Genomic DNA, 47,387 nt, shown 5'->3' with positions numbered 1-47,387 from the left:
CGGCGCGGCACGGGGGCGGGGGCCCGCGCCAGGGCCCCGGGCTTCGTTTGCGGGCCGGGCGCCCGCCCCGGGCCGACCGGCGAGGCCAACACGCTGTCGCTTGCGCCGCGCGGGCGCGTGCTCTGCCTCGGCCCGGACGCCGATACTCTGCTTGCCCAGACGATCCAGGCGCTGGCCGCCGGCAATGCCGTGCTCGCCGTCGCACCCGGCGCGCCGGCCGCACTGTCGGCGCTGACCGGCAAGGGCCTGCCGCTGGCGGCGATCGACGGCCGGCCGGACCCGGTTGAGGCGCGCTCGCTGCGCGTCGACGTCGTCGCCTTTTCCGGTACGCCCGAGGCCGCGCGCATCGTGCGCAAGGTCATCGCCGACCGCGCCGGCCCGATCGTGCCGCTGGTCAGCGAAGTGTATTATCCGGCTGCCTATGCGCATGAGCGCGCCGTCTGCGTCGACACCACGGCGGCGGGCGGCAATGCCAGCCTGCTGGCCGCGGCATAAGCTTAGCTACGCGCCTTCGACGACTGAAAAGCCCTCGAACTGCGGATGGCCGAGATAGTGCACCTTGCTGGACCCGGCATTGCGATGCGCGGCGCGGAAATTCTCGGATTTGGTCCATGCGACGAAATCTTCGTAGCTCGCCCACACCGTATGCGAGGCGAACAGCGTGTAGCCCTCGGCCTTGTTGGCCGGGCCGCGCAGCAAATGAAATTCCTTGAAACCCCTCATCTGCGAAAGGCTGGAGTCACGGTTCTTCCAGACCGCCTCAAAGGCGCCCTCGGAGCCGTTCTGCACCTTGAAGCGGTTCATGGCTATGTACATTGGCTGTCCTTTCAGAAATGACGCCCGCAAAATCAGCCTGCTGGCAAATGGCCTTGTGGATGATCGTTACCTGATACCGAGCGGCACCTCGAACTGCCAGGCCGAGCGACCGGCTCCATCTGGAATCGGGGGAAACGGCGAAGCCCGGCGGACTGCGTCGAGTGCGGCCTTGTCCAGCGCGGCAACGCCTGAACTGCCCGTCAGCTTGGCCGACCGGACGCTGCCGTTCGAGGCGACAGTAAAGGCAACCGTGGCTGTGCCCGTGGCGCGCGTCCGTGTCGAATTGAAGGCCCGCACCAGTTTTGATCGGATCTTGCCGGGATAGTTCGTGACGGCTGCATTGCCGATGCCGGATTTTCCGCCCCTGCTGGCGGTCAGGATCTTGCCCTCCTTCTTGCCGTCGGTCATGCCGCGCGCGACATCCGTTTCGTCACGGCCGCCAGAGCCGGCTTTTTTCTTCTTGGTGTCGGCTTTGGCCAGTGCCTTGCCCGCCTTCTTGCGCAGGGCCGGCTTTTCAGCCTCGTTCGGTTCAGCTTTCCTGGCCGGCTTGTTCTTTGCGGTTGCCTTCTTCGGCTGCCTGGGCTTCGGCTTGTCCGGCTTCGGTTCTTCCGCCGCGACGACGGTCTCGGTCGTCTCGACCGTTTCGGCCGGCGCCGCGTCGGTTGGTGCCGGCGCACTCGTCTCGGCAGGCTCGGCCGTTTCGACCGCACTGACTGGCGGCGGCACGGCATTGTCGTCGGCGGGCACCAGCCCGTCTGTCGCAAGAATGTCGGGCGACGGGTCCTGGCGCGCCGGCTGGACAGGTTGCGCAGGCTCGGTCCGGTCGGCAAGAGCAGTGGTGTCCGCGGTCGCCTCGCTGATCGGCTCAACCACCTCTTTGTCGGATGTTTCCGCCGCATCGGTGACCGGCTGGAGCGTCTCCTCTGCCGCGGCCGCCTGCGCCTCGACCGTTTCGACCGGCTTGGCGTCCAGCATGGTCACCATCGTCACATTGGCCACTTCCGGGTCGTCTCCGATATCGCCGGCCGCCTGCTGCGGATCGGCGCCGAGCAGCATGTCGCCCTGCTGGTCGGCGCCTTCGATGCTTGGTCTGTCGTCCGGCAGCGTGAGGAAGGCCAGCGCCACCGCTGCGTGGAATGCGCAAGAGCAGGCGATCGCCACCGTCCAGTTGCGGCGCCGTTGCATCTGTCGCGTCTGCCGCAATGGCTCCGCAGGCACCGTCGTCAATTCGCCGTCGGCATCGGCGATGTAATTGTCTTCCGGCCTGTCGCGCGGCGAAACCCGCAGCGCCCCGCGCGGGATGGCGAAATCCGGATCGTCCGGTTCCGGCGGCAGGAAACCGGCCAACGGCCATGCGATGGTGTTTCGTGCGAATGCGGGTTCCAGTCCCAAAATTCAGACCCCGAAGGCGATGCCGGTCCTGGTCTGCGTCTTCAGCCCGCGCATGCAGGCATTCGGCTCGGTGCCGGCGCATTCCGTGGCGCTGTTGATCAACACGCGGCTGACCTTGCCGCAATCGGTGCCGGCAAGGTCGAAACGCGTCACCTTGGTCTTGCCTGCCGGCAGCTCCTTGAAATCGAGCACGGTCAGCCGGTCGACGACGCCGGCCTCGTTGAACAGCGCGATCTCGAATGCCGCCTTGGAAAGATCGGCGCCGAGATTGTTGGTGACCACGAATGTCAAGCGGCAGCCCTTGTCGGAAGGTTGCGCGCCGTTGAGCTCGAGGATCAGCGCAGGTGCATGCTGTTGTGTCCATGCCGGAGCCGCAACAAGCGACATTGCCAGTGCCGCGATCAAAAGACGAAGGGATGCCGTCACGCCAGTCATTGTCGTCAGCCTCCAAAGCGCATGGTCGCCGCCAGCTTCAGGGTGACGCCTGGCTCATAGACGACACTGGTGGTCGACGCGTTCAGCGGGTTGGCGTATTTGACGTCGAACAGATTGTCGGCGCGGAAATCGACCTTGAAATTGTCGGTCGCCTGGTAGCTGGCGAAGGCATTGACCAGCGTATAGTCCTTGGCCACCGGGTTGCCCTGCGGCTTGCCATTGTATTGCACCTCGCCACCGACGGTCAGCCTGTCCTCGAGGAAGCGAAAGCCGAGTTGCCCGGTGATCTGGGAGGAGGGGACGGTGACAAGGTCCGCCCGTTCGCCTTCATAGGAGATGGTGTGGCCATCGGTGAACGACGCCGAAAGCCCGGCAAAGCCCCAGGCTGCGTCATAGACGCCCTCCATCTCGAAACCGTGAATCTTGGCCTTGGCGAAGTTCTGATACTGGAAGCAGATCGGGATGCCCGGACCGAACAGGCAGCCGCTGGTCGGGTCGAACGGCGAGAGCGTCACGCCGTCGATGTAATCGTCGACATTATTGTTGAAATAGGCCGCCTTCAGCCGCAGCGCGTCGTCGGCCTGGATGACGCCGTTGGTGCTGTAATTGACGCCAAACTCAACGGTCTTGCCGGTTTCAGGCTTCAGATTGGGGTTGGGGAGAAACGGGAAGCTGACGCCTGACGGATGATTGCCGCTGATCAGGGTCTCCGACAGCGATGGAGAACGATAGCCTTCCGCGTAGGTGCCGTAGAATTGCAGCCCGGAAAGGCTGGCGGTTTCGAAGGGCGAAATGCCCACTGTGATGCGTGGTGACAGCCGGTCACCCGAGGTTTCGCCGACATCGCTGTCGAGCTTGTAGCTGTCGTAGCGCAACCCGGCGATGACCTCGAGCCAGTCCCAGGTGAGCTTGTCCTGGACGTAGGCGCCGGAGACGTTTCTATCGCCCGAGGGCGTGTAAAAACTGTCGCCGCCTGCCGTGCCGCCTGTCTCGACATCGTCGCCGACCCAGTCGCCGCCATAGGTCAGCTCATGCGCGATCCCAACGGTCTCGAATCTCGACGTGTTCCAGATGTCGATGCCGGAGGTGCCGATGTCGAACGTCGATTTCGAACCCGCCGGCAGAAGCACGGGCAAACCGGTGACCGGATCAAACCTGTTTTGAGGGACAAGGGTTGTCAGATCGAGCTTGGTCTTGTTGTAGGAGGCGTTGATGTGGAGATCGAGCCAGCTCTTGTCTTCATCGGTGATGTTGTAGCGGGCCGTGAAGGTATTCGCCTTCAGGTCGGCGTCGTTCACCGGCGCGCTGCCGCTGGTCTCGGTCCATCCGTCACTCGAGCCAATCCAGCCCAGCTTCAGCTCGCTGTTTTCGCTGGGGCGGATGGTCGTCTTGAGGAGGCCGCTCAAGACGTCGAAGCCGGTACCCGCTACATTGTCGCCGCCACCATCCTTGTAGTCGTCATAGTCGCGGTAGACGATATTGCCGAGCACGTCCCAATTCTCGTTTATCCGATACGCGCCGGTGGCGCTGGTGGTCCAGCCCTCACCATTGCTTTCGTAGCGCCCGGTCGCGGATGCCGCCCAGGTTTCGTCGGGCCTGAGGAAATCCTGAGCATCCTTGGTGTCGAAAAACACGACGCCGCCGATCGCCCCGGAGCCGTAAGTATTGGCGACTGGGCCGCGGATCACATCGACGGATTTGATCAACTCGGGATCGATGTAGAAGGTCGATTGCGTGCCATGATCCGAGCGCTGGAAATTCTGGCGGGCGCCGTCGACGATGACGGAGACGCGGCCGAAGTCCTGCAGGCCGCGGATGTTGATGCTGGAACTGACACGCCTTGCGTCGGCCTGAACCGCGACACCCGGCACACCGAACAGCATTTCGTTGGGCGTCGTCGCCATGCGGCGCTCGAGCTGTTCCTGATCGACATGGCTGGCTGAAGCGAGCGACTCGATCGCCGTCTCGCCTATGCGGCTGAGGATCAGGATCTTGTCGAGCAGCGTGGTACCCGCCGGGGCAGGCTTTGCCTGTTCGGGCTGTTGTGCCGGGTCAGCCTGCTGCTGGTCCGTTGCCGGTTGGGCGGCCTGCTGGGCGCCGGCCGGTGTGGCGAGCAGCGGGATCGCCGCCGCGCCGGCCAGCAATGCAGCCATTTTGCTTGCCATAGACCCCATTTTGCTTGCCGTCGACCCGCGCGCCAGGCCGCTGCCGGCCAGCCGTCCCCAATTCGCCAACCCCATGCTGCAACTCCAAAAATCCATGTTCGATGCTGGCTGGCTTGGGGCTCGCTGGCATTTTTCATCACGTCCGGCTTCTTAAATGTTGACTCATTTACTCCGGTATTGCACTGCTAGATAACATGATCATTCGAGTCAAGAATTGAATCGGCATTCACGCAGCGCCGAGCCAGATGCCCGGCACAGGAAAGGGATCGAACCAATGAACACGCACAATCCCAGCGACTTTCGCTATCGCGTCCGCCGTTCCGACGAAAATTCCGTCCGTTTCGACCGGGTCCAATCGGCCGTGAGAACGCTGTCCAGCAACACGTTGTTCCAGGGCGAACACGAGATCGGCATCGAGCATCACGGTGCGCTCTACCGGTTGAAGATCACCCGGCAGGGCAAGCTCATCCTCAACAAGTAGGTGTAGAAATGGACCAGCGCGTAAAACCCGCCCCGCACGAGATCCGGCGGGCACGGGCAGACAATTCGAAGATGCGCGAGCGCGACCTCGCTGCCCAACTCGGTATTTCGGAGGCCGAACTGGTCGCCGCGCATTGCGGCGACGGGGTCGTGCGCGTCGAGCCGCGTGTCAACGACCTCCTGACCGGCCTGGAAGCCGTCGGTGAGGTGATGGCGCTGACCCGCAATGAAAGCGCGGTGCACGAGAAGATCGGCGTCTACGACAAGGTCGTCACCGGCAATCATAATGCCATGGTGCTCGGCGAAAACATCGACCTGCGCATTTTCCCGAAGGTCTGGGCGCACGGCTTTGCCGTGGAAAAGCGCGACGGCGCCGACATTCGCCGCAGCCTGCAGTTCTTCGACGCTGCAGGTGAGGCGGTGCATAAGGTGCATCTCAGACCTGCGTCCAACCTCTACGCCTATCAGAAGCTGGTGGCCGGGCTGGAATCGCCGAACCAGGAACCGGCGGTGGCGATTTCAGCGGGAGCGGCCGACGACGAGACCGAGACGGCGGACAATCCGGCGAGCGTCGACGATCTGCGCGACCGCTGGAGCCAGCTGACCGACGTGCACCAGTTCTTCGGCATGTTGAAAACACTGAAGCTCAGCCGCCGCCAGGCGGTGCGCATGGTCGGCCAGGACTACGCCTGGCTGGTCGACAACGATGCGGTGAGCGCCATGTTCCACCACGCCGCCGCGGGCGCCATGCCGATCATGTGCTTTGTCGGCAATCGCGGCTGCATCCAGATCCATTCCGGCCCCGTCACTTCGATCAAGCCGATGGGACCATGGCTCAACGTGCTCGACGAAACCTTCCATCTGCACCTGCGGACCGACCACATCCATGAAGTCTGGGCCGTGCGCAAGCCGACCAAGGACGGCCATGTCACGTCGCTCGAAGCCTATGGCAGCGACGGCAAGATGATCATCCAGTTTTTCGGCAAGCGGCATGAGGGCGAAAGCGAGCGCGAAGACTGGCGCTTTTTAGCCGAGAACCTGCCGCGCATCCCAAGCCCGACCGCAGCCTGAGGAAAACGACGATGGTTCTTTTCTCCAGGCCGCCGCCTGTTCTGAGGTTGGCGCTCGGGCCGGCAATCGCCCTTTTCCTGGCTTTTGCCGCGCTGATGCCGGCTCAGGCCGCCGAAGGCACCGCAAGCTTCGCCGACCGCTCGAGGATCGTGGCCATCGGTGGCTCGATCACCGAGATCGTCTACGCGCTCGGCGAACAGGATCGTCTTGTCGCGCGCGATTCGACCAGCCGCTATCCGCAAGCGGCGATGGAGCTGCCGGATGTCGGCTACATGCGCCAGCTGTCGCCGGAGGCTGTGCTGTCGGTCAACCCGTCGGGTATTTTGGCACTGCACGGCAGCGGACCGAAGGAAGCAGTCGACGTGCTGAAGAAATCGAGCATCCCGTTCATCGAGGTGCCCGAGCGCTATGACAATCAAGGCATTCTCGAAAAGATCCACATGATCGGCAAGGCGCTCGGCGCCGACGCCAAGGCCGATGCGGTGGCGGCCGAGATCGAGGTGAAGCTGAAGGCAGCCGAAAACCAGACCGCGTCGATCAAGGAGCGCAAGCGCATCCTGTTCGTGCTGTCGATGCAGGGCGGCAAGCTGCTTGCCTCCGGCAGCGACACCGCCGCCGACGGCATCATCAAGCTTTCGGGCGGTGTCAACGCCATCGACGGCTTTGCCGGCTACAAGCAATTGTCGGACGAGGCCGTCATCACCGCCGGGCCTGACGTGATCCTGATGATGAACAATGCCGGGCCAGCCACGCCGGATGACGACTTGTTTTCGAACCCTGCCGTGGCTTCGACGCCGGCGGGTGCTGCCCGCAAGCTGATCCGCATGGACGGCGGCTACCTGCTCGGCTTCGGCCCGCGAACGGCTGACGCCATCCACGACCTCGCCGTCGCGCTCTATGGCGGCCAGGTCGCGGATTGAGCGCGATGGCCGATCATTCGATCGCCGGTGCGGCGGGGATTATCGCGACGGCAGCCGAGGGTGACCGTTCGCGGCGCGCCCGCCTCGTCATCCTGCTGCTCTGCGTCGGGCTGGCTATCGCCGTGCTGTTGTCGCTGACCTCCGGCGCATCCGATGCCTCGGCCATCGGCGTCATGCACGACTGGCTGTTCAGCGCGCTGCCCGGCGACGTAGCGTTGAGCGCCCGCGACCGCCTGATCATCCATGACATCCGTCTGCCGCGCGTCATTCTGGGTGTGTTGATCGGCGCATCGCTTGCCGTGTCCGGTGCCGTCATGCAGGGGCTGTTCCGCAATCCATTGGCCGACCCCGGCTTGATCGGTGTTTCGGCGGGATCGAGCCTCGGTGCGGTCGCTGTCATTGTGCTTGGCTCGACCATGCTGGCGCCGCTGACTTCGGCGCTCGGCACCCTGGCTCTGCCGCTGGCTGCATTCTGCGGCGGTCTGACAACGACATTGCTGCTCTATCAGGTCGCGACACGGCAAGGCCGGACCTCGGTCGCCACAATGCTGCTCGCCGGCATCGCGCTGGCGGCGCTTGCCATGGCGCTGACCGGCATCCTGATCTTCATGGCCGACGACCGGCAATTGCGCGACCTGACCTTTTGGCAGCTCGGCTCGCTGGGCGGCGCAACCTGGCAGAAGATCGGCTCGGTTGGACCGGTCATCGTGCTGGCGCTGGCGGCAATGCCGTTCCTGGCACGCGGCCTCAACGCGCTGGCGCTCGGCGAGGCCACCGCGGGCCATCTCGGCATCCCGGTGCAGCGGCTGAAATACACCGCGATCGTCGGCGTCTCGGCAGCGGTCGGCGCGTCCGTTGCCGTCAGCGGCGGCATCGGCTTCGTCGGCATCTTCGTGCCGCATTTGCTGCGTCTGCTGATCGGCCCGGATAACCGTTACCTGCTGCCGGCATCGGCGCTGCTCGGCGCGGCGCTGCTGCTTTTGGCCGATGCGGTCGCCCGCACCATCGTGGCCCCGGCGGAATTGCCAATCGGCATCGTCACCGCGGTCGCCGGCGCGCCGTTCTTCCTGTGGATCCTGCTGCGCAAGCGCGGCGTCATCGACCTGTGAAAGGGGCTTTTCATGATCGAAGTGCGGGCATGATTGAAGCGCGCGACGTCTCGGTGGCGATCGGCGGCAAGCGCATCGTCGCCAATGTCGATTTCGAGGCGCGGCCCGGCGAAATCGCGGCCATCGTCGGCCCCAATGGTTCGGGCAAGACGACCTTCCTCAGAGCACTGTCCGGCGATCTTGCTTATTCGGGAGAGGTCACCATCAACGGCCGCAATCTATCTGCGATGAAGCCAGTCGAGGCGGCGACGGTGCGCGCGGTGCTGCCGCAGGCGACGACGCTGTCCTTTCCATTCACGGTGCGCGAGATCGTCAGGCTCGGCCTGGTCGGCGGGCGTTCCGGCGTGCTGCCCGGCGAGGACCAGCGCCTGCCCGAGCGGGCGCTGGCGCGCGTCGACCTCGACGGCTTTGCCGGCCGCTTCTACCAGGAGCTGTCGGGCGGCGAGCAGCAGCGCGTGCAGCTTGCCCGCGTACTCTGCCAGGTCTGGGCGCCGGTGCTCGACGGCAAGCCGCGCTATCTGTTCCTCGACGAGCCGGTGTCCAGCCTCGATATCAAGCACCAGCTGATCATCATGGACATCGCCCGCGATTTCGCCAGAAGGGGCGGCGGCGTGGTCGCCATTTTGCACGACCTCAATTTGACGGCGCTGTATGCCGACCGGATTTTCGTCATGCATCACGGCAGGCTTGCCGCTACAGGCTCGCCGCAACAGGTGCTCAGCGACGAGCTGATCGAAAAAGTCTTCGATTGCCGGCTGAAGGTCGGCGTGTTGCCGGCAGGAAACATGCCGTTCGTATTGCCGCAGTCGGCAGCTTAGGCCTGTTGATATTCAACGGACCTTCAACCGCGCGCGCGCTTCGTGCTTTGCGCGCCTTGTCGAAGTCGGCGCCGCCCCTCATTGCCCTGCCGGGCATTTCTCCCCGTATAGTGACGGGAGAAAGGGCTGGCCGCAGCCTTGGTGCCTTTCCTGCAACGTTGGTGAATTGGCGAAACGGCTGATGACAGCGCCCCTCTCCCCCTCACTATGCGGGGAGAGGATGCCGGCAGGCAGGTGAGGGGCAGCGCCGAGGCCAAAAATCAGGCAGCGGGCGCCCTTTGCACCAGCATGTCGATGCCGAGCAGGTGTCGCACATTCGGGCGCGCCGCCACCAGGTCGGCGATCGTATAGCGCGACAGCACGGCGAAGAAGGCGTTGAGCGCCTCGCGCAATGCCGAATTCAAGGCGCAGCTGTCAACCAGCGGACATTCGGCGGCGTCGTTCTCGAAGCACTCGGCCATGGCAAAGCTTTCCTCCGTCACCCGCACGACGTCGAACAGGCTGATCGTTTCGGCCGCGCGGCCGAGCCTGACGCCGCCATTCCTGCCGCGCACGGTTTCGATCAGCCCGTGCTCGACCAGCGGCTGCAGGATCTTGAACAGGAAAAGTTCCGAGACCGAATAGGCGGCGGCGATCTCGGGGATGCGGCTCAACCGTTCGGTATTGGCGGCGCAATACATCAGAATGCGCATGGCGTAGTTGGTCTGACGGGTAAGCCGCATTGTGTCCTCACATAACAGTGGTTGCCGTCAATATGGCCCATAGTTTGGAACAATTCCAGACTGGCGCTGCATAATAGATGAATACCTTCGTCAAGTTTGTGTGCGCGATTGTGCACACCGCGAGCCAGCGGCGCGCTTTCGGGCGGAGGCGACACTAGATAAGTTCGCATAATCGATCAGGAGCGGCCCATCATGTCACGACCAGCCCCGGTTCTTGCATCCGTCGCGGCCGTCCGGTTCGACGCCGACGCCGATGCCAAGCTTTCGGCGCTCAGGCGCACCAAGTTCGTCGCCACCGCCGCACTTGCGTTTTGCGTGCTGGTCTTTGCGGTGGCGAAATCGCTTGAAAGCCGCCATGCGTGGCTGGGCTTCGTCGCCGCCTTCGCCGAGGCGGCGACGATCGGCGGGCTGGCCGACTGGTATGCGGTGGTGGCACTGTTCAGGCGGCCGCTCGGCCTGCCGATCCCGCATACGGCCATTATCCCGGAGAACCAGAACCGTATCGCCGACAATCTCGGCCGCTTCATCGAGGTCAATTTCCTGGCACCGGAGCCGGTGCGCGAAAAGCTCGCCGAAGTCGATTTTTCCGCGCTGGTCGCGGACTGGCTGGCCGACCCGAACCGCGCCGCCGATCTGTCGCGTTTCGTCGGCCGGCTGGTGCCGCAGACGCTGGCGGCGGTCGAGCAATCCGGGCTGCGCGGCTTCGTCACCAGCCGCATGCTGGAGCAGATCGAAAAGGTGCCGCTGGCGCCGCTCGCAGCCGAGCTGCTGTCGGCGCTGACCGACGACCGCCGTCACCAAAAACTGTTCGACGAGTTCACCAAGGTCGTCGGCCGGTTCTTGAGCGACGAGCAGGCGCTGGCGACGATGCGCGAGAAAATCCGCGAGGAACTGCCGTCGCTGTTCAACCTGTTTCGCGCCGACGCCTATCTGTTGAAGAAAATCGTCGCGTCCGCCGGCTCACTGCTCGACGAGGTGCGCGCCGATCCGCACCATCCAATGCGCGCCGAATTCGACCTTTTCGTCGGAACCTTCGTCGAGCGGCTGAGGACGTCCAAACAATATGCCCGACGGGCCGAGAAGCTGAAGCGCGATTTCCTCGCCCGGCCGGAGCTCAGGGCGCTGGCCGGCGATATGTGGGACAGCCTGCGGCTGTTCATCGAGCAGGACGCCAAGGCGCCGAATTCGATGATTCGCGATCATCTCGCCACCATGTTCGTCGAGGTCGGCCGCCATCTTGCCGACGACGCGCAGATCAGGGCCGACATGAACCAGGGGTTCATCGTGGCGCTGTCCTCCTTCGTCGAAAGCCAGAAGAGCGGCGTGTCGAAATTCATCGCCGACCAGGTCAAGCGCTGGGACCTCGCGCAACTGACAAGGCTGATCGAAATGAATATCGGCAAGGACCTGCAATATATCCGCTTCAACGGCATGATCATCGGTGGCCTTGCCGGGCTCGTGCTCTACACCGCCGAACGGCTGTTTCTTGTCGGCTGACTCGCCCGAATGGACCGTGGAGCTTCGCTGCACTATTCTCCCGTGCAGTGGCGGCGTTCATGGCAACAGGGGAGAGAACCAGCATGGCAAAACGACCGGATTCCGAGTCCTTCATCGACATGTTCGGCAAGTTTGGCCGCGACCTGAAGCTGCCGAATGTCGATGTCGAGGCGATCCTCGCTCACAACCGCAAGAACCTGGAGGCGTTGGAGAAATCGGCCCGGGCGAGTGCTGCCGGAGCGTCGGCGCTGTTGTCCAGGCAACGCGAGATGCTGCAGGACACGCTGCGCGAAATCACCGACATGGCGCAGAGCTACCGGGCAGGCAATCCCAAGGAAATGATGGAGAAGCAGGCGGCATTCGCCAGGAGATCCTTCGAGACCGCATTGAAGAATGCCGGCGAGATGGCCGAACTGGTCAGGACGTCCGGCACCGAATCGATCGAAATCCTGCGCAGCCGCATCAAGGAGGCGATGGAGGAGATCCGCGCCAGCCAGGAGAAGAAGTAGCTGTCCCGGGGAGGGTGTTTGCCGGCGGCGAAGACACGCCTCGCGCAATGGCCGAAGATTGTGGCGCGGAATCGCATTGGCGAATTGACAGGGGCGGCTGGTCGTGGTCCGGAACAGGCAAGCGATCGGGAAAGCAGGAATGACGCAGATACGGCCGAGGACGCCGCCGACCTTCGAGCAACTCAGGGCCATGGCCGGGCAGGAGCTAGGCGTCTCGGACTGGACGTTGGTCGATCAGCACCGCATCGACCAGTTTGCCGAATGCACGGGCGATCATCAATGGATCCATGTCGATCCCGAGCGGGCGAAGCGGCAAAGCCCGTTCCGCACCACGATCGCGCATGGCTATCTGACCCTGTCGATCATCGGCGCACTGGCGCTCGAGATGGGCATTGTACCCGAAAACACGCAGGCCGCCTTCAACTACGGTTTCGACAAAGTGCGTTTCGTGGCGCCGGTCAGAGTCGGCTCGCGAATCAGGTTGCGCGCCACGCTTCTGTCGATGGAAGACAAAGGCCCGGGCCAATACCTGATGAAGGCCGCCAATACGGTCGAGATCGAAGGCGAGCAGAAGCCGGCGCTGACCGCCGAGACGCTCGTGATGCTTTATGCGCGCCGCAAGCGGGCAGGGGCCTGAGAACATCGCGTCAGGTCAGCCGACAGCGCAATCAACGCGACATCGCCTGTTCAAGCGCCCTGAAGATCCGGTCGTCTCCCGACTGGGCGACGTTGAAGCGCATGAAACGGCTGGCCGATCGGGACAGGCTGAACGCATTGCCGGGCGCAAGCACGACGTTAGCCGACAGAGCGTGGCGGGCCACATCCGCGGCATCTATCCCCTCTGGCAGCCTGCACCACAAAAACATGCCGGCCGGCTGATCTATCCATGGCATGATGCCGATGGCCTTCAGGCGGGTGCTGGTTTCGTCCATGGCGCGCGAGAGCCGCGCGCGCAGCAGGTCCACGTGCTTGCGATAGAGGCCATCCTTCAGCAGCCCCAGTACCAGTTCGGATGCAAGCCGCCCGCTGCCAAAGGATGTGGCGATCTTGAGATCGGTCAATCCTTCCATCCAGTCGCGAGGAGCCGCGATGAAGCCGCAGCGCATCGATGCCGAAAGCGTCTTGGAGAAGCTGCCGATGTGGATGACCCGGCTGAGACCGTCGAACGCCGCCAGCCGGGGCGCGGGCGTGTGTTCGAAATCGGCGAAGATATCATCCTCGATGATGGTCAGCCCCGACTGGTCCGCGAGCTTCAGCAACCGATGGGCGACGACCGGCGACAATATTGCGCCGGTCGGATTGTGCAGCGCGGAATTGGTGATGTAGAGGCGCGGTTGGTGCTGGGTCAGCGCCTGCGCGAACAGCTCGATGTCCGACCCCGACCGCGTGTAGGGGACGCCGATCACCTTGGCCCGATGGGCGCGCAACAGGGCATGGAAGTTGAAATAGCAGGGATCGTCGACCAGCACCGTGTCACCCGGTTCGAGCAGGAACCGGCACAAGAGGTCGATCGCCTGGGTACCCGATTCCGTCAGCATGATTTGGTCCGGAGAGGCTTCGATACCGTGCTCGGCCATGCGCCGCGCCAGCAGGTGACGCAGCGCCGGCGAGCCGAGCGGCGTGCCGTAATCCGTCAGCGCGGTGTCGTCGGCGCGGGCCAGCGTCCGCAGCGCCCGGCGCAAACCAGCCTCGGCCATCCATGAAGCCGGCAGCCAGCCGCAACCCGGTTTCAGGACGCCGTCGCCCGCTTCCAGCGATTGGCGCGAGACCCACAGCGGGTCGACAGCACGGTCAAGCCTGGGGCCGATCTCGGCCAGTGACAGGGGAGCCAGCGGTCCGGCAGCATAGAAACCCGAGCCTGGCCGCGAGCGGATCATGCCTTCCGCCGCAAGACGCTCATAGGCTTCGACCACGGTGGATTTGGAAACCTGCATGGCCTTGGCGAAAGCCCGGATCGAAGGCAGCCGCGTTCCCGGTGTCAGGGTGCGCGCGGCGATCCTGTGCCTGATTGTCGCCATGACGCTTTCGACAAGCGTCCGGCTGCCCTCACTTGTCGTCGTCTGCTCGTCCATCCGTACTGCTCAGCCTGCCATGACGGTTTTGTCAAACTGTACCTCATTGTCTCTGGCGCAGCCATACGCCTGGCCCGATAGAGGGCGAAGACGAGCGGGGCATCGATGGACAAGGCAGCGAGTGGCTGGGCGGCGAGTGGCTGGGTCAATGGGTTCATCGGCGTGCTGATTTTCAGCGGCTCGCTTCCGGCGACGCGCGTAGCGGTGATGGATTTCGATCCGGTGTTCGTAACCGTCGCCCGTGCTGCCACGGCAGGCATCCTCGGCCTCGCGCTGCTGCTCGTTTTTCACCAGAAGCGTCCGGAGCGGCGAGATCTGTTCTCGCTGGCAATCGTGGCGCTTGGCGTCGTGGTCGGCTTTCCCTTGCTGACGGCGCTGGCGCTCAAGCACATCACGTCGGCTCACTCCATCATTTTCATCGGCCTGTTGCCGCTGGCGACCGCGATCTTCGGCGTGATTCGAGGCGGCGATCGCCCGAAACCGGCGTTCTGGCTGTTCTCGTGCCTCGGCAGCGCCCTTGTTGCGGGTTTTGCGGTGACGCAAGGTATTTCCGCCGCGCCGCTGGGCGACGTCCTGATGCTGGCCGCCATCATCGTGTGCGGATTGGGCTATGCGGAAGGAGCCACGCTGTCGCGCAAACTCGGCGGCTGGCAGGTGATCTCATGGGCGCTGGTGCTGTCGCTGCCGATCATGCTGGCCCTGACGCTCATCACCATGCCGCCGTCGCTCGAAAGTGCAGGCAGGGGCGCGTGGATTGGCCTGGCCTATGTTTCGCTGTTCAGCATGCTGATTGGTTTCGTGTTCTGGTATCGGGGACTGGCGCAGGGCGGCATCGCCGCGGTCGGGCAGTTGCAACTGCTGCAGCCTTTCTTCGGGCTTGGGCTGGCAGCGACGCTGCTGCATGAGCAGGTCAGTCCCGCCATGATCGCCGTCACCGCCGCCGTCGTGCTTTGCGTGGTCGGTGCGAAAAGATATGCGAGATAGGCGCCACCTGCAGGACGCGACATCCCGATCAGGCTACGCACGACGTCGATTACTGAGGAAGCGAGAGTGGATGGCGCCAGCGCGCTCTTGAACTCGATACAATCGCGTCCAATTGTTACCAAGAGCTGCCGACCTGGCGGAACGACGTCTCTGAGGCGCCGAATCGGCCAGCGTGACGCAAGGAGCGAGGCGGCCTTGCGTTGGCGTGGAGGAAAAAGGGACGATCTTGGTGTCTTGGGTGCAGAAGATACGCTTGTCCTCGGGCGGCGAGGTGGCCGTCCGGACGGCTGGTGACGCTTCCAAACACGCGCTCGTCCTGCTGCACGGCTTCCCTAGCTCCTCTCGGACGTTTCGCGACGTGATTGCCCCGCTTTCCGGCAGCGTCTATGTCGTGGCGCCTGACCTGCCGGGCTTCGGCGCGTCCGATCTGCCGCCCGAGCCATCGTTCGACACGCTGTCCAGCTCGGTTGAAGAGCTGCTCTCGCATCTCAACGTTGGCCGCAGGTTCCTCTATTTGCATGATTTCGGAGCCCCGGTAGCGCTTCAACTCGCCATACGCGCTCCGGAACTCGTCGAAGGCCTCATTGTCCAGAATGCCAATGCCCACCGCTCCGGCTTTGGCCCGCAATGGGCAGACACATTGGACTTCTGGGCTGCACCGAATGCTGCGAATGAGAAGGCCGCCACTGCCCATATGACCCTTGAGGGGACTCGCAACCAGTACGTCGCCGGCCTGCCTGCCGAGATCGCCGCGCAGATCAATCCAGGTGGTTGGATTGAAGACTGGCGGGCCATGTGTCTGCCGGGACGACTTGATCTGCAGAAGGCGCTCCTTGCCGATTACGGCCGATATGTCGACCGGTTCGGGGAGGTGGCTGATTATCTGGCGAAGCATCAACCCCGAGCGATGCTTCTTTGGGGTCGCCACGATGCCTTCTTCGACATTGCAGGTTCAGTCGTGGCTAATGGATCTTCCCCGAATGGAGGCTCACATCTTCGACGCAGGCCATTTCCTTCTGGAGACGCATGCGCTCAGGGCTGTTGAACTGATGCTGGAGTTCGTCGCTGGCGGCTCAGCTAACCGTGCTGGCCGCGGCGGGCCGAGATAACCGCAAGGATCAGCGCCGCCACTACCAGGGCCGTCGCCACCTGGAAAGTGACCTGCATCCCTCGTGCGGCTGCCGCAGGTGCTAATACGGCCAAGCCAGTTCCTTCGCTCCCGGCAGCCGATGCGAAGGCAAACACCGCGCCCATCACCGACGCACCGGTGATGAGGCCGAGATTGCGCGACAGATTGAGCAGGCCGGAGACGACGCCGCGCTGGTCGGATGCTACGCCGGTCATCACGGCCGAATTGTTGGAGGTCTGAAACAGGCTGTAGCCGGTGGCGACGATAATGATTGGAACGACATAGCCGGCAATGCCGAATTCCGTCCTGGCCTGCGACAGAATGAAGGTACCCAGGGCGAGAGCGAGCAGGCCGACGACCATTATCCGGTGCGCTCCGAACCGGTCGACCAGGCGCCCCGCCGGCAGCGCCGCCAACGCGGTAACCAGAGGGCCGGTCGACAGGACCAGTCCGACCATGGCGGCGTCCAGCGCGAGCGCGCGCGACAGATAGAACGGGGCAACCACCAGCGTCGCCATCATCACGGTGGCGACGATCAGGCTCATCGCGAGGCTGGCGTTCAACGCGTGGTCGCGGAACCTCGCAGGCCGGATGAAAGGGTTCTCGGCCCTTGTCTGCGCGATGACGAACAGCAGGCCACCAACTCCAGCGGCGAGCAGCAGGCCAATGTTGAGTGAGCCAAAACTGCCTCGCCCAAGGGTCATGGCCATGGCATAGGCGGCCAGCGTCAGAGCGAGCAAAGCCGTACCGACCCCGTCGAAACCGCGCCGATCCGGTTTCGATATCTTTCCAGCCGGCAGCACCCGATAGGCAAGCGCGAAGGCCAGTGCTCCCAGCGGCAGATTGACGAGGAAGATTGCGCGCCAGCCAAAACCGGCGATCAGCAACCCGCCGAGCGAGGGGCCAAGCGTGGTGCCGATCGCGGACATGGCGCCGAGCAGGCCCATGGCGCTGCCGGTTTTTTCGCGGGGAATCGTGTCGGCGACGAAGGCCAGCGTCAGAGCCATCATCACGGCAGCGCCGAGCCCTTGTGCCGCCCTTGCGGCAATCAGCAGCGAGAGCGTCGGCGCGAGGCCGCAAAGCACGGACGCAAAGGTGAACAAGGCGATGCCGCCAAGCAGTAGCGGACGGCGGCCGAAGATATCGGCGAGCCGGCCGGCGCTGACGATCAAGGTGGTGATGGCGAGCAGATAGGCCAGGACGACCCATTGCACGAACTGGAACGATGCGCCGAATGCCTGCATCAGCGATGGCAGCCCGACGCTGGCGATGCTGGTGGCGAGCGACGACAGCAGCGTGGAAAGCGACAGGCTTGCCAATGCCCATCGAGCTGAGCGGGCGCTCACCGGGGCCACTTCATTCCCGAACTTTTCAGCCCAGGTCTTTTCGGCCCCGGCCTTTTCAGCCCAAGTCTTTTCAGCAGTCGATGCCAAGGTGAACTCCTTTGCCGGCAGCCCCAAAATCGGAGCTGTCGGAAGCTATTCCCCTGCTTGATGTGGCGGAAGGCGCAGCATTTGCATCATATTCATGCATGGAGCGCTACATCACGGCTGACCTGTGCTATCGTCCTTCCATGTCGTCACCCGATCTCAATCTGCTTGTCGCCCTCGATGTGCTGCTGAGCGAGGGCAGTGTGGCGCGTGCTGCCGCGCGGCTGCACCTCAGTCCCTCGGCGATGAGCCGGACGCTGGCGCGGTTGCGGGAAGCGACAGGCGATCCGTTGCTGGTCCGGGCCGGCCGTGGCCTAGTTGCGACACCGCGCGCGCAGGAATTGCAGCAGCAGGCAGGCCGCGTCGTCCAGGAAGCTGAAGCGCTCCTGCGTCCTGCCAGGCTCCTCGATCTCTCAGCTCTCGACAGGGTCTTCACGCTGCGCGCCAATGAAAGCTTCGTCGAGGAGTTCGCGCCGCGTCTCGTCGCCCGTGTCGAAGCGGATGCGCCTGGCGTGCGGCTGCGTTTTGCGCCGAAATCCGACAAGAACGACATCTCGTTGCGCGACGCGGCGGTTGACCTCGAAATCGGCGTCGCCGCGGAAACCAGCCCCGAAATGCGTATTCAGGCGCTGTTTCGCGACCGCTTCATCGGTGCAGTGCGAACGGGCCATAAGCTGAGCGAGGGCGTTGTGACGCCGGAACGCTATGCGGCTGGCCGCCACATCAGCGTTTCGCGGCGCGGCCGCGAAAGGGGCCCGATCGACGAGGCCTTGAATCGGCTGGGACTCGAGCGGACGATCGTGTGCATGGTTTCCAGCTTCTCGGCCACCCTCGCCATGGCGCGCGCCTCAGATCTGATCGCCAGCGTCCCCGAGCGGCACACGCAAGGCGCGCGCGCAGGCATGCACAGTTTCCCGTTGCCGGTCGCTGTTGCTGAGGTCACCATCTCGATGCTGTGGCATCCGCGGCTCGATGCCGATCCGGAACAACGCTGGCTGCGAGCCTTCGTCCGGGAGGTCTGCGCGTCGGTTCGCTGATCCAGAACGGGGGCGTTGATCTAGAATCTGGTCACTACGCCGATGCCGATGCCTTCGAAGCCGCCCATCGCCATCAGCGCGGCCGGCGCCTCCTCGAGGCTGATCTTCTTGCCGACCAGCAGTTCGGGCTTGAGCTTGCCGGTGCGGATCATCTCCATCATCGCCTGGTAGCGGAACGCCTGCATGCCATGGCTGCCGCGGATCTCGAGCTCGAAGGCGATCACCTTGTCCATCGGTATCTGCGGCCTGGCGTGCTCGCCGAGCATCAGGCCGACCTGCACATGGCGGCCGCGTCGGCGCAGGTTCGCGATCGAGTTGAACGAGGTACTGGGATGGCCGAGCGCGTCCATTGACATATGCGCCCCGCCATTGGTGATCTGCTTGACCGTCTTGACCACGTTCGGCGTTTTTGCCGCGTTGATCGTCGCTACCGCACCGATCTTTTTGGCGAAGTCCAGCTTCTCGTCGGTCAGGTCGATGGCGACGACATTGGCGCCCATGGCGCTGGCGATCATGATCGCCGACAGGCCGACGCCGCCGCAGCCATGCACGGCCACCCATTCGCCGGGCGTCACCCGGCCCTGGTCGACGATGGCGCGGAACGAGGTGACAAAGCGGCAGCCGAGGCTGGCGGCGGTGGCGAATTCCATCTCGTCCGGCAAGCGCACAAGATTGGTATCGGCATGGTCGATGGCGACATATTCGGCGAACGACCCCCAGGCGGTGAAGCCGGGCTGGAACTGGTGCTCGCAGACCTGGTGGTTGCCCGAGGTGCATTCGAAGCAGCGGCCGCAGCCGACGGCGAACGGCACGGTGACGCGCTCACCGGTCTTCCAGCGGGTCACCTGCTTTCCTGCCGCCTGAACGACGCCGGCAAGCTCGTGGCCCGGCACATGCGGCAGGCGGATGCCGTCATCATGGCCCATCCAGCCATGCCAGTCGCTGCGGCAGAGGCCGGTCGCCTCGACCTTGATGACGACGCCTTCCGGCGACGGCGTCGGATCCGGCACGGTCTGGATCGTCGGCGCCTCGCCGAATTTTTCGAAGACGACGGCTTTCATCGGCAGTTCCTCATGACTTCATGCAATTTGCGGCCTACTCGGCATCGATCTGGTTCTCAGGTGCTGCCTTCTGGAACGCCGGCAGCGCCATGCAGGCGGCGCTTATGCGCGAGATAGTCGGATAGGGCGTCATGTCGACGCCGAAGCGGGCATTGCTGGTGACCTGTGCGACCAGGCAGATGTCGGCCAGCCCCGGCGTGTCGCCATGGCAAAAGGTCTTTGTCTCGGGCGCGGAAGCCAGAATCTTTTCAAGCGGCTGGAAACCTTCGTTGACCCAGTGCCGGAACCAGTTGGCGACATCCTGGTCGCCGGCGCCGAACAGCGTACGCAGCGAGGTCAGCACGCGCAGATTGTTCACCGGATGGATGTCGCAGGCAATCATCTGCGCCAGCATCCTGACGCGGGCGCGGCCTGGCGCATCCTTGGGCAGCAGCGGCGGCTCGGGCCTGGTCTCATCGAGATATTCGATGATCGCCAGCGATTGCGTCAGCAGCGTGCCGTCGCCCCGGACCAGCGCCGGCACCAGCCCTTGCGGATTGACCGCGAGGTAGGCGGGCTCCCGATGCTCGCCATGGCGCAAATGATGCGGCACGTATTCGTAGGCGAGGTTCTTCATCTCCAGCGCGATCCGCACCCGGTAAGAGGTCGAGGAGCGGTAGTAATTGTGGAGGACGATGTCGCTCATCGGGTCACGGGCTCGGTCGGCCGATGGTCAGCTCGATCTCGCCGATGCCGTCGACGCCGGCGGTGATCTTTTCGCCCGGCCCGACCGCGCCGACGCCGGCCGGCGTGCCGGTGAAGATCAGGTCTCCGGGCCTGAGCTCGACGGCCTCGCTGCAGATCGAGACGATGTCGGCAACCGGCCAGATCAGCTCGGCGAGGTCGCCGTCCTGCCTGATCTTGCCGTCGACGGCGAGCCAGATGCGGCCCTTTTCGGGATGGCCGGATGTTTGCGCCGGGACCAGCGGGCCGCAGGGCGCGGAACGGTCGAAAGCCTTCGACCAGTCCCACGGCCGCGCCGCCTTCTTCGCCTCGTCCTGAAGGTCGCGGCGGGTCAGGTCGACACCGACGCCGTAGCCCCAGACATGGTCCAGCGCCCGCTCGCGCGGGATGCGAAAGCCGGCTTTGCCGATCGCGACGACCAGCTCGATTTCGTGGTGCAGGTTTCTGGTCAGCGGCGGGTAGGGGATCGTCGTGCCCGAACCGACGACCGCATCGACCACCGCATCGCCCGGCTTGGTGAAGAAGAAGGGCGGGTCGCGCTCGTCATTGCCGAGTTCGCGGGCATGGGCGGCGTAGTTACGGCCGACACAGAAAATGCGGCGCACCGCAAAACGCTCCGGCGAGCCGGCGACGGCCACCGACGGGGTTGCGGGAAGGGGTAGGACGAAGCCTGTCATGCACTGTCTCTGTTTCAGTGGATATGTCGGCGGCACATTCGACCGATTTGGCCGGTCGGGCAAGGCATTGCATCGCGCAAAGGCTAGGCCTGCCGCGTTGCGTCGCGGACATCGCCGGTACATTTTGCTTCTGCCGGCCAAGATGGCAATGTACTATTTGGCAATAAGCCGGCCATGGTCGCCAAGCTATTCCCCGGGCTATTCTAAACCAGACCGACTGAAACGAAGCTGATGACCCCAGTCAACGATCGCGCCAGGTTCCTGATCATCGACGACCATCCGCTGTTTCGCGAGGCGCTGCACAGCGCCGTGCAGATGGCCTATCCGGAGGTCGACACGGTGGAGGCGCGCTCGATCGCCGAGGCGCTGGAATTTCTGGCGGATGCCAAGCCGTTCGACCTGGCGCTGCTCGATCTCAGCATGCCCGACGTGCATGGCTTTGACGGGCTGCTGCAGCTCCGGACGCGGTATCCGCGCCTGCCGGTGGTCATCGTCTCCGGCTATGAGGAACCGAAGATCATTTCCGAGGCGCTGTCCTACGGCGCGGCTGGCTTCATCCCGAAATCGGCGCGCAAGAGCGACCTTGCCGCCGCCATCCGCTCGGTGATGGAAGGCGCAATCTATGTTCCCGAGACCTATGAAGGCCGGCCGCCTGACGCCGACAGCACCGACCGGGCCGAGATGGTGCAGCGCCTGGCCACGCTGACGCCGCAGCAGCTCAAGGTGCTGCAGATGCTGCGCCAGGGCCTGCTCAACAAGCAGATCGCCTACGAGCTGCAAGTCGGCGAGACCACGGTCAAGGCGCACGTCTCCGAAATCCTGCGCAAGCTCAACGTCTACAGCCGCACGCAGGCGGTGATCGAGGTGTCGAAGCTGGACAATGCGGAGCTGTTCCGGGACCAGGCGGGGTTTTAGAACTCACCCACCCGCATAGGCACGACAGACAGACAAACACGTTATAAAGTGCACTGTCACCGTAATTCCAAATCTGCATGGATCGAAGCTGGATTGACTATTTTAGCCCATCAGAGACCATCCGGCGCGTTACGATTTCGGTGATCGTCCGATTCTCCACCGATCCGTTTGTCGCCGTCGTCTCCAACTTCGTTATCTTGGTCCGCCGACGCACTACTCCGGCGGAGTCCACATCGAACGTGATCGCTATCGTCCCGGAAACCTTCTCACTCGATCGCGCGCGCAGAGCATCAGCTAACGTCAGTACCTTCTTGGTAATCTCGGCAACAACAACATCCGACTCAGCTTGATCCCGACGCACATGCTCAGGATCGACTGACATTTCTCCGATAAAAGTAGAACCGTTGGATCCAACTGAAGTCTTTTTGAGTGTTGTCGGCTCGGACGCTTGAGGATCGTTATATATTGCGCCGTCCCGAAGATCATTCGGCCTCAGGTCAAATGCCTCAATGCTTTGAAGCGTCGATTGCGGATCGCATTCGATTTTAAAAGCGTTCCATGTGAAGATCCAATGGCCACAAGCGGCGCGTGTAAGTCCGGCCCTCTTCAGCCAGCCGTCGATCCGTTCCTCCAGTTCGGGACTGTTGAGCAACTGCGTCGGCCCGGAAAACGGCCTGAAGATGCGCACGGGAAACTGCCAATTACTAGTGCGGTCCTCTGCCGTGGCGTCCTTCGAAAGGTCATATTCAAGTTCCAGACCGTCGCTGCGAACATTAAGCACCCGCTCTACTAACGTGTCTCGATCAGTGGAACCGCTGGTCGATCCGTTACTGTCCTTTTGAGCAGACTCTGCGTCCCTGCTAATCTCGTAAACAACGCCAGCCCGATCGCTGCTGAGCGCGCCCTGCTGGGGGGCGGCCATCCCCGGCGAACCTGAACCGATATTCGCCGCCAGCAGCAAGATGGCTTTCGCACCCAAAACCTGTCTGGCAAACTGCATCAGTGCCCCTTTTCAGTTCTGAACCGCACTATGCCGCAACAATCAGCCAGAGAGAATGGCGGACGGGCGGCGATTGACGCTGTGTCGTGAGAAGCCGCCGGACGGCAAACACCCCTCACTCGTTGTCCGCCTTACCGCCCAACCACGAATTACGGTGCGAATTACGGTGACAGTGCACTACTTTCTTCTTGCCGCTCGCGGTCTTCCAGCCGCGCGGAAGATATCAAGCCAGCAGATGCGCCAGCAGGGCGCGCAGTTGGGCCGGTTTCAGCGGCTTGCGCATCAGCTCGATGCCGGCGGCGCGGGCGGCTTTGGCGACCGTCTCCGAACCGTCGGCGGTGACGATCAGCGCCGGCACGGCGCGGCCGAGATAATCGCGGACCTCGGCGATGGTGGCGGTGCCGAGGTCGCCGCCGTCGAGATGCTGGTCGGCGATGACGATGTCCGGCACCCAGTCGGTATCGCCAAGCATGTCGAGCGCGTCACCGGTCGAGGTGGCGGGGCGCACCAGGCATTGCCAGCGCTCGAGCAGGGAGGTCATCGCCTGCAGCACCTCGATGTCGTTCTCGACCAGCAGCACCTTTGTGCCGAACAGGCCGTAGCCGCGCGGCCGCTCCATGTCGGCGGTGCTGGCGATGGCATCGACGGTGGCGCCGATCCCGACCGGAACGTCGATATGGAAAATCGTGCCATGTCCGACCTTCGACGAAAACGTGACGGGATGGCCGAGTGCCGCGGCGATGCGGCGCACGATCGCCAGCCCCAGCCCCAGCCCGCCGCCGGCAAGCGCTGCATCGGCCGAGATGGTGCCGCGGTGGAATTCCTCGAACACGGCTTCGCGCTGGTCGTCGGGGATGCCGCAGCCGGTATCGGCGACGTCGATGCGGATCGTGTCGCCGCGATGCCTGGTGCCGACCAGCACGCCGCCGGAGCGGGTATAGCGCAGCGCATTGGAAAGGATGTTCTGCAGGATGCGGCGCAGCAAGGTGCGGTCCGAACGAACCAGCGCGTTGACCGGCCGGAACTTCAGCGTCAGCCCTTTCATCTCGGCGACCGGCTGGAAATCCGAACGCAGCGACGAAAACAGCGTCTCCAGGCTGACATCGGCGATGTCTGGCTGCACGACGCCGGCATCGAGCTTGGAAATGTCGAGCAAGGTGCGGAGCAGGTCCTCCATCGTCTCCAGCGACCGCTCGACCTGGCGGACCAGGTTTCTGCCTTCCTCGCTGGTCTGAACCTCGGCAAGCGCCGACACCGACAGATGCGCGGCGTTCAGCGGCTGCAGCACGTCGTGGCTGGCGGCCGCCAGGAACCTGGTCTTGGACAGGTTCGCCAGCTCGGCGTTTTCTTTGGCCGCGTTCAGGTCGATGTTCGACTGCTCCAGCCGGCGCAAGGTCGAATGCAGTTCCTCGGTGCGATTGCGCACCCGGTTCTCGAGCGAAATGGCGGTCTGGAACAGCGAAAAGGCATTGCCTTGCTGGTCCATGGAACGCTCGACGCGGCTGATCAGCGCCGCGTTGATCTTCTTTAGCCTTTCCAGGTCGTCGATGTCCCTGAGCGGCATCCCGGATTTCCTACTCCGCCGCTTCGGCCGCCTTGCGTTCACCGAAGGCGATGCCGGTGAAGGTCTGGTTCAGATGCATCGACCGGTACTGTTCGCCATAGGTGCTGAAGCCGATGACGTTGTTGACCTTGTAGAGTTCCGAAATCTCCCGAAAGACCTGGCGGTTGCGCGCGTCGAGCCTGCGCAGCACGCAGTCGAAACCGATGATCATGTCGATGCCGCCCAGCCTTTCGCCGACGTCGCTGAGCGCGGCGCGGGTCGCCTCCACCATGTCCTTGGGCTGGGCGACGGCAAGCACGACGCCATCGTCGATGGCGCAGAAGAACGACAGCGAGCCGTCCGCGTGCATCTTCTGGATCGAGCGGCAGTAAAATTCGCCGCCGACCTTCACCACCACCGGATGCGAGGCAAAACTCAGTGGCGTCAGCATCTGCGCGACCATGCCGACCGCCGCCGCATATTCCTCGGCGGCGTTCATGGCGTTGAATTCCCGCACGATGCGGCGATCGGGATCGGACGCCGTCACCACCAGCTTCTCGTCGGTGGGGACGAAATTGTCGGTCTTGAACACGTGGAAAGGAATTTCCGTGGTGATCAGCACGATGATGGCGCTGTCGGAGGTAACTTTGCCATTCGAGATCAGCCGCGTCGTCTCGAATTTCAAATCATCGCCGGCGGACCCGCCGATCAGTGGAATATCGTCGAGCCCCCAATGGATGGCGGAGGTCACCGCTTCTTCGGCATAGGACAGCCCGTCGATGAAGCAGAGCGCAAAAGTGGTGTCGGCTCGCTCGTGCCCGATGCGCCCGCGTAACGAACGCCTCAGCGCCTCGACTTCGCCGGTGATCCCGTCCATGCCTGATGAGGACAGATTTTCGACCATGGTGCTGGCTGCCGAAAACGATGCGGAGGGAAGCAACATAGCCAGGATCTGGCCTCCCTCCAGGCCTTTGGGCGTAATCTCGCCGGCCGTCGAGCAGCCGGCATAGTCGAGCGCCGGTGCGTGGGTCTTCAGCGCTTCCGACAGGGCGACGGCCTCGATGAGGCTCTGCGAGAAAAACAGGAGGGCGAACCCGGCATCGATGGCCACGGCTTCCGCTGCCACCGCCCGGGCGAACGCATCCGCGTCGGATTCGTCGGTGGTGAGCACCGACAGGCCGCATGCATAGCGCGTCCGGGAACTGGCCAGCGGCTTCCTCCTACATTTCCTCCGACGCTCTTTTTGTGCGCGTCTGGCGCGCCGGCGTCGAAGTCATTGTTGTCTTGAAGCGGCGCTTTGGCAATGAGCCAACATGACGGATCTGAGGTTTCTGCTATTTTTGACGGCATCAACGTTCAGAAACTTCAGATCCAAAACCATACTGGAAGAGAGCGTGATCCATGGAAACACAGGTCAGGAAGTTGTTCGAAAGGTACGAGCAGCTTTTCCAGAAATCTCTCGCCGGCGATGCCGATATGGATGAAGTCGCATCGGTTTATGCCTCCGCCTTCATCGCGGCGTCGCCTGCCGGCGTCACGGTCGGGAAGAACGACGACCAGTTCAGGCAGTTTATCGAACAAGGCTATGCTCATTATCGAGCGATCGGCACGAAGGAGATGCGAATACGGGATGTTCGCATCTCGCCGATAGACGAGCATCATTGTGTTACCCACGTCGCCTGGACGTCAACCTATACCCGCAAAGGCCGACCGGACGTCTCGATAGATTTCGATGTCCACTACCTGGTGCAGAAGCTGGACGAAGAGGCTAAAGTATTTGGGTGGGTGTCAGGCGACGAGCAGGAAGTTCTCAGAAAACACGGCATCGGCTGAAATCGGCCTGCCGCCCCAGCCGCTCATGGCCGGAAGGGCGACATCGCACAGCGATCGAGTTTTCGCTTCGTTGCACCGTTACCCTGCCTTTGCGTGACCGAAAGTACAATAGGCGGATTTTCGGCCGAACTGCATTCTCGCAATCTCGGCGTTCCGCGGCACTTTTTCTCCGTGCTTTATGCGGTATAAGAATAGCGGACAGACGGAGGGCTCGGGCACCACCGACGCCAGAACGACCAAGATAATACCCAGGGAGGTTTCATGTCGGACATTTCGTTGACGGTCAACGGAAAGCGGGTCAGCGGCGTCGCCGAAGACCGTACGTTGCTGGTTCATTTCTTGCGGGAGACACTCGGCCTGACCGGCACCCATGTCGGCTGCGATACCTCGCAATGCGGCGCCTGTGTGGTCCATGTCGACGGCAAGGCGGTAAAATCCTGCACGCTGCTGGCGGTGCAAGCCTCCGGGTCGACCATCGTGACCATCGAAGGCCTGGCGGAAGGCGTCGAGCTGCATCCGGTGCAGGCGGCGTTCAAGGAGCATCACGGGCTGCAATGCGGCTTTTGCACGCCGGGCATGATCATGGCGGCGGTCGACATGATCAAGCGCCATCCCGAAGGCCTCGACGAGGCGACGGTGCGCGCCGAGCTCGAAGGCAACATCTGCCGCTGCACCGGCTACCACAATATTGTCAAGGCGATCCTGGCTGCTGCGGGCGGCGAGGTCAGGCAAGCGGCGTGAGAGAGAGAGTGAATAGTGAAGTGGTGAATAGTTAGTCAGTACTCGGCAGTTGCAGGCCAAGACGAAGATCCGATCTCACCATTCACCATTCACTATTCACATCACTTCGGAATTCGGGAGGAATTTCTGCGATGGGCATTGAAGGTATTGGCGCTCGCGTAGCGCGCAAGGAAGACAAGAGGTTCATCACCGGCGCCGGCCGTTACGTCGACGACATGGTGGTTCCCGGCATGAAGCACGCTTTCTTCGTGCGTAGCCCGCACGCGCATGCAGCGATCGACAGCATCGACGTCAGCAAGGCGAAGGCGATGCCGGGCGTCATCGGCGTCCTGACCGGCAAGGAGCTCAAGGCCGACGGCATCGGCAATCTCATCTGCGGCTGGATGATCCATTCCACGGATGGCACGCCGATGAAGATGGGCGCGTGGTCGCCGCTGGCCGTCGACCGGGTCCGCTATGTCGGCGACGCGGTCGTCGTCGTGGTCGCCGAAACCAAGGGCCAGGCTCGCGATGCGGCCGAAGCGGTCGATATCACCTACAAGGAGCTTCCGGTGGTCGTCGAGGCTTCCCAGGCGCTCGAAAAAGGGGCGCCGCAGATCCACCCGGAAGCCGAGAACAATCTGATCTTCGACTGGGAGCTCGGCGACGGCAAGGCAACCGACGCAGCGATCAATTCTGCCGCTCACGTCACCCGCATGAAGATCGTCAACAACCGGCTGGTCCCCAACGCGATGGAGCCGCGCGCGGCTCTTGGTCATTACGACAAGGCCGAGGACCATTACACCTGCTGGACGACGTCGCAGAACCCGCATCTTGCCCGGCTGGTGATGAGCGCCTTCTACAACATCGCGCCGGAAAACAAGCTGCGCGTCATTGCGCCTGACGTCGGCGGCGGCTTCGGCTCGAAAATCTACATCTACCCGGAAGAGATCGTCTGCCTGTGGGCATCAAAGAAAACCGGCGTGCCGGTCAAATGGGTGGCCGACCGCACCGAAAGCTTTCTCACCGACGCGCATGGCCGCGACCATGTCTCGACGGTGGAGATGGCCTTCGACCAGAACAACAGGATCACTGGGCTGAGGGTGGACACGATCGCCAATCTCGGCGCCTACATGTCGCTGTTCTCGTCCTGTGTGCCGACCATTCTTTACGCGACGCTGTTGTCGGGCCAGTACGATATTCCGGCGATCCATGCCAATGTGCGCGCGGTCTACACCAACACCGCGCCGGTCGATGCCTATCGCGGGGCAGGGCGCCCGGAAGCCACCTACGTGCTCGAACGCACGATGGAGACGGCCGCCCGCGAGCTGGGCGTGTCGCCGGCGGAACTTCGCCGAACCAATTTCATCACCTCGTTTCCGCATCAGACGCCCGTCATCATGAACTATGACGCCGGCGATTATGCCGCGTCGCTGGATGCGGCGATGAAGGCCGCCGACTATGCCGGCTTTGCCCGGCGCAAGGCGGCGGCCGCCGGCAAGGGCAAGCTGCGCGGCATCGGCATGAGCTGTTACATCGAGGCCTGCGGGCTTGCCCCATCAGCGGCGGTCGGTTCGCTTGGCGCCGGTGTCGGCCTGTGGGAATCGGCCGAGGTGCGCGTCAACGCCGTCGGCACCATCGAGGTGCTGACCGGCTCGCACAGCCATGGCCAGGGTCATGAGACAACCTTCGCGCAGCTGGTCAACCAACGCTTTGGCGTGCCGATCGACAGTGTCTCGATCGTGCATGGCGATACCGACAAGGTGCAGATGGGCATGGGCACCTATGGCTCGCGCTCCGGTGCCGTCGGCATGTCGGCCGTCGCCAAGGCGCTCGACAAGGTCGAGGCCAAGGCCAAGAAGATCGCCGCACACCTGCTCGAGGCCGACGAGGGCGACATCGTCATCGAAGACGGTGCGTTGAAGGTCACCGGCACCGACAAAAGCGTGCCCTGGTTCCAGATGGCGCTTGCCGCCTATACCGCCCACAATCTGCCGGGCGGCATGGAGCCTGGGCTGAAGGAGACGGCATTCTACGACCCGTCCAACTTCACCTTCCCGGCCGGCTGTTATATCTGCGAGGTCGAGATCGATCCGGAAACCGGCACCACCGAGATCGTCCAGTTCGTCGCCGCCGACGATTTCGGCAACATCATCAACCCGATGATCGTCGAGGGCCAGGTGCATGGCGGTATCGCCCAGGGCATCGGCCAGGCCCTGCTGGAAGGCGCCTACTACGACGCAAGCGGCCAGCTTCTGACGGCGAGCTACATGGACTACACCATGCCGCGCGCCGCCGACCTGCCGTCATTCAATGTGTCGACCTCGAACACGCCATGCCCCGGCAATCCGCTCGGCATCAAGGGCTGCGGCGAGGCCGGCGCCATCGGCTCGCCGCCGGCAGTGATCAACGCCATCACCGACGCCATCGGCATCACCGATCTCGCCATGCCGGCATCGCCGGCGACGGTCTGGGCGGCGATCCGGGCGGCGGCGAAACAGTGAGAAACAGAAGTGAATAGTGAATGGTGAATGGGAAGACGAACTCGGCGCCAACCTGACCATTCACTATTCACTATTCACTATTCACCTTTTAGGGGAGAATCCCATGTATCCAGTCACCTACCACCGCGCCACCTCGGTCGCCGATGCGGTCCAACTGCTCAAGAGCGGCGATGCAAAGCCATTGTCGGGAGGCATGACGCTGATCCCCGCGATGAAGACGCGGCTTGCCGCACCTTCTGACCTCGTCGACCTGTCGCACATCAAGGAGCTACAGGGCGTCAAGGTGGCGGGCAGGACCATCACCATTGGCGCCGGCACGACGCATTACGACGTCGCCCGCGATAAGGGGCTGAAGCAAGCCTGTCCTGCCTTGGCCCACATGGCTTCGCTGATCGGCGATCCCGCCGTTCGCTACAAGGGCACGATCGGTGGCTCGATCGCCAACAACGACCCGGCTGCCGACTATCCGGCGGCCCTGCTGGCGCTGGGCGCGATCATCGTCACCAACCAGCGCGAGATTGCCGCCGAGGCGTTTTTCACCGGCCTGTTCGAGACGGCGCTGGAGGAAGGCGAGATCATCACCGCGGTGACCTTCACCGCGCCGGCCAAGGCCGCCTATGAAAAGTTCCGCAATCCGGCATCGCGCTATGCGATCGTCGGCGTCTTCGTGGCTAACGGCGATGACGGCGTCCGCGTCGCCGTCACCGGCGCCGGCGACAGTGGCGTCTTCCGCTCGAAGGAGATCGAGGCGGCACTTGCCGCAAGCTTCGAGGCCTCCGCGCTGGCCGGCGTTAAAGTCGCGGCGGACAGTCTGATGAGCGACATGCATGCGTCGGCCGACTACCGCGCCAACCTGATCGTGGTCATGGCCAAAAGGGCGGTGGCTGCCGCCAACGCCTGAGACTACAGACCGTCGGTTTTGGGGAAGGGGCCTTGACGGCCCCTTTTTGTCATCCCGCATCTTGTTCGTGCAATACTGCAAGGCGTGTCGTTATCTCGCACTTGCACAAAGTTCTGGTGCGCTGCAATATCGCTGGAGGAATGCGGCCTCCAGTCCGCCTTTCGCAGGTTCAACGAAGGGACCGGCATGACGGACATCTCCGCGACGCGCCTTATCGTGTCCAGGCCTGTCGCCGACACAGCGTCAAGAGCGAGGCTTGCCTATCTCGACGGCTGGCGCGGCCTGTCGATCGCACTGGTGCTGATCGGCCATTTCTTTCCCGTTCCCGGCATCAATCTCGGCGTCCTGGGCGTTGAATTCTTCTTCGTGCTCAGCGGCCGGCTGATGGCTGAGATCCTGTTTGTCGAACACTATCCGTTGAAGAAATTCTTCAAACGCCGGTTCTCCCGCATCTACCCGGCACTGCTCATCTTCGTCGTCGCCGCGATGATCGCCTTGTCCGGCACATTCATCGCCTTCAAGTGGAAGGCGGCGCTGACGGCGCTGACGTTCAGCTACAACTACGCCGGAATTCTCGTCACCCGCGCGGGTGCGCTCGACCATATCTGGTCGCTCTGCGTCGAAGAGCATGCCTATATCATTCTGGCGCTGATCAGCGTCGTCGTCTGGGGGCGGTCCCGCGTCATCATGCTGCTCGGCGCCTTGTCGCTGCTAGCCATGGCGAACGGCGCCATCTCCTACTGGGTGTTCGGGATGGGCTACGAGGACACCTATTGGCGCACCGATGTGCACATCGCCTCGATCCTGCTGTCGGCGGTGATATGCCTGCTCAAGGCCGACGACAGGCTGCCGGGGCTGCTTAAGGGCCCGCATGTCGCCCTGGCGGCGGCTGTCGTGGCTGTGCTCCTTTTCATGGCTGCCGTATCCACCCCGATCCACTATCTGGTTGCGGTGCCGCTATTGGCGCTGGCCGTCAATTCGCTCGACTTCGGCAGCCGGTACCTGACCGAGTTTCTGTCCTCCCGGCCGATGACAATGCTGGGGCTGTGGTCGTATTCGCTCTATCTTTGGCAGCAGCCCTTTTACCAATTCGTCGACACACAAGGCAGTTCGCCGCTGCTGATGCTGGCCGCGATGTTCGCTTGCGCGCTGTGCAGCTATTACATCGTCGAAAAGCCAGCCCGCTCCTGGCTGAACCGCAATTGGTAGGGTGAACAGCGCCCGCCGTTCAGCCGGCGATCCGTTTTAGATAATAGCGCACCGCCTTCTTGCCGCCGTGGATTACCGCGTCGCCCACTTCCACAAAGCCGAGTGCCGCGTGGAAGGCGTCCGACGCCGGATTGGGTGGCTCGGCATTGACTTCGCAGGTGACGATCGCCTGGCCGGCGCGCATGGCGTGGTCGAACAGATCCTCGTACAGCCGGCGGGCATGGCCGCGGCCGCGCGCTTTGGCGCCGACCACGACGCGATCGACGTAGACGAACCGCGGATAGCGCTCGTGAAACCACAGGAAGTTCGGGCTGTCGTAGCTCGCGTCCTGGTCGAAGGTCATGATGAAGGCATCGAGCGCACCGATACGGCGCGCGTAAAACGCTTCGCCGAGCAGGAAGGAAAGGCGCTCGGGTTCGAGCCAGGACAATTCGGCAGCGTGCTCGTTGTTGAGCGCGAGGATTGCGGGCTCATCCTGCGGCGAAACTCGCTCGATCGGCAAACGCATTTTGATCATGTTTTTCTTCGATCTTCCAGGATCATGTCCGGGCAGCCGCGATGGTCGCCGCCACCAGCGCTTCGTCGGTCACGGTGTTGCGGTATTCGCGGTCGAGGTCGGTGCCACCCATGCCGACTTTCGGGTTGCGGTAGCGCATGGCGCTCGGCACGTCCTTGAGCGCGGCAAAGTGCATCTCGCTCACCCCGGTTCTCCTCCGCACCTCGGCGATATTCTCGGGGGCAAGCCCGCCGCAGCCGAGGATGATGATGCGGTCGCCGGCCTGTCTGACAAGATCGGCGAGCAGGGCTGCGCCCTCGAGCGCCGTGTCGCGCTGGCCGCTGGTCAGTACGCGGCCGACCTTGCAGCGGATCAGCGCTTCCAGCGCCTCTGTCGGGTCGCGTGTCATGTCGAAGGCGCGGTGGCAGGTGACGTTCAATCGTCCCGCCGCCTGCACCAGTTCGCTCATGCGCTGCTCATCGATAGTGCCGTCGGCATCGAGGCAGCCGACGACAACACCGGCAACGCCGAGTTCGCCGAGCGCGCGGACATCGGCGAGCATCGAATGATATTCGGCGTCGCTATAGAGAAAATCGCCGCCGCGCGGCCGCACGATGACGTGAGACGGGATCGTCGCCAGCTCAAGCGCCGTGCGCACGGTGCCGAAGCTCGGCGTGATGCCGCCTTCGATCAGGCTGGCACAGAGCTCGACGCGGTCGGCGCCGGCCGCTTGCGCGGCCAGCAGGCCGTCTATGCCTTCGACGCAGATCTCGATCAGCGGCAGGCGAGGGCGTTCGGTCTCGGTCATGAGGGATCCGTTGATGATTTCAGATGGCCAGCGGTAGCATCGGGCCTTGTGCCATGAAAGCCGGAAGTGTTGGCTCACCAATACGCCGCGGCGCTTGCTCCTGCCATTCCGACGCTTGACACATTCATAACTCCAGAGTTATACGTTACTCATAGCTCGCGGGTTATTGGTTTGGATGCCGCTACGCCGAGCTGACCTGCCCGCTCTGGCGCCACAAGGCGACGGGCGAATTGACAGAATCCGACAAACCGAAAGCCGAATGTCCGGCTTGCGAAGACACGCGTGAAGGAGACCATTATGCAAGCACGATTGAAAAACCCGGTGATGCTCATTCCCGGCGCCCTGCAGGCGCTGCTCGCTTTGGACAAGTCGACGGAAACGGCTGACCTGTCCTATGTGACGCGCAAGCTCGTCCATTTGCGCGCCAGTCAGATCAACGGATGCAGTGTCTGTATCGATATGCATGCGCGCGAATTGAAGAAGGCCGGTGAAAAGGATGAGCGCGTCTTCACCGTGTCCGCCTGGCGGGAAACACCTTATTTCACCGACGCCGAACGCGCTGCGCTGGCGCTGACCGAGGCGGCAACCCGGTTGGCCGACCGGCCGGACCCGGTGCCGGATGCGGTCTGGGATGAAGCCGCCCGGCACTATGACGAAAAGGCGCTTGCCGCCCTGGTCGTCCAGATTGCCCTGATCAACGCATTCAACCGGCTCAACGCAACTACCAGGCAGATGGTCGGCGCCTGGGGCTGAGCGGGTCTTGGCTCGTGCTGTGGCGGTTCTCGCAACGCCACATCAGATCCGCAACTTGTGAGAATTCGCGCGCACGAAGTCGATGAAGGCCCGCAGCTTCGGTGGTACGAGGCGGCGGCTGGGATAATAGAGATGAAGCGGCTCGTAAGCTGGACAGAAAGACTCCAGCACCTTGACCAGCGCGCCTGAGGCGAGAAGCGGCGCGGCGAGGCCTTCGACCGCGAAGGCGAGGCCAAGCCCTTGCGCGGCGGCGGTAATGCACAGCGGAAGCGTGTTCACGACCAGACATGCGTCCGGCGTGAATGCGACTTCGCGTCCATCTACCGTGAACTCCCAGGGCGAAATCGCGCGGGTGCGGGTGAGGGCGAATGCGATGCAGCGATGAGCGGCGAGGTCGGCCGGCCGCTTCGGCGTGCCGTTGCGCGCCAGATAATCAGGGCTCGCCACCACGACCATCTGCAGGGGCCGGCCCAGACGCGCGCCGATCATATCTTTTTCGAGAAGCTCGCCGATGCGCAGGCCGGCGTCGAAGCCCTCGGCGGCAATGTCGACGAAGCTGTCGTCGAAGATCAGATTGAGCCGCACTTCGGGATAAGCATCCATGAACGGCCGCATCAGCGGCTCGATCAGCAGCGGAGCGGCGATCCACGGCAGGCTGAGCCGCAGTGTTCCGGCGGGACGATCGCGGCTCTCGCGCAGAGCCGCACCAGCCGCCCAGATGTCTTCGGCTGCCGGGCGCACACGGTCGAGGTATTGGGCACCTGCTTCGGTCAAGCCAACGCTGCGGGTCGTGCGGTTGAGAAGCCGCACTCCCAGACGCTCCTCGAGCCCCTTGACGGCCTCGCTCAACGAGGCCGGAGCGACGCCGAGCTCGGCGGCGGCGCGGGTGAAGCTTTTGGCCTCTGCAACCCTGACGAAGGCGACGATGCCGCTGAACTGGTCGAGGCGCATTGTAAGGACTTTCCAAATAGCCCTGTCGAACTCTACGGGTTTTTCCGGCGAACAAAAAGCCTCATGTTGGGCTCGACGAATGCGCCTCGCTGTTGCGATGGCTCGAATAGTCAAGGAGACAGGACCATGACCAGGCTCGCTTCGCTCGCCGCAGGCGCTCTCTTGGCGGTGTCTGCCGCCTCAGCGAATGGCGGCCCGCAGGAAGACAGCAATATCCAACTCGTCAAGGACTACTACGCAGCCTACGCGACCGGGAACCCGGAGGCCGTGCGGCCCTTCCTCGCGCCCGACATCGTGTGGCGCATTCCCGGCCATCATCCGCTCGCCGGCGACAAGCGCGGGCCGGACGAGGTGGTCGCCTTCTTCCGTGGCTTGGCCGACGGCAAGTTCAAGGCCGAGCCGATCTTCTTCCAGGCGCAAGGCGACCTCGTCGTCGACATTCATCGCGGCTGGTCGAATGTCGGCTCAGGTCCCGAGATCGACCAGCTCTACGCGCTGATGTTTCGCATCAAGGACGGCAAGATCGCCGAGGCACAGAATTTTTTGACCGACATGTACCAGTCGGACGCCTTCCACTGGGCGCATTACCCGCTGAAGCCGTTGCCCGGCCGACTGGCCGGTGAGCGCTGAGAAGGTGGCTTTTCCGATTCGATTGCGCCCCGCTTCGCTCGAAACCAAGGGTGACTCCAATGCTCAAAACCCTCACACTTGCCGCAGCAATAACCGTGGCGCTCGCCGCCTCCAATGCCGTCGCCGCACCGCGCGTCAAGCGCGTCATTTTCGCCTCGCACGGTGAGCAGATCGTCGGCGAGCTCTATCTGCCAGAGGATCTGGACGCGGCGAAACCTCGGCCCGCCCTGGTCGTGACCGGCGCCTGGATGACGGTGAAGGAACAAATGCCGGCCCGCTACGCCCGCGAGATGGCCGATCGTGGGTTCGTCGCCTTGACCTTCGATTTTCGCGGCTGGGGTGAAAGCGGCGGCGTGCGCCGCCAGTACGAGGACCCCAACGCCAAGATCGCCGACATCGAAGCGGCGGCCGCATATCTCGCGACCCGGCCCGAGACCGATCAGGACCGCATCGGCGGGTTCGGGATTTGCGCCAGCTCCGGCTATATGGTCACCGCCGCGGCCGAAAACGCCGCGATCAAGTCGGTCGCCCTCGTTGCGCCCTGGTTGCAGGATGCCGAAGTGGTCGAGCAGACCTATGGCGGCAGGGACGGCATCGCCAGGCTTGAGGCCGCGGGCGACGCGGCCGCGGCCGAGTATCGCCGCACCGGCAGACAGGCGTTCTTGCCCGCCGCGAGCCTGACCGACGAGCGCGCGATCATGTTCAAGGTGCCTTATTACACCCAGCCCGATCGCGGCATGATCCCGGCCTGGCGCAATGAGGCCGATCCGGCCTTCTGGCGCGGCTGGCTGACGTTCGACGCGATCCAGGCGGCTCCGCGCCTGCATCAGCCCTTTCTGATGGTGCATAGCGAGGCGGCTGCCATCCCGCAGGGTGCGCACAAATTCTACGCGCGGCTGACCAGTTCCAAGCAGGAGCTGTGGCTCGACAAGGTCACTCAGTTCGATTTCTACGATCGTGCCGCGCCGGTGAAGGCGGCGAGCGATGCCGTCGCCGCGCACTTCCGCGCGACGCTGGGCGGTGCAGGGGAGGCGGGACAATGAGCCTCGTCACCCGGCGGCATATCTTCGCCTCAGCAGTGTCCGCGACGATGATTTCCGCTGTTTCGGCGCCCGCCTTGAGCGCCTCGGGAGATGCGTTGACGGCCGAAGACAGGATCGCGATCGCCGAGGCAATTTCCGGGATCGGCCTCTATGCCGACCTGCGTGAATGGGGCCGGGTCAAATCCTATTTTGCGGCCCGCGTTACGACCGACTATACGAGCCTTTTCGGCGGCGAGGTGGCGATCAGCGACCGCGACGCGCTGATCGCCCAATGGCAAGGGCTGCTGCCGGGCTTCGACGCCACCCAGCATCTCATCACCAACATCACTGTCGACGGCGGGGATAACAATGCGGTTGCACGCAGCCATGTCCGCGCAACCCACTGGATCGGCGCCCGGTTCTGGACGGTGGGCGCCAGCTATCTCCACCGGCTGGTGCGGACGCCGGAAGGTTGGCGCGTCAATGCCATCTCCATCCGCCCCTTGTACGAGTAGGGGGATCGAGCCGTGCTGGCCGCCGCTGCCGACCGGGCGAATGCGAAGGCTAAGTGAGCATTCGGATCTGCATGCCCAGCCGCATGGCGAGGTCGCTCGGAGTACCATCAAGGCGAATATGATCGGAATGTCGGGGCAGGCTTGGCGCATGCGGCATTAGTGCCGCCAACCGCGGAGACAAGACATGACCCTTTCACTGCAGGAGGTTTCGGATCGGCTTGAGATCGAACAGCTGTTTGTTCGCTATTGCTACGCCGTGGACGATCGCGACTGGGAAGCCTATCGGAAAATATTCACGCCCGATGCCGTGCTTGACGACATTGTAACAGGTGGAATCAGGAGCGGTGTGGATGAGCATGTTGCTTACATGAAGGGCGCCCTCTCGAAGATATTGATCTCGCAGCACGCCATTTCGACAATCCTTCTTGATCTCCGAGGGGATGAGGCCAGCGCGCGCGTGCATTGTTCATGCCCGATGGTGGTCGACCTCGGCGCAGGCAAAAAGCAGGTCTTCTTCCAAGGGCTCTGGTATCGCGACCGCGTCGTGCGCACGCCCGAGGGCTGGCAGATCAGTGAACTCGTCGAGGAAGGCTATTGGAATCATAATTTGCCGGAGGGGTTCGCGTTCTGATGTCTGTGACGCGCTGTACTGGATCCCCCACGGACGCTGTGTTCAGAACTGACAATTACTGGCGCAACACCGTGTTTTTGGTGCCTTCTTCGACCTGATCGATGACCAGCAGCTTGACCGGATCGGCGCCGACATTGGTCGCTTGATGCCACTGCCCGATCATCTCCACGATGAAGTCGCCGGTCTGATAGGTAGTGCTCTTGCCGGTCTCGACATTGGTGACCTGAAGCGTGCCGGCCTCGACATAGGCATAGCGGGGAAATGGATGCTTGTGGACCGGCAAGGTCGCGCCCGGCGCGATCTCATAGGCCGAGACCAGGACCTGCACGTCCTTCTGCGGCAGCGTGATCGGCTGGCCGGACGCAGTCTCGGTGCGGGAGGCAAGCGGCGATACGACGACCGGCGTGCCGCTGCTGTCCAGCGCCTGGGCAGCCCTTGCCGACAGCACTGCCGCGAGCAACAGCGTCGATGCCAAGATTTTTCGCATGATTCCCCCCACCGAGCTGCGTCAGCATTGCGCAGCAAGCATTGGCGCGCAAGCTTGTCTGTTCAGGAGCGCCTAGCCTGCTCTTCTGAACATGCCCGGCGTCATGCCCCGCGCGGCCCGGAACGTACGGGAAAGATGGCTCTGGTCGGCGAAACCTGCCGCCATGGCGGCGTCGGCGAGGCCAAATCCCTGTTCGATCAGCGCGCTCGCCCGGCGCAATCTCCGGTCACGGATATAGGCCGCCGGCGTGAGGCCGATCGCCTTGTTGAAGTCCCGGATGACCTGGAACCGGGTCACGCCAGCCGCGCCGGCAAGCCGCTGAAGGTCGAGTTGCGAGCCAAGCTCGCCCTCCACGAGTTCCCGGTAGAGCGAGAACCTGCGTCGCGATCCGGAGTGTTCAATCTCTTCGGCCTGGCCGGTCGGGTCGCCATGACCAACAATGAGCCGCTTCAGTGCACCGAGCAGGGATGTTTCGGACGTCACTGCGTCACGGGATGTCGAGCCCTGATGTGCTGCCATCAACGCTGCGGCGAGAGCGCAGTCTTCGATGATCGCGCGTGAAAAAACCGGAGCGCCATCCCGGCCCAACTCGCGGGCGATCGCCGTCATCAGCGGCACCGAAGGATAAAAGGTCCGGTAACCCCAGCCTTCATCCGCACCGCGTTCGCCGTCATGCCACTCCTCGGGGTTGACGACGGCAATGGCGCCTGCCGGGGCGAGAACGCTTTGGCGTCCGATGCGAATACGCTCGCAGCCGGAGGTGATCAGGGCGATCACATAGGTCGGGTGCGTGTGCAAGTCGTAACGGTGCCGGGTGAAGCGCGCCTCGAACAGGCCAAGGTCGGGAAAGCACGGATGGCGCCAGTATTTCCCGGTCTCTGCCGCTTGCACGTCTTTCGTCTTAGCCATGGTCAATCCGGTTCAAGACGCCTCTCGTCCGGCTTTTTATGGTGGCAGGATCAAACCACGCCGTCCTTTGCCGGCATGGAAGGAGGTATCATGCATAATGACCCCATCGCCGCGCTGACACCAGAGGTCGTAGGCTGGCGGCACCATATTCATGCCAATCCCGAGCTCGGATTCAAGGAGTACGAAACGGCACGTTTCGTTGCAGAGAAACTGCGCTCGTTCGGCGTCGACGAAGTCCATGAGGGGATCGGCAGCACCGGGGTCGTCGGTGTCTTGCGCAGCGGTAGCGGCGCGCGCGCCATCGGCCTTCGCGCCGAGCTGGACGCACTTCCGGTGCTGGAGAAAACCGGCGTGCCCTATGCTTCGAGGAGAGAGGGCGTGATGCACGCCTGCGGCCATGATGGCCACACCGCCATGCTGCTCGGCGCCGCCAAGTTGCTCGGTGAGTCGCGCAACTTCGACGGCACCGTCACTTTCGTCTTTCAGCCGGCCGAGGAAAACGAGGGCGGCAGTATGCGCATGATCGAAGACGGCCTGTTCAAACGCTTCCCGGTCGAGGCGGTCTATGCGGTCCACAACTGGCCGGGCGTCAGGCTGGGAACGATCGCCGCCCGCGTCGGACCGCAGATGGCGGCCGTCGACAATTTCGAGCTGACTTTCGAGGGTTTTGGCGCCCACGTCGCCATGCCGCAGCTCGGCGATGATCCGATCCTGGCCGCGGGCGCCTTCGTGCAAGCCGTCCAGCGCATTGTCAGCCGTTCGGTCGACCCACAATCCGCGCTGGTCGTCAGTCTCACGCAGATCCATGGCGGCAATGTCGGCAACATCGTGCCGGGCAAGGTCTGGCTGCAAGGCACCTGCCGCTTCTTCGAGCCCGGACTTTCCGACCACTGCGAGACGCTGATCGGCGAGATCGCACAAGGCATCGCCGCCGCGCATTCGCTCAGGGCAAGGCTCGATTACCGGAAGGGCTACCCGTCGCTGATCAACACGGCGGACGCGACGGCCCGCACCATCGAGGCGGCGGCATCCGTCGTCGGCCGGGAGAATGTCTTGACCGCGTTCAGCCCGAGCCTTGGCTGCGAGGATTTCGCTTTCATGATCCGCGACGCCGGCGGCTGCTACGCGTGGATCGGCGCCGGCGAGGTCGGCCCGGGGGAAGGCCTGCACGGCGACCGCTACGTCTTCAACGACGAGATCGTGCCGACGGTGATGCGCTACTACGTCAATCTGGTCGAGCAGACGCTTTCCGGGAAGGCGCCTGAGATGGGGTGAAGACCATTTGTCTGGAAGGCCGCCAATATTCCTAAGCCTCGGCGAGCCCATTCAACGCAGAGGACATATCCACCAGCTCAAGACCCGCTATCGCAGGGCAATAGCGGGCCTAGTCCTTCACAGCAGTTTTTCCGGCGTGATCGGCAACTCCCGGATTCGCTTGCCTGTAGCGTCGAAGACGGCATTGGCCACCGCTGCGGCAACGCCGGTGGCGCCGAGCTCGCCGATGCCCTTGCCGCCAATCGGGCTTGCATGCTCGTCCACCTCGTCGACGAAGTGGATTATGATATCGCCGGGAATGTCGGCGTTGACCGGAATGGCGACCCCGGAAAGGTTCTTCGACAGGAACCGTCCAAGCACTGGTTCGTGCCTGCTCTGCTCCATCGCCGCCATGCCCCATCCCCAGATGATGCCGCCCGTCATCTGGCTGCGTGCGGTGCGGGGATTGACGATACGGCCGGCGCTGTAGCTGCCGATCGCGCGACGAAGCCTGAGCAGGCCGAGCCCCGGATCGACGCCGACCTCCATGAAGATCGCGCCGAAAGTGCGCATCGCAAGGCCTTTGCCATACTGCGCCGGATCGAACGAGCCGGAGCCGATGATCTCGCCGATGTCGGTATGACTCATCACGTCGGCGATCGTCTGACCGCCGGCAGCGCCCCTGCGGCGAATATGGCCGTTTTGCATCTCCACTTCGTCCGGCAGCAGATTGGCAAGACGGGCAAGCTGCGAACGTGCATCTTCGGCGGCGGCGAGCACTGCCGCGCCTACCCCCATCGTCGATGATGAGCCATAGGTCGGCCCCGCCTCCGGCAGCTGTGTATCGCCCATTTCCAAGCCCACCTTCTCCATCGGCAGGCCCAGCACGTCCGCCGCGATCTGCGGAAAGATGGTGAGTGTTCCGGTTCCTATGTCCTGGGTGCCGGTGCGGATGAGCACCGTGCCGTCCCTGCGCAACCTGACTTCGGCCGCAGGTGTCGGGTTGCGAAAACAGCCCATGCTGCAGGTCGCCATGCCATAGCCGATCAGCCAATCGCCATCGCGTTGCGGATTGCGCGGCCGCTCGCGCCAGCCGAACAGGCGGGCGCCTTCCTCATAAGCTTCGCGCAGCTTCTTTGACGACCAGGGCTGGCCCGTTGCCGGATCCGTATCCGCATGGTTGACCAGACGCAGGTCGAGCGGATCGATGCCGAGGCGGTGAGCGAGCTCGTCCATCGCGCTTTCGAGCGCCCAGGTGCCCGGACCCTCGACCGGCGCGCGCATCGGCGTCGGCATGGCGACGTTTGCGCGCTCCACGCGCTGGCTGAGACGCATGGCCGGCGTGGCGTAGAGACCCTTCGAGGCTTCGGTGGCGAACTCGACGAAATCGTCGCTCACGGTGGTCAGGTTGACCACGTCCTGTTGCACGGCGGTCAGCTTGCCCGACCTGTCCGCTGCCAGCACGATCTTCTGTGCCATGCGCGGCTGGTAACCGAGGCAGGAATAGGCATCGGCACGGCTGAGCGCCAGCCTGACCGGCCGCTCCATAATACGCGCCGCGGCGGCGGCCAGCACCTGATGCGGCCAGATCCACCCCTTGCCGCCGAAGCCGCCGCCGGTATGGCGGGAAATCACGCGGACCTTCTCGGCCGGCATATTCATGCGGGCGGCAAGCACCTGGCGGACACCATAGACGTGCTGCGTGGCGTCGTGCAGCGTCAGCTCTCCGTCGTTCCACTCGGCGAGCGTTGCCGAGGGCTCCATGGCGTTGTGATGGCGCGACGGTTGCAGGTAGACGGCTTCGACCGTGGCGGCCGCTTTCGCAATCCCGCCGTCGACATCACCTTTCGAAAACGTCGGCTCCAGGAACAGAAAGCCGCTCTCCCTTGGCTCGACAGCAGCCTTGTCGATGGCGGTCCACTCCGGCCGTGTCGGCAACTCCGGCTCGGCGAACTGGTAGCGCAACGCGACGCGGCGGGCTCCGGCCTCCGCCGCCTCCAACGTCTCGCCCAGCACAATGGCAAGCGGCTGGCCCTCGTGACGTATCTCGTCGCTCTGCATGGGCATGAAGCTCTGCGCCGCCGGCGGTCCTTCGGCCTGTTGCATGTCCGTATCGGGTTCGGCCCTTGGCGATGCGAACTGGCCGAATTTGGGCATGTCCTCATGCGTGAGCACACGCACGACACCTTCCTCGGCGAGCGCGTCGTCGACAATGATCGACGTCACGCGGCCGACGGGAACGGGCGCGGTCACCAGCACTGCATAGAGCAGATCGGGGGTGGAATAGTCGGCCGCATAGCGGGCGCGGCCGGTAACCTTGACGCCGCCGTCGGGGCGGGCAACTGGCTGGCTGATCGTCATGACGGCATCCTCGCTGCTTTTTCGATCGCCCGCAAAGCGGCGGTCTTGGCCAGTTCGACCTTGTAGGCGTTCTGCGATAAGGGACGCGCTTCGGCGAAGGATTGCGCGATGGCGGCGCTCAGGGCCTCGCGATCGCCGATTTCGGCACCGGCGAGCCGCTCCTCGGCGGCGCTCAGGCGCCACGGCCGCAACGCGACGGAACCCAGCGCCAGGCCAGCCCGACGGATGGTTCGGCCGTCCATCTCCAGCACCGCGGCGGCGGAGACGATGGCATATTCGTAGGATTCGCGCTCGCGTACCTTTAGATAGGCCGATCGCGGCGCCGGTGCCGGCAGCTCGATTGCCGTGACCAGTTCGCCTTGCTGCAACACATTGTCTGCCTCGGGCCGCGAGTCGGGAAGCAGGTGGAATTCCGCTGCCGGAATGCGCCGGCCGCCGCTGCGGTGCGCGGTGACGATGACCGCATCAAGTGCTGCCAGCGCCACCGCCGGGTCGGATGGCTGGGTGGCGACGCAATCCTCGGTCCAGCCGAATATTGCGTGATTGTCGTTGATGCCATGCAATGCCGAGCAGCCGGAGCCGAGCTCACGTTTGTTGCATGGCAGCTGCTCTTCGGCGCGGAAATAAGCGCAGCGTGTCTTCTGCAGCAGATTGCCGCCTATCGTTGCGAGGTTTCTCAACTGCGGCGACGCCGCGTTGAGGATCGCCTGGCTCAATACGGGATAGTCGCGCATCACCAGCGCATGCTGCGCGACATCGTTGAGATGCGTCAGCGCGCCGATCTTCAAGCCGCTGCCGGGCAGTGCCTCGATCTGATCCAGCCCATCCAGGCGGGAGATGTCGATGATCCGCGTCGGCTCGGCAATTCCAAGGCGCAGCCAGTTGAGCAATTCGGTGCCGCCGGCGAGAAAGGCGCTGTCCGGCGCTGCACCGGCCGCGATCGTTTCGCCCAGGCTATCGGCGCGCGCATAGACGAATGGGGTCATTGGGCTGCCCTCCCAGCCGCTGCGCGCACCGCCTCGACGATCTGCGGATAGGCCGAGCAGCGGCACAAATTGCCGCTCATCCACTCGCGGATCTCCGCGTCGGAGCCGGTATGCCCTTCCTCGATCAGCGCCGCCGCCGACATCACCTGTCCGGGCGTGCAGAATCCGCACTGGAAACCATCATGATCGATGAACGCCTGCTGCACGGGATGAAGCGCATCGCCGTTTGCCAGGCCTTCGATCGTCGTGACCTCGCGTCCGTCGGCGGACACGGCAAATATCATGCAGGCATTCACACGCCGTCCGTCGAGATGCACGGTGCAGGCGCCGCACTCGCCGAAATTGCATCCCTTTTTCGTTCCGGTCAGATGAAGCCGCTCGCGCAACAGGTCGAGCAGCGTGACGCGGGGATCGAGATCGGAAAGGGTGTGGTCCTCTCCGTTCACCCGCAACCTCAGTAGGTGCCGATCGTGGAAGTTCATTGGGGGTACCTCGAGTGCACATGCCGTCCTAGCCACATGGACTCGTCCAGCAAGCAGCCGCCCACCTTCGAGGCGAAATAGGGCGGTGGATTTCGGGGGAAAGGCGCTGCCGGTCCCGGAAGGCAAAAAACGCGTGCGTTTGAGATCCGCAGCGGAAAGGCTCCGAATGCCGCGCCGCCGGAAATCGGGGCCGCCGCCTCCGTCGTCGGCCGAGAGAGCGTTTCGACCGAGTTCATGCCGAGCCTCGGCTGCGAGGATTTCGACTTCATGACCAGCGAGGCGGGCGGCTGGCGCCGGCGAGGTCGGCCCCGGCGAAGGCCTGCTGCGTAGCGCGCCAACGCCGCAAAAAGTGCACTGTCACCGCAATTCCTGGAGCGGCTTTTCAGCCGAAACGGTTCACGCGGAAGCTATTAAGCATGGGATGCGGGTTGCTGGAGGCGATCTCCCTCGCAAGCAACTCACCAGCGATGAGTCCGAGCGTGGCGCCGCTGTGGCTGAAGGCGACGTATACGCCGGTGACAGCCTCGACGGCGCCAAGCACAGGCTCGCCATCGCCGGGGATCGGCTTCGGGCCGACGGCATAGCCGTTGAGTTGGAGCCGGGGATTGCCGTCGAGCACGGCACTGGCTTCGTCGAGTAGCCTTAGGACGGTTTCATCACGAATGGTGTAGGAGCCGTCGGGATTGACGACGACTTCCTCTTCCGACCATGCCGAGTCCAAGACCAGTGCGCCGTCGGGCGTTGGACGCACGGCCACGCGCGGCGTGTTCAGCACCGCGCGGAGAGCGATCTTGATCGGTCTGGTCTTTACGAGCAATGAGATCGGCGTGGCGTCGGGCAGATGAACGCCAATTTCGGCGAGCATGGCAGGCGTGGCGGGCCCAACGGCAAGTAGCACCGCATCGGCGTCAATCAGCTGCCCCCCGGCAGTGACGACGCCACGCGCGCGACCACCTGTGGCATCGATCCGCACGCGCCCGGCGTCCTGAAGGAGCTTGCCGCCGCGGGAGCGGAATTCATTGAGCAGCAGATCGATCAGGGAGGGCAGGTCAACCCATCCTTCGCCAGGATTGAAGATGGCGCCCTGCGGGGTGATTGCATTGGCATTGACGCCGGGCGTCACTGCGCCGACTTCGGCGGGGCCGAGCAGAAGCGCGTCATAACCGATATCCTGCTCCAGCTGCCAGATCGACGCGATCTGGTTCGCCTCATCATCCGCATCCCAGGTGAGGCCTCCGTCAAAGCGAAGCCACGACGCGGTTTCCGGCCTTGTGGCGGCCAGGGTCCGATAACGGTCGATACCCGCAAGCCTCAAGCGGTGATAGGCGGTGTCCGCGCGTCGCGCTGAGTTCAGCCAGGAAAGTGAACGGCCGGATGCACCGTTGGCCGGCGCGCCGTCGTTGACAATGGTTACATCAAAGCCAAGACGAGCGAGGTGCAACGCGGACGAGATGCCGAAGATGCCTGCGCCGACAACGACGACATGGCGCGACTTTGGGGATGCAGTCATAGAGAAATCCTTCTGCGCAGAAGACGGGCTGGGAGTTGCTAGATCGCTGCAGAGCGCGGCGGAACTAGTAGTCCGTTAGCTTCTTCATGTAGCGCCGGCCCTCAAGCATCGGCCGGCCGCGCAGACCGGCCAGCTCGTAGGCAAAACGCCATAGAGTGTCGAAGAAGACCAGGGGTACGAGATAGGGTTTTATGTGATTGGACATACCGCTGAGGTCGAGTTCCGCTCCATCGAGCACCAGGGTGTTTTCCCGGCTGCCGTACTTGAAAAGGAAGTCGCAGGCGCGTTCCGCGAGGCGCCTCGTTTCGTCCAAGCCCAACATCACGACGAAGCCGGCATCCTTGTCCACCACCTCAAAGGGGCCATGGAAAAACTCGTTGGCGTGTATGGCCTGCGAGTCGTACCACTGCATCTCCATCAACACGCAGATGGCGTAGGAATAGGCCGCGCCATAGCTGGCACCGCTGGCAAGTGTGTAGATCGCCTTGCGCGGCGCGAAACGGGGTGCAAAGGCCCGAAACCGGTCGGCATAGATCCGGTGCGCACTATCGATGGCCGGGCGAAGATGGCTCAGGCTCATCAGCAGGTCGGCGGTTAGCTTGGCATTCTCCCGAGCATCGATCAGGCCAGCGAGCAACATGTAGAGCACGCCGTAATTGCTGTAGGCCGCATCGATTGCTTTGCCCGTCGTGTAGGATGCCTGGTAGGCCACCGGGTGGTCGACCGCCCGCGCGAGGGGCGATGTTTGGTCGAGTGTCATGGCGATTGTCGTTGCGCCTCGGTGTTTTGCATGATTGGCCGCCCGCACGGTCTCCGTGGTGGTTCCTGTCTGCGAGCAAAGGACAACGAGGGTGTCAGGCCCCAACCGCTTCGGATCTCGGCAGACGAACTCATCCGCGTTGTAGATGTCGCAGGGGAATGCGCCACTGTAGCGGTCGACGAAGTACTTGCCTGCCATCATGATTGAGAGCGAGCCGCCGCACGCCACGAGAAATAGGTGCGAAAAGTGCCTGCCCGCCGTAGCGGTCAGAGCGCGTTCTATGTCGGCGGGCAGGGCGGAAATCATGAGCTTCCTCATCTCGTTGGCAAAGCTTGGGCCGGGGTCACAATTGACAGACAGTGGTGATTGTGCGAACGTTATCACATTCTTTAAACTGAAAGTCATGCAATGGTCAAGATTGCCGCGATGGGCGATAACGTGGTCGATTGTTATCTTGCTCGCGGCGAGATGTTTCCCGGAGGAAATTGCCTCAATGTCTCGGTCTATGTGAGCCGCTTCGGCGGGCAGTCGGCCTATGTTGGAGCGATCGGCAAAGACCGGGCCGGGGACCTGATCTGCACTGCACTGGCGTCGGAACGCGTGGACGTCACCCGATTGCGTCGCCTCGAAGGGTCGACCGCCTACTGCCTCATAGGTCACCGAAACGCTGATCGGATTTTCCTGGACTTCGACCTCGGCGTCTCGATGTTCACGCCAACGCAAGAAGATCTGGATTTTCTCTCGGGCTTTCAGGCCGTCCACATCGGCCAATCCAGCGGGTTAGACCCGTGGGTTGCCGCGGTATCGAGTAAATCCCTGTTATCTTACGATTTTTCTACACGGCGGGAGCCGGGGCACCGGCGCGAGATTGGGCGCTATTGCTATCTGGCCTCCGTCTCGGGCGACGGTCTCAACGACGATAAATTGGCTGCAATCGTATCCGAACTGCTTGCATGTGGTTCAAAATGGGTTCTGGTGACTCGAGGTCGAGCTGGCGCGGTGCTTCACAGCGACACCGTCTCCTACAGCACCCCGGCGCGGCTGATCGAACCCGTCGACACCTTGGGCGCGGGCGACACCTTCATCGCCAGAACGCTATTCGGCCTGCTCAGGGAAGAGGCGCCTCAGGACATCCTCGGTCATGCCGCGGAGGCAGCGGC

General features: G+C 63.5%; 47 protein-coding genes and 1 pseudogene (1 of these 48 cut by a window edge). 25 read left to right on the top strand and 23 right to left on the bottom strand.

The window, feature by feature from the left end; genetic code table 11:
* Positions 1-495 (top strand): annotated as a pseudogene (locus tag NKJ94_RS15660) (bifunctional proline dehydrogenase/L-glutamate gamma-semialdehyde dehydrogenase); the annotation flags it as partial.
* Between the two features lie 6 nt (positions 496-501).
* Here NKJ94_RS15660 and hmuQ read toward each other — a convergent pair.
* The 4 genes from hmuQ to NKJ94_RS15640 all read right to left on the bottom strand — a co-directional run bounded on the left by hmuQ (position 502) and on the right by NKJ94_RS15640 (position 4,883).
* Positions 502-816: a heme-degrading protein HmuQ gene (gene hmuQ, locus NKJ94_RS15655; RefSeq protein ID WP_352526204.1), complete on the bottom strand. Its 315-nt coding sequence runs from the start codon at positions 814-816 to the stop codon at positions 502-504.
* Positions 817-882: 66 nt separating this feature from the next.
* Positions 883-2,208, bottom strand: coding sequence for an energy transducer TonB family protein (locus NKJ94_RS15650; protein ID WP_352526202.1), 1,326 nt, complete (start codon positions 2,206-2,208; stop codon positions 883-885).
* A gap of 3 nt (positions 2,209-2,211) precedes the next feature.
* Positions 2,212-2,643, bottom strand: coding sequence for a hypothetical protein (locus NKJ94_RS15645; protein ID WP_352526201.1), 432 nt, complete (start codon positions 2,641-2,643; stop codon positions 2,212-2,214).
* Positions 2,644-2,648: 5 nt separating this feature from the next.
* Entirely contained in the window at positions 2,649-4,883 is a 2,235-nt protein-coding gene (locus NKJ94_RS15640) for a TonB-dependent hemoglobin/transferrin/lactoferrin family receptor (RefSeq protein WP_502904203.1), read from the bottom strand.
* Positions 4,884-5,082: 199 nt separating this feature from the next.
* Here NKJ94_RS15640 and hemP point away from each other — a divergent pair, with 199 nt between their 5' ends.
* Genes hemP through NKJ94_RS15615 form a run of 5 tightly spaced genes read left to right on the top strand, consistent with a single transcriptional unit; the run spans position 5,083 to position 9,206 of the window.
* Positions 5,083-5,289: a hemin uptake protein HemP gene (gene hemP / locus NKJ94_RS15635; protein ID WP_352451949.1), complete on the top strand. Its 207-nt coding sequence runs from the start codon at positions 5,083-5,085 to the stop codon at positions 5,287-5,289.
* A gap of 8 nt (positions 5,290-5,297) precedes the next feature.
* Complete coding sequence (locus NKJ94_RS15630) at positions 5,298-6,359, top strand: hemin-degrading factor (RefSeq protein WP_352526199.1); 1,062 nt, start codon at positions 5,298-5,300, stop codon at positions 6,357-6,359.
* 11 nt (positions 6,360-6,370) lie between these two features.
* Positions 6,371-7,279 (top strand): heme/hemin ABC transporter substrate-binding protein, encoded by a 909-nt coding sequence (locus tag NKJ94_RS15625; protein WP_352526197.1) that lies wholly within the window; start codon positions 6,371-6,373, stop codon positions 7,277-7,279.
* A 5-nt stretch (positions 7,280-7,284) separates the two neighbouring features.
* Positions 7,285-8,388 (top strand): FecCD family ABC transporter permease, encoded by a 1,104-nt coding sequence (locus NKJ94_RS15620; protein ID WP_352526195.1) that lies wholly within the window; start codon positions 7,285-7,287, stop codon positions 8,386-8,388.
* A gap of 29 nt (positions 8,389-8,417) precedes the next feature.
* Positions 8,418-9,206, top strand: coding sequence for a heme ABC transporter ATP-binding protein (locus tag NKJ94_RS15615; RefSeq protein ID WP_352526193.1), 789 nt, complete (start codon positions 8,418-8,420; stop codon positions 9,204-9,206).
* A 260-nt stretch (positions 9,207-9,466) separates the two neighbouring features.
* Here the strand turns inward: NKJ94_RS15615 and rirA are convergent, their stop codons facing one another.
* Positions 9,467-9,928, bottom strand: coding sequence for an iron-responsive transcriptional regulator RirA (gene rirA, locus NKJ94_RS15610; protein WP_352526191.1), 462 nt, complete (start codon positions 9,926-9,928; stop codon positions 9,467-9,469).
* Between the two features lie 192 nt (positions 9,929-10,120).
* Here rirA and NKJ94_RS15605 point away from each other — a divergent pair, with 192 nt between their 5' ends.
* From NKJ94_RS15605 to NKJ94_RS15595, 3 genes are all read left to right on the top strand, one after another.
* A complete protein-coding gene (locus tag NKJ94_RS15605) occupies positions 10,121-11,425 on the top strand; it encodes a DUF445 domain-containing protein (protein ID WP_352526189.1) in 1,305 nt (434 codons plus the stop codon).
* An 83-nt stretch (positions 11,426-11,508) separates the two neighbouring features.
* Positions 11,509-11,934, top strand: a complete 426-nt coding sequence (locus NKJ94_RS15600) for a phasin family protein (protein ID WP_352526187.1) — start codon at positions 11,509-11,511, stop codon at positions 11,932-11,934.
* Between the two features lie 139 nt (positions 11,935-12,073).
* A complete protein-coding gene (locus NKJ94_RS15595; RefSeq protein ID WP_352526185.1) occupies positions 12,074-12,571 on the top strand; it encodes a MaoC family dehydratase in 498 nt (165 codons plus the stop codon).
* Positions 12,572-12,602: 31 nt separating this feature from the next.
* Here NKJ94_RS15595 and NKJ94_RS15590 read toward each other — a convergent pair whose 3' ends face one another.
* On the bottom strand, positions 12,603-14,006 hold the full coding sequence (locus tag NKJ94_RS15590; protein ID WP_352526183.1) for an aminotransferase-like domain-containing protein: 1,404 nt from the start codon (positions 14,004-14,006) through the stop codon (positions 12,603-12,605).
* A 105-nt stretch (positions 14,007-14,111) separates the two neighbouring features.
* Here NKJ94_RS15590 and NKJ94_RS15585 point away from each other — a divergent pair, with 105 nt between their 5' ends.
* A complete protein-coding gene (locus NKJ94_RS15585) occupies positions 14,112-14,990 on the top strand; it encodes a DMT family transporter (protein WP_352526181.1) in 879 nt (292 codons plus the stop codon).
* A 238-nt stretch (positions 14,991-15,228) separates the two neighbouring features.
* On the top strand, positions 15,229-16,035 hold the full coding sequence (locus NKJ94_RS15580; RefSeq protein WP_352526179.1) for an alpha/beta hydrolase: 807 nt from the start codon (positions 15,229-15,231) through the stop codon (positions 16,033-16,035).
* A 32-nt stretch (positions 16,036-16,067) separates the two neighbouring features.
* Here the strand turns inward: NKJ94_RS15580 and NKJ94_RS15575 are convergent, their stop codons facing one another.
* Positions 16,068-17,474, bottom strand: a complete 1,407-nt coding sequence (locus tag NKJ94_RS15575) for an MFS transporter (protein WP_352526226.1) — start codon at positions 17,472-17,474, stop codon at positions 16,068-16,070.
* A gap of 218 nt (positions 17,475-17,692) precedes the next feature.
* On the opposite strand from NKJ94_RS15575, the gene NKJ94_RS15570 reads away from it, so the two are divergent.
* Positions 17,693-18,586 (top strand): LysR family transcriptional regulator, encoded by an 894-nt coding sequence (locus NKJ94_RS15570; protein WP_352526224.1) that lies wholly within the window; start codon positions 17,693-17,695, stop codon positions 18,584-18,586.
* A 20-nt stretch (positions 18,587-18,606) separates the two neighbouring features.
* On the opposite strand, the gene NKJ94_RS15565 is transcribed toward NKJ94_RS15570, so the two are convergent.
* The 3 genes from NKJ94_RS15565 to NKJ94_RS15555 are packed head-to-tail and all read right to left on the bottom strand — an operon-like array spanning position 18,607 to position 21,047.
* Positions 18,607-19,647, bottom strand: a complete 1,041-nt coding sequence (locus tag NKJ94_RS15565; protein ID WP_352526177.1) for a zinc-dependent alcohol dehydrogenase family protein — start codon at positions 19,645-19,647, stop codon at positions 18,607-18,609.
* Between the two features lie 34 nt (positions 19,648-19,681).
* Positions 19,682-20,332 carry a maleylacetoacetate isomerase gene (gene maiA, locus NKJ94_RS15560; RefSeq protein WP_352526175.1) on the bottom strand — a complete coding sequence of 217 codons (651 nt, stop codon included), beginning with the start codon at positions 20,330-20,332 and terminating at the stop codon, positions 19,682-19,684.
* A 4-nt stretch (positions 20,333-20,336) separates the two neighbouring features.
* The gene (locus NKJ94_RS15555; protein WP_352526173.1) at positions 20,337-21,047 is read right to left on the bottom strand and encodes a fumarylacetoacetate hydrolase family protein; all 711 of its coding nucleotides are present in this window, start codon (positions 21,045-21,047) and stop codon (positions 20,337-20,339) included.
* A 231-nt stretch (positions 21,048-21,278) separates the two neighbouring features.
* Here NKJ94_RS15555 and NKJ94_RS15550 point away from each other — a divergent pair, with 231 nt between their 5' ends.
* Positions 21,279-21,962 (top strand): response regulator, encoded by a 684-nt coding sequence (locus tag NKJ94_RS15550; protein ID WP_352526171.1) that lies wholly within the window; start codon positions 21,279-21,281, stop codon positions 21,960-21,962.
* 97 nt (positions 21,963-22,059) lie between these two features.
* Here the strand turns inward: NKJ94_RS15550 and NKJ94_RS15545 are convergent, their stop codons facing one another.
* The 3 genes from NKJ94_RS15545 to NKJ94_RS15535 all read right to left on the bottom strand — a co-directional run bounded on the left by NKJ94_RS15545 (position 22,060) and on the right by NKJ94_RS15535 (position 25,682).
* The gene (locus NKJ94_RS15545) at positions 22,060-22,962 is read right to left on the bottom strand and encodes a hypothetical protein (protein WP_352526169.1); all 903 of its coding nucleotides are present in this window, start codon (positions 22,960-22,962) and stop codon (positions 22,060-22,062) included.
* Between the two features lie 223 nt (positions 22,963-23,185).
* Complete coding sequence (locus tag NKJ94_RS15540) at positions 23,186-24,526, bottom strand: ATP-binding response regulator (protein ID WP_352526167.1); 1,341 nt, start codon at positions 24,524-24,526, stop codon at positions 23,186-23,188.
* A gap of 10 nt (positions 24,527-24,536) precedes the next feature.
* Positions 24,537-25,682, bottom strand: coding sequence for an FIST N-terminal domain-containing protein (locus NKJ94_RS15535; protein ID WP_502895998.1), 1,146 nt, complete (start codon positions 25,680-25,682; stop codon positions 24,537-24,539).
* A gap of 224 nt (positions 25,683-25,906) precedes the next feature.
* Between NKJ94_RS15535 and NKJ94_RS15530 the strand changes: the two genes are divergently transcribed.
* From NKJ94_RS15530 to NKJ94_RS15510, 5 genes are all read left to right on the top strand, one after another.
* Positions 25,907-26,338, top strand: coding sequence for a DUF6841 family protein (locus NKJ94_RS15530; RefSeq protein WP_352526163.1), 432 nt, complete (start codon positions 25,907-25,909; stop codon positions 26,336-26,338).
* A gap of 261 nt (positions 26,339-26,599) precedes the next feature.
* Positions 26,600-27,079 carry a (2Fe-2S)-binding protein gene (locus NKJ94_RS15525; RefSeq protein WP_352526161.1) on the top strand — a complete coding sequence of 160 codons (480 nt, stop codon included), beginning with the start codon at positions 26,600-26,602 and terminating at the stop codon, positions 27,077-27,079.
* 131 nt (positions 27,080-27,210) lie between these two features.
* On the top strand, positions 27,211-29,562 hold the full coding sequence (locus NKJ94_RS15520) for a xanthine dehydrogenase family protein molybdopterin-binding subunit (RefSeq protein WP_352526159.1): 2,352 nt from the start codon (positions 27,211-27,213) through the stop codon (positions 29,560-29,562).
* Positions 29,563-29,665: 103 nt separating this feature from the next.
* Positions 29,666-30,463 (top strand): FAD binding domain-containing protein, encoded by a 798-nt coding sequence (locus NKJ94_RS15515; RefSeq protein ID WP_352526157.1) that lies wholly within the window; start codon positions 29,666-29,668, stop codon positions 30,461-30,463.
* Positions 30,464-30,649: 186 nt separating this feature from the next.
* Positions 30,650-31,672, top strand: coding sequence for an acyltransferase family protein (locus tag NKJ94_RS15510; protein ID WP_352526155.1), 1,023 nt, complete (start codon positions 30,650-30,652; stop codon positions 31,670-31,672).
* Between the two features lie 19 nt (positions 31,673-31,691).
* Here the strand turns inward: NKJ94_RS15510 and NKJ94_RS15505 are convergent, their stop codons facing one another.
* Both NKJ94_RS15505 and NKJ94_RS15500 read right to left on the bottom strand, forming a co-directional pair.
* Entirely contained in the window at positions 31,692-32,180 is a 489-nt protein-coding gene (locus tag NKJ94_RS15505; protein WP_352526222.1) for a GNAT family N-acetyltransferase, read from the bottom strand.
* Between the two features lie 31 nt (positions 32,181-32,211).
* A complete protein-coding gene (locus NKJ94_RS15500) occupies positions 32,212-32,976 on the bottom strand; it encodes a copper homeostasis protein CutC (protein WP_352526153.1) in 765 nt (254 codons plus the stop codon).
* A gap of 297 nt (positions 32,977-33,273) precedes the next feature.
* On the opposite strand from NKJ94_RS15500, the gene NKJ94_RS15495 reads away from it, so the two are divergent.
* The gene (locus NKJ94_RS15495; protein WP_023720025.1) at positions 33,274-33,729 is read left to right on the top strand and encodes a carboxymuconolactone decarboxylase family protein; all 456 of its coding nucleotides are present in this window, start codon (positions 33,274-33,276) and stop codon (positions 33,727-33,729) included.
* 42 nt (positions 33,730-33,771) lie between these two features.
* On the opposite strand, the gene NKJ94_RS15490 is transcribed toward NKJ94_RS15495, so the two are convergent.
* The gene (locus tag NKJ94_RS15490; RefSeq protein WP_352526151.1) at positions 33,772-34,680 is read right to left on the bottom strand and encodes a LysR family transcriptional regulator; all 909 of its coding nucleotides are present in this window, start codon (positions 34,678-34,680) and stop codon (positions 33,772-33,774) included.
* Positions 34,681-34,806: 126 nt separating this feature from the next.
* On the opposite strand from NKJ94_RS15490, the gene NKJ94_RS15485 reads away from it, so the two are divergent.
* The 4 genes from NKJ94_RS15485 to NKJ94_RS15470 all read left to right on the top strand — a co-directional run bounded on the left by NKJ94_RS15485 (position 34,807) and on the right by NKJ94_RS15470 (position 37,478).
* The gene (locus NKJ94_RS15485; protein WP_352526149.1) at positions 34,807-35,310 is read left to right on the top strand and encodes a nuclear transport factor 2 family protein; all 504 of its coding nucleotides are present in this window, start codon (positions 34,807-34,809) and stop codon (positions 35,308-35,310) included.
* 95 nt (positions 35,311-35,405) lie between these two features.
* Positions 35,406-36,353, top strand: a complete 948-nt coding sequence (locus NKJ94_RS15480) for an alpha/beta hydrolase (protein WP_352526147.1) — start codon at positions 35,406-35,408, stop codon at positions 36,351-36,353.
* Positions 36,350-36,847, top strand: a complete 498-nt coding sequence (locus NKJ94_RS15475; protein WP_352526145.1) for a nuclear transport factor 2 family protein — start codon at positions 36,350-36,352, stop codon at positions 36,845-36,847. Before NKJ94_RS15480 ends, NKJ94_RS15475 begins: the two co-directional genes overlap by 4 nt.
* 184 nt (positions 36,848-37,031) lie before the next feature.
* Complete coding sequence (locus NKJ94_RS15470) at positions 37,032-37,478, top strand: nuclear transport factor 2 family protein (RefSeq protein WP_352526143.1); 447 nt, start codon at positions 37,032-37,034, stop codon at positions 37,476-37,478.
* Positions 37,479-37,533: 55 nt separating this feature from the next.
* Here the strand turns inward: NKJ94_RS15470 and NKJ94_RS15465 are convergent, their stop codons facing one another.
* Both NKJ94_RS15465 and NKJ94_RS15460 read right to left on the bottom strand, forming a co-directional pair.
* The gene (locus NKJ94_RS15465) at positions 37,534-37,965 is read right to left on the bottom strand and encodes a cupin domain-containing protein (protein WP_352526142.1); all 432 of its coding nucleotides are present in this window, start codon (positions 37,963-37,965) and stop codon (positions 37,534-37,536) included.
* Positions 37,966-38,037: 72 nt separating this feature from the next.
* A complete protein-coding gene (locus NKJ94_RS15460) occupies positions 38,038-38,874 on the bottom strand; it encodes an AraC family transcriptional regulator (protein WP_352526141.1) in 837 nt (278 codons plus the stop codon).
* A 90-nt stretch (positions 38,875-38,964) separates the two neighbouring features.
* On the opposite strand from NKJ94_RS15460, the gene NKJ94_RS15455 reads away from it, so the two are divergent.
* Complete coding sequence (locus NKJ94_RS15455; protein WP_352526140.1) at positions 38,965-40,149, top strand: M20 aminoacylase family protein; 1,185 nt, start codon at positions 38,965-38,967, stop codon at positions 40,147-40,149.
* Between the two features lie 117 nt (positions 40,150-40,266).
* Here the strand turns inward: NKJ94_RS15455 and NKJ94_RS15450 are convergent, their stop codons facing one another.
* The 5 genes from NKJ94_RS15450 to NKJ94_RS15430 all read right to left on the bottom strand — a co-directional run bounded on the left by NKJ94_RS15450 (position 40,267) and on the right by NKJ94_RS15430 (position 46,533).
* Positions 40,267-42,489: a xanthine dehydrogenase family protein molybdopterin-binding subunit gene (locus NKJ94_RS15450; protein ID WP_352526139.1), complete on the bottom strand. Its 2,223-nt coding sequence runs from the start codon at positions 42,487-42,489 to the stop codon at positions 40,267-40,269.
* On the bottom strand, positions 42,486-43,475 hold the full coding sequence (locus NKJ94_RS15445) for an FAD binding domain-containing protein (protein WP_352526138.1): 990 nt from the start codon (positions 43,473-43,475) through the stop codon (positions 42,486-42,488). The genes NKJ94_RS15450 and NKJ94_RS15445 overlap by 4 nt, the downstream gene beginning before the upstream one ends.
* Positions 43,472-43,957 carry a (2Fe-2S)-binding protein gene (locus NKJ94_RS15440; protein ID WP_352526136.1) on the bottom strand — a complete coding sequence of 162 codons (486 nt, stop codon included), beginning with the start codon at positions 43,955-43,957 and terminating at the stop codon, positions 43,472-43,474. Before NKJ94_RS15440 ends, NKJ94_RS15445 begins: the two co-directional genes overlap by 4 nt.
* A 382-nt stretch (positions 43,958-44,339) precedes the next feature.
* Positions 44,340-45,467 carry an NAD(P)/FAD-dependent oxidoreductase gene (locus tag NKJ94_RS15435; protein WP_352526135.1) on the bottom strand — a complete coding sequence of 376 codons (1,128 nt, stop codon included), beginning with the start codon at positions 45,465-45,467 and terminating at the stop codon, positions 44,340-44,342.
* Between the two features lie 64 nt (positions 45,468-45,531).
* Positions 45,532-46,533 (bottom strand): SIS domain-containing protein, encoded by a 1,002-nt coding sequence (locus tag NKJ94_RS15430; protein ID WP_352526134.1) that lies wholly within the window; start codon positions 46,531-46,533, stop codon positions 45,532-45,534.
* A 102-nt stretch (positions 46,534-46,635) separates the two neighbouring features.
* On the opposite strand from NKJ94_RS15430, the gene NKJ94_RS15425 reads away from it, so the two are divergent.
* Positions 46,636-47,387, top strand: the 5' portion of a protein-coding gene (locus tag NKJ94_RS15425) for a PfkB family carbohydrate kinase (protein WP_352526133.1). The gene runs 115 nt beyond the window's last position; the window shows 752 of its 867 coding nt (coding positions 1-752); it begins with the start codon at positions 46,636-46,638; the stop codon falls past the right edge of the window.

This window comes from Mesorhizobium sp. M0060, from assembly GCF_040323155.1.
In the GTDB taxonomy this organism is placed as follows: Bacteria; Pseudomonadota; Alphaproteobacteria; order Rhizobiales; family Rhizobiaceae; genus Mesorhizobium.
The sequence above is the reverse complement of the archived record's forward strand: the minus strand, read 5'-3'. Positions and strand labels throughout refer to the sequence as shown.

Coding starts and splice junctions, on each gene's coding strand:
- hmuQ (WP_352526204.1), bottom strand. CDS start 816: ATGTACATAGCCATGAACCGCTTCAAGGTGCAGAACGGCTCCGAGGGC.
- NKJ94_RS15645 (WP_352526201.1), bottom strand. CDS start 2,643: ATGACTGGCGTGACGGCATCCCTTCGTCTTTTGATCGCGGCACTGGCA.
- NKJ94_RS15640 (WP_502904203.1), bottom strand. CDS start 4,883: ATGGGGTTGGCGAATTGGGGACGGCTGGCCGGCAGCGGCCTGGCGCGC.
- hemP (WP_352451949.1), top strand. CDS start 5,083: ATGAACACGCACAATCCCAGCGACTTTCGCTATCGCGTCCGCCGTTCC.
- NKJ94_RS15630 (WP_352526199.1), top strand. CDS start 5,298: ATGGACCAGCGCGTAAAACCCGCCCCGCACGAGATCCGGCGGGCACGG.
- NKJ94_RS15625 (WP_352526197.1), top strand. CDS start 6,371: ATGGTTCTTTTCTCCAGGCCGCCGCCTGTTCTGAGGTTGGCGCTCGGG.
- NKJ94_RS15620 (WP_352526195.1), top strand. CDS start 7,285: ATGGCCGATCATTCGATCGCCGGTGCGGCGGGGATTATCGCGACGGCA.
- NKJ94_RS15615 (WP_352526193.1), top strand. CDS start 8,418: ATGATTGAAGCGCGCGACGTCTCGGTGGCGATCGGCGGCAAGCGCATC.
- rirA (WP_352526191.1), bottom strand. CDS start 9,928: ATGCGGCTTACCCGTCAGACCAACTACGCCATGCGCATTCTGATGTAT.
- NKJ94_RS15605 (WP_352526189.1), top strand. CDS start 10,121: ATGTCACGACCAGCCCCGGTTCTTGCATCCGTCGCGGCCGTCCGGTTC.
- NKJ94_RS15600 (WP_352526187.1), top strand. CDS start 11,509: ATGGCAAAACGACCGGATTCCGAGTCCTTCATCGACATGTTCGGCAAG.
- NKJ94_RS15595 (WP_352526185.1), top strand. CDS start 12,074: ATGACGCAGATACGGCCGAGGACGCCGCCGACCTTCGAGCAACTCAGG.
- NKJ94_RS15590 (WP_352526183.1), bottom strand. CDS start 14,006: ATGGACGAGCAGACGACGACAAGTGAGGGCAGCCGGACGCTTGTCGAA.
- NKJ94_RS15585 (WP_352526181.1), top strand. CDS start 14,112: ATGGACAAGGCAGCGAGTGGCTGGGCGGCGAGTGGCTGGGTCAATGGG.
- NKJ94_RS15570 (WP_352526224.1), top strand. CDS start 17,693: ATGTCGTCACCCGATCTCAATCTGCTTGTCGCCCTCGATGTGCTGCTG.
- NKJ94_RS15565 (WP_352526177.1), bottom strand. CDS start 19,647: ATGAAAGCCGTCGTCTTCGAAAAATTCGGCGAGGCGCCGACGATCCAG.
- maiA (WP_352526175.1), bottom strand. CDS start 20,332: ATGAGCGACATCGTCCTCCACAATTACTACCGCTCCTCGACCTCTTAC.
- NKJ94_RS15555 (WP_352526173.1), bottom strand. CDS start 21,047: ATGACAGGCTTCGTCCTACCCCTTCCCGCAACCCCGTCGGTGGCCGTC.
- NKJ94_RS15550 (WP_352526171.1), top strand. CDS start 21,279: ATGACCCCAGTCAACGATCGCGCCAGGTTCCTGATCATCGACGACCAT.
- NKJ94_RS15545 (WP_352526169.1), bottom strand. CDS start 22,962: ATGCAGTTTGCCAGACAGGTTTTGGGTGCGAAAGCCATCTTGCTGCTG.
- NKJ94_RS15540 (WP_352526167.1), bottom strand. CDS start 24,526: ATGCCGCTCAGGGACATCGACGACCTGGAAAGGCTAAAGAAGATCAAC.
- NKJ94_RS15530 (WP_352526163.1), top strand. CDS start 25,907: ATGGAAACACAGGTCAGGAAGTTGTTCGAAAGGTACGAGCAGCTTTTC.
- NKJ94_RS15525 (WP_352526161.1), top strand. CDS start 26,600: ATGTCGGACATTTCGTTGACGGTCAACGGAAAGCGGGTCAGCGGCGTC.
- NKJ94_RS15520 (WP_352526159.1), top strand. CDS start 27,211: ATGGGCATTGAAGGTATTGGCGCTCGCGTAGCGCGCAAGGAAGACAAG.
- NKJ94_RS15515 (WP_352526157.1), top strand. CDS start 29,666: ATGTATCCAGTCACCTACCACCGCGCCACCTCGGTCGCCGATGCGGTC.
- NKJ94_RS15510 (WP_352526155.1), top strand. CDS start 30,650: ATGACGGACATCTCCGCGACGCGCCTTATCGTGTCCAGGCCTGTCGCC.
- NKJ94_RS15505 (WP_352526222.1), bottom strand. CDS start 32,180: ATGCGTTTGCCGATCGAGCGAGTTTCGCCGCAGGATGAGCCCGCAATC.
- NKJ94_RS15500 (WP_352526153.1), bottom strand. CDS start 32,976: ATGACCGAGACCGAACGCCCTCGCCTGCCGCTGATCGAGATCTGCGTC.
- NKJ94_RS15495 (WP_023720025.1), top strand. CDS start 33,274: ATGCAAGCACGATTGAAAAACCCGGTGATGCTCATTCCCGGCGCCCTG.
- NKJ94_RS15490 (WP_352526151.1), bottom strand. CDS start 34,680: ATGCGCCTCGACCAGTTCAGCGGCATCGTCGCCTTCGTCAGGGTTGCA.
- NKJ94_RS15485 (WP_352526149.1), top strand. CDS start 34,807: ATGACCAGGCTCGCTTCGCTCGCCGCAGGCGCTCTCTTGGCGGTGTCT.
- NKJ94_RS15475 (WP_352526145.1), top strand. CDS start 36,350: ATGAGCCTCGTCACCCGGCGGCATATCTTCGCCTCAGCAGTGTCCGCG.
- NKJ94_RS15470 (WP_352526143.1), top strand. CDS start 37,032: ATGACCCTTTCACTGCAGGAGGTTTCGGATCGGCTTGAGATCGAACAG.
- NKJ94_RS15465 (WP_352526142.1), bottom strand. CDS start 37,965: ATGCGAAAAATCTTGGCATCGACGCTGTTGCTCGCGGCAGTGCTGTCG.
- NKJ94_RS15460 (WP_352526141.1), bottom strand. CDS start 38,874: ATGGCTAAGACGAAAGACGTGCAAGCGGCAGAGACCGGGAAATACTGG.
- NKJ94_RS15455 (WP_352526140.1), top strand. CDS start 38,965: ATGCATAATGACCCCATCGCCGCGCTGACACCAGAGGTCGTAGGCTGG.
- NKJ94_RS15450 (WP_352526139.1), bottom strand. CDS start 42,489: ATGACGATCAGCCAGCCAGTTGCCCGCCCCGACGGCGGCGTCAAGGTT.
- NKJ94_RS15445 (WP_352526138.1), bottom strand. CDS start 43,475: ATGACCCCATTCGTCTATGCGCGCGCCGATAGCCTGGGCGAAACGATC.
- NKJ94_RS15440 (WP_352526136.1), bottom strand. CDS start 43,957: ATGAACTTCCACGATCGGCACCTACTGAGGTTGCGGGTGAACGGAGAG.
- NKJ94_RS15435 (WP_352526135.1), bottom strand. CDS start 45,467: ATGACTGCATCCCCAAAGTCGCGCCATGTCGTCGTTGTCGGCGCAGGC.
- NKJ94_RS15430 (WP_352526134.1), bottom strand. CDS start 46,533: ATGATTTCCGCCCTGCCCGCCGACATAGAACGCGCTCTGACCGCTACG.